The organism is Photorhabdus sp. HUG-39 (genome assembly GCF_963878365.1).
GTDB lineage: Bacteria > Pseudomonadota > Gammaproteobacteria > Enterobacterales > Enterobacteriaceae > Photorhabdus > Photorhabdus kayaii.
In genome coordinates this window covers 1-57,671 of sequence record NZ_CAWNWY010000009.1, presented here as the reverse complement: position 1 = coordinate 57,671, position 57,671 = coordinate 1, and the positions used below count along the sequence as shown (strand labels likewise).

Sequence of the window (57,671 nt, the reverse complement as noted above, 5' to 3'; positions counted from 1 at the left end):
CAGTTGATCATCCCGCTCTTGTTCCAGAATACGGCGATTTTCCTCTGCTTTCTCTTTATCACTTAACGCATTTTGCGCAGCTCCGTCCTGTTTTGCATGTTTAATAACAGCGTCAGCTTGTGATGATGATTCACTCTGAGTCGAATCAACCTTGTCTCCAATATGCAAGGCATTCTGGATAGCCTCAGTATCAGGAGTCTCCACCTGTGTTACCGTGCCACTTAATTTATCACGCAGATCCGAACCAACTTTATCAATGGCATTCATCTGGAAACCATCAATAGCAGAAACTTCGGTTAAACTAATCGCCCCTCGGCCCTTAAGGGTTCCAGAAGTATTCTCCTCATTACCGTGAATCAGATAGTTAATCGCGTAGCTACCTTCCACATTTAACACAGTCTGTTTAATATTTTTAAACAGTAAGGGGAGGTTATTACTTTGCGTGTCGCTTTCTGCAATAGAAAGCGTGTAGAAATCACCATTACCCACCTTAATCGCCACATTATTACGTGCATAAGAAGCGTTAATCCCCAAGCCATCACCAACATGAATATTGGCATTGCCTTTACCTTTCATGATCGCAACATTGAGACCATGCCCGACTTTAGTATTAACGTTATATTCACCCCACACGGTGTTAACGGAAACACCATCCCCCACGTTGGTATTGACATTAAAATCGCCATGCGTCGCGGTGACACTTAAACCATTCCCCACCGTAGTCGTGATATTGGCTCTGCCTTTTGCCACAGTAACCTGCATACCGTCACCCACTTTAGTGACAATATTTCCTTTACTCCACAAGGCATTAAAGCTGTCACCGTTACCGACCTGAGTCACAATGTTGGCATCAGCTTTGGCAAGCACGACATTGCGCCCATCACCGACCTTGGTAATCACATTAGATTTGCCCCAAGCGCCGGTATAATCATCACCTTGCCCCACATGGGTAATGATATTGGCATCACCTTGAACAACCGTGATTTCCTGCGCATTACCCACTTTGGTAATGATATTCGCTTTACCTTTCGCGAAGTTATAACGGTTGCCATCACCAACCTGAGTCAGGATATTAGCATCCCCCCAAACAGCATTAACGCCGATACCACTCCCCACTTTGGTAATGATATTGGCTTTCCCTTTGGCGAACCCCACCGTCACGCCATGGCCAACATGGGTCATGATGTTACCCACATCGGAAATAAGTAAACCGACTGTTGTCCCGTCCCCTACCTTCGTTAGAATATTGCCCTTACCGAATAACACGGCAGCAGTAGTTGATGATCCCTTATGAGTGATGACATTCGCCTCCGCCGCCGCAACCACCCCCATAAAATCATCACCCACTTTGGTGACAATATTTGCCTCTCCTAACGCTAAAACCCCCGTTAAGCCATTGCCGGAATGCGTCATGATATTGGCTCGACCAAACATTGCCGCCAATGTTGTACCATCACCAACCCTGGTCATTACATTCAGCTCGCCGGCAAACAAGCCAATACTGGTGCCATTACCTACATGCGAATAGATATTGGCCTCACCAATCATCAAACCGAGCGCCAAATCATTGCCCGCTTTCGTCAGAATATTGCCCTGCCCGATCATCGCGGCAAAGGTTGAGCCATGACCAATATGGGTCATCACATTAGCCTCACCGATCATGGCTGCCAGCGTCATGCCGTTACCCACTTTGGTGGCGATATTGCCTTTCGCCAACATCAAGGCAACACTCATTTCATCACCAATGTGAGTAAACACATTGCCGGCAGCGATCATCAATGCCAGCGCCTTACCATCCCCCACTCTGGTAAAAACATTCCCCAAGCCTCCCATCAACCCCCATGCATCACCGCGACCAACATAGGTAAAGATATTGCCCTCGCCAATCATGGCCGCAATCGCAGTTCCATTACCCACTTTGGTAAAGACATTGCCTGCGGCTCCCATAACGCCCAGAGTCTGATTGCCACCGACATGAGTCAGCACATTGCCTATGCCAAGCATGATACCCGTGGTGTCACCGTTTTCGATTTTGGTCAAGATATTAGCGCCACCTAACATCACCCCCGTCATATTTCCATTGCCAATGTGAGTAAACACATTGGCGCCACCACCCATCAGCGCAATAGCACTTCCTCTGCCCTTTTTCGTCAGAATATTGGCGCCGCCTAATGCAACCGCCGTAGTGCCTGATATTTCATCATCGTTGAGATGCGTGATAATGTTCGCGCCACCAAGCATACCGGCAACCAAATCACCGGCACCAAGCTTAGTCAGCACATTAGCGCCACCCACCAGTACCGAGGAAACCTTCCCTTTACCTGTTTGGGTCATCACATTAAAACCGCCGGCACCTAACCAATTAGCGTTAGCATTACCTATTTGGCTATGGGTGTTGTACCCCCCAAACATGATAACTCGGCTATCGCCATTACCTTGATGAATCGAAATATTACCCATTGCCAAAAGATGAGCCAGATACCGCCCATCACCGATTCGAACCAATACGTTTGCCGCACCGCCAGCGTAAACATCCATTTCTCCACGCTGGCTTTGATGAACCAATACGTTTGCCAGACCTGCGCCCCGGAATGTCAGATTGCCCTGTTCCCCACGTTTCACAATCACATTGGCAGCACCAGCGCCTTCAAAATTGACATTGCCGCGTGTGACGCTGGAAGTAATGACATTACCGCCCCCCATGCCCTTGAAATTAATGTCACCGGCGCTGTCACCCATATCGGCGGATAATTTCACCAACTCCTGATGACTGTACTCTTCGGTATGTGCTAAGTGCTCAGAAACACGGCATACTGAATTCACTTTATATTGCAGATTAGTTAGCAAATATCCGCCTATATCCATTGAGCGATAACCATTTTTGAATGAAAAATCTTCATCAGCCAGATTACCGGTATGATCACCCGCTTTGTACCACGCACTGGCATAATATTGCAGCGCGCCGGTTTCAGGATTATTCGCCAATTCAACCATCACCACTTTGGTATATGACTCAACATACTTGGCATAAATATAAGTGTTCGGTTGACTGTTCGATTTCACCGCTGAAACATCTAATATCAAACCACCAGAATGGATTGCATGCCCATGCATCTTGGCATCAATTAACGTGATATCTCCTGCTCGGGCATTGGTTCCACCGGCATAAGTCACCCACTGGTTCTCCTGCAAATCTTCTTCAACAGTATGTTGAATAATAACGGGGTGATGATGCTCGAAGATTAAATTAGAGAGACGGTAACCATTATTGAAGCCTATATCAGTAAATCCATTGCTTGAAGAGATATTCTCCGTAGCAAGATTCTTAAGATGATTTCCCTGTTTGTACCAAGAAGTGGCGTAATAATTGAGCTTACCGGTTTCAGGATCATTTCGGAGTTGGACTTTACTAATCTTAGTGTACATTTCATCGGCAAATGCAAAGAGATAAGTGTTAGGCTCGATAATTGATTTAATACCTGTTACTTGTTTGGATTGCTGAATCCAACTTCCTCCCATTGTCGCTGTCGTTAACACAATCTCTTCGGCTTTAGCATATTCCAGAGTACCATCACGAGAACCGCTATCTGCGCCGATTCTTGATATTTCATTGTAAGCACCGGCACCATCGAAAGTAATATCACCATGTGCGACATCAGAATAGATCCGGTTATAACCCCCTGCCCCTTCAAATTCGATATTACCGTGCGTCTGTCCATATTGATCTTGACTTTGGTGCAAACGCTCAATACGGTTTGATGCCCCGGCGCCATGCAAAATAATATTGCCTTCTTTACCTTTACGTATAATGTGGTTATCAGCTCCGGCACCTGTGAAATTAATATTGCCACTTTCAACCCACGAACTGATACTATTCGCTGCTCCCCCACCGTCAAATTTCACATCACCGTGGCTTTTCTCATAGTGATCATACCAAATACGGTCAATTTTATTACCGGCACCAGCGCCGGCAAAATTTAAATTACCTTGATTCGTTTCATGCCATAATTCGTTATAACCACCAACACCGTTAAAAGTCACATTACCGGATTGTCCTTTGCGATTCAGGCCATTATAAGCCGCTGCTCCTGAGAAATTGAGATCACCGTGGTCACCCCGATGATCCATAAAAACACCCCCTGCCGCACCAGTAAATGAAATATTACCATTACCACTTTTATCAATACCCGAATAACCCGCAGCGCCATGTACAGCCAGATTACCTTCCTTATCCACTACTTTTAAATATCCGGCGCTACCATCGACTACCTTGTTGCCAGAATCGGCATAAACTGTTGCTCCAATTGACCCGAGGATAATACGATCATCTCCTCCTTTGGCATAAATAACCCCTCCGACACCAATGGCAACAATATTATTGCCATCATCATCATCGTAATATTTTCCAGTAAAGAAATATTCTGTACTGCGGTTTGATGATTTTCCCATAAACAATCCCTTAATTTAAACTGAGGTTAAATAGAAAACCACTGCATCTGGCAGATACAGCAGCGGTTTTGAGAATCTAGTTTTCCATGGACAGAGCAAACCCACCGTTCTTCCCACGGTAAAAAAATATAATGACAGCCATCACCCAGGCATTATTTATATAATTATGTCTAATTAGGTAGATTATTCTAACTCTATTGAGTTATTACCCCATTGATTGTTTTTTTCTAATCAACGAAATAATGAGAAAAAACGCCTTTGTTATAACTGATATCAGAAGTGATTTGTTCGAATTTTTTAGACATATTTCTTCCTCAACAAGAAATTTACTCAAAAAGATTATAAAATATATAGTGAAGCAAAAACCCTAAGCTCAGAGACATAATGGACTTATATATCTAAAAATACGGTTAAATGAATAATCAGAATAAAATAATATAGAGCAAAAACTCAAAATCAATATTAATGCATAAGAAAGTCTGTTTACCCCCCATATATTGCCCTATATCCCTACATTGATATTAACAATGCAAATAAAATAGTGAAAAACAAGATTAAACTACAGGCTAATTTATTGTTTTTATTGGAATAATTAAAAAAATTTTCATAAATAAAATTACTAAGGTTAAATTATTAACATTGTTGCATCAGAAATGCAGGAAAATTTAACTTATTTCTTTTCAAGAAAATATCGATAGTAAAAAACAACAGTTCACTCCCATTACTCTGATCTAAATAAATACGACCAATAAATACAATATTACTATACCCGTCATCTTTCAAGTTGCCTCTTTGTTGGCTGCACTCACTCACCCCGGTCACATAGTTATCTATGCTCCCGAGGATTCGCTCCCTTGCCGTCGCGATCCATCTTGAAATCCATAGGGTATAACTATAATGAGTTAAATTAATAGCAAAATTAGACTTCAAACACTGTTCTGGAAATTTATAGACTTTACAATGAGGGATAGCGCGTTGGGTGAGGATTGATATATACCCGTCATCTTTCAAGTTGCCTCTTTGTTGGCTGCACTCACTCACCCCGGTCACATCGTTATCTATGCTCCCGGGGATTCGCTCCCTTGCCGTCGCGATCCATCTTGAAATCCATTGGGTATATCGCAAGTTAATTATAATGGAATCATTCAGATCGATTATGAAAAAACCCACAAAGTGGGTCTATTGGATGGGTAATTCACCAGGGCAACCGCATGAATGCTTAAATATTACCCATATTAGAAAATCCCGTTTGTAACACTTGATAGCTGTAATTTCATTTTACCCATTATACTTACTACCCAAATGTCTTTACCAAATGTTACATCTCTTAGTTATTAATCCAGCGATAGTTTATATCTGTTCATATAACTCCTAAGGGAGTAGGATTACTGAATTTATACTAGATCGAAATCGCCACCAGATTAATATTATGCAGCCTTTAGTTCTGCATTTATCATTTAGGTTCAGAATTTAAATGAATAACTCTATCAGCACTTTGAATAGTGGATTCTCTATGAGCAACAATGATTCTAGTCACGTTTAAATTTGCAATAGATTTGTTAACAATAGATTCATTGTTTGTATCAAGATGACTTGTTGCTTCATCCATAAATATAATTTTTGGTTTTTTATAGAGCGCTCTGGCAATCATTATTCTCTGTTTCTGCCCTCCTGAGATACTTCCACCCAGTTCACTCAACTGTGTATAATACCCCATTGGGAAACTAACTATTTCATTATGTATGTTAGCTTTAATTGCACATTCAGTAACGTACTCCATATCAATATCATCATCAAATCCTGAAATATTTTCAGCAATTGTACCAGAAAAAAGCTTGTCTTCCTGTAAAATACAAGAAATATTTTTTCTGTAATTATTTACACCTAAACTATAAATATCAAGATTATTAAATAAAACTTCACCTGATTGAGGCTTAATGAGACCACTCATTATTTTAATAAGAGTAGATTTTCCCGCGCCTGAAGGTCCTACTATTGCAACAGATTCACCGCCCTCAATTTTTATTGAGAAGTCTGATATTGTATAATTTGATTCATTATATGTATAAGAAACATGTGATAACTCTAAAGATGCTATATCATAACTTTCAGAATTAATATTTTTTTTAAATATTTCTTTTTCTTGCAAAGCAATTCCAGATAATCTTTCGTTATGTAATGATAATAATTTCAGCTCTACTGATTTATTGATTATATTCGTGATACGATCCGAGAATTGACCTCGGTAGGTATTGAACGCGATAAACATTCCTATAGTAATTGTACTGTTTATTACTAAGTATGAACCAACCCAAAGTATAACTATTTGATCAAGTGCAATAATAATTGAACTGAGAGCGATTGTAATAATTTCTATTTTCTTTTTCTTTACTTCAGATTTGTTTAAAGTTTTTACTTTATCACTATAGATCCTTTGTCTATTGTTAAGAATGCCGAGAATCTTAATTGTCGGCATGCTATAAAGACTTTCCATAAAAAAAGAGTTTATAGTAGCTTCATCTTGAATTTTTTTATCAGAAGCATTCTTATAAATTTTATAAACAATTATTTTAACTAAAAAATACAATACCGAAAATAAGATGACAACAATCGTTAGGCTACCACCATAAATAATCATCATGCTCAACAGTCCAATTATCATTAGGAAATCAATGATTAAATCAACAATGTTATTGCAAAATGTTTCCCTTATGTTTTCAATTGAGTTAAACCTAGATTGGATATCACCTAGTTTTCTACTAGAAAAATAGTGAATTGGTATTCTTAATAAATGACTAAAAAGACTGTTTTTCCATTGTATATCCAAAAGAATATTTATAGAAAGAGACATATAGGATCTTATGATATCGGAAAAAGTTTTTACTAAAGTAAAAAAAATAAGAAAAATACATATTGATGACAATAGTAGCGTATCTTTTGTTACTATAACATGGTCCATTATTAATTGGATTCCTATTGGTATAGTAAGAGTAATGCTCTCTATTAGTATAGATATTGCAAATATTTTTAAAAGAGCACTCGACAGTCCTTTGGAGCTTTTGAAAAGATCTATTAATTTAATTGTTTTTTTATTAAAAGAAGACCTTTTCTTAAACTCCGGTGTTGGCGTTAGTTCTATTGCGACTCCAGTGAAATGTTTTGATATTTCATTAATAGATAAGATCCTTTCTCCTTTCTCTGGATCTAATATAAAAAATTTGTTTTTATTGACTTTTTCTAAAATAACGAAGTGATTCATATCCCAATGGAGTATGCAAGGTTTTTTTAAAAGGTTAATTTCATCAACATCCAAAGAATATACATTTGTATTTAACTTATTGTTTTCTGAAATCTCTAATAAATCTTTTAACCGTAATCCTCTAGAGTGAAAATTATTGTTCCCTTTTAGTTCTTTCAGCGTTGTGTCACACCCATAATAGCAAAGTATCATGGATATACATGCTAGTCCGCAATCGGCAATACTCTCTTGATAAATAATATTTATTTTTTTTCTAAAAAATAAATCAGGGATAAAATCAAACAGAGAATTATTATCCTTCATGACTTACTCCGTGTGTTTTTTCAAATAATGCTTAGCTTTATCTACTATTAAATTATAAATGCTCTTACTTTCAACTATTAAAGAAGTTTCTGCTTTCATTCCTGCTACCAATCTTAGTTGATTTATATTTTTGTCTGTCAACCTAACCTTTATAGAATAAAAGTTATCGTGATCTATTCTAATGTTTTTTTCTGGATTTTGCAGCATATTGTTTTCATTACTCACTGTTGATTGTGAAATTGTTTCTATTATTCCTTCAAATGAACCATATTTTTGAAACGGGTATGAACTAAATCTAATATTTACCTTACTGCCTATTTTTATATAAGGATAGCTGTCGCTTCTAATATTAAATATAATAAAATATGAATCTACCTTTTTCGGTGAGATTTTTACCAAAACATCATTTTTAGTCACTTCCTGACCTAAAGTTTTATATTGATAATCCAATACTCCATTAATAGGTGAGGTTATGACACGAGTAGAATCAGAATTTATATCAATCTTTTTCAAATTAATATCATTTTCTTTTTCTTGTAACAATGCTATCGAATTTTCAATATCGCTTAATTTATTATCTCTATCTATAATAAGCTGACTATTTTTTTCTTGTAAAGAATTTAATTGTTGATACATGCTTATATAGCTAATCTTATTTTGAGTATAATTGTTGTTTATTGAATTAAGCTGTTCTATAGTTACATGTCCTTTCTTCAAGTAATCTTCAAATTTTTTTCTTGTTTTATTATAATCCTGAATCAATCTGTTTGATTCTTCTAATTCTTTACTTAATTTTTGTATTTCTTTCTCAGTAAATTTTATGCTTCTCTCATAAAATTCTATAACCTTAATTTTTAGTTCTTTTTTTTTGATTATATTGCCATTTACTTTGTCAGCCATTGAATTTAATTGTTTTATCTTTTGCAATTTAAGATCACCATTAATATCCTCATCAATATTTTTTATTCTAAAAATAATATCCCCTTCCAATACTTTTTCTGGTTTTAGCACATCAAAAGTAGAAGATTCTATATAACCTTTTATTGGTGACCTTATGATTATAGTGGAGGGAAATGAATGGATCTCACCTTCAATCAAAACCCTATTATTTATTTTTAATGCAAATATTAAAATAAAAAGAAAAAATATCAAAAAAAATACTATTGAATATAAAAAAAGAGAAGATGGGTAAATTTTAATTATTGTATTAGCAACCCACCTATTTTCATCTTTCTCTTTATTTAAATTTCTAAAAATACTATCACTCATTATTATTTTGGCACCAAATTTTAATTAGATAGTCATATAAACAAGTGGTTATAAGGCAAATAAAAAACCAGTTAATCCATGATACTGAATTCTGTAAAACAGATATTATAAATGGATTTCCTATAGCATAGTCCATCAATGGTTGCCTAACAAGCCGTCCCATGATTGCTAATTCAATTAACCACATAAGGATACCTCTTGTGATAGGGGTATATGTAGGAAGACTCTTTTTTATGAGAATATATAAAAATGTTATACCCAATCCTGTCTCTAAACTTGTTAATGCAGCAAGATATCTAACATCCCAAGACGGGGCTACAGTTATATTGCTTACTTCATGCCTTATATAAGGAACTACCCACTCGGAGTTGATAACATGAATCACAAAACCTACACAAGAAGTCAGTATAGATACGATTAGAATAATAAGAAATATTAATTTTTTCTCTTTGTTTACCATACAATCCTCTCTTTAACAGTAGGAGGGGAATTACCCCCTCCTTTTCACTAATTAAAAACTATATTTATATATATTACCATCCCAACCAGGACTTGCAGCCTTTTTCACAAGTTTATTCACTTCTTTAGGCTCTACGGTTTTTCCGACATCCTTTCCTGCCCCCCTACGCAATCTAACAATGCTTTATTCCAAGAGCTACTCTTTTTTAAGTCTTTCATAGTTAGTTCCTTATTATCAATTAGTTAATGTTTACTACTTCTATTAACTTGGATTTATGCTTTTTGACTTCTAAGAAAGCATCAGTTCCAAGCAGACCGTCACTCATGTGTTTATCATATAGCTTACTTGCTGTTAAACCTTTTTCATTTAGTCTTCTTTCTATGTGCTCATATATCTTATATAAGCTTGGGCAATAATAGTCTTTATTATATATATTATTCTCGTTATATTTATATGCCCTTGCAGGGCAACCACCGTGACATACATGTTGCCACTTACATTTTTGACATGAATCGAAACTCTCCCGTGTTCTATACAAAGTGGCCCGTGGCCCAGTCATTAATTCTAGAATAGAGTTATTCTGAAGATTGCCATATTTCATATCGGGTTGAGCGGAAAGGCTTGCACATGGATATACATCGCCTATAGGATCAACAGAGAAAGTAGTGTTACCGCATTGAGACATTCCTAAACAATCTGCTGCTCTTCCTGCTAATATTGCCTGAGTTTTTCTTACAAAATCAGAAATAAATATATAGTTCTCAGGGGCTGCATAAAACCATTTGTCGTATAATTTACTCCAAGGTATATAGTATTCATCAGGATCTAATCCTAGATCTGTATAATTATCTACAGCGTTTCCTGATTTATTTAATGGGATAACATTAAATGGCAAATTATTTTTTAGCATGAAATTGTATATTTCATCTATATAACCTAGACTTGATTTGCTAATTACTAGTGCGCAGCCAACTTCAATTTTATTTCTTCTTAATTTTTTCACACCCTCAAAGACCTTATCAAAACTTCCAATATTTTTGTGAGTTACTCTATTTTTATCATTTATTTCTTTTGGTCCATCAATGGATATGGACATAAAGAAATTATTTTCCTTAATGAAATCACACCATCTTTGAGTTATAAATGTTCCATTTGTTTGTAAGGCATTTAAATACTTTATGCCGTTACTATATTTTTTTGAAATGCAATAACATTTTCATAAAACTTAATACCTGGAAACATCGGTTCACCACCATGCCATATAAAATGGACATAAGTAAAAACCTTTATTTTATTGGCATATTCAAACGTATCTTTAATTGTTTTTTCCAATATTTCCAATGACATAATAGGCTGTCTTTCATCTTCATTATAACAGTATTTACATGCCAAATTACATCTATGTGTTGGTTTTATTATATTTACAAGCTGCATATTAATATTTCCTTTCTTTTTTCATTTCTATCGAAATGACAATATAAGGAAACAACAATAATTCCTTATATACTCACCATATAAACTTGCTCACTTTTTAATTCTATAGAACACTGGTTGAAATGTAACACATCTTATTAACAATAAAAAATAAATAAAAGCCTTTTTGTTGATTTAAATCAAATTGTTATATGAATTAACTATAGATGTAAATATCTATAACTATTTATACCCGTTATCTTTCAAGTTGTCTCTTTGTTAGCTGCGCTCACTCACCTCGGTCACATAGTTACCTATTCTCCCGGGGATTCGTTCCCTTACCGTAGCGATGCATCTTGAAATTCATAGGGTATACACTTGAGATATCAGGCAAATAGCGTTAAATCAAGGCGAGTCATTTCATATTTAACGTTAGCAGAGAATGTCTTACAACACTCTCCGTTCATTTTAATAGAAATAACACTTAAAAATGTATTAAAACACCTCGCTAAAACCTACCGAAATATGGTGTTGGTTTATTAGCGATGATTTGTGGGGACCCTCAACACAAAGTGGGTCTATTGGATGGGTAATTCACTTTTCGAAATAATTGCCAATCTATTCTGATGATGTTCAGGATCTCCCCATAACCAAGACTCTTGGCGACTAACATCATTCTGGGTCAAAATCTTACGCAACTCACAGGTAATCATATCATAAGCATAAACATGCATATTATACGCCAGCGCGTCATACATACGGGCCTGCCAAAAAGAAATACCGTCATAAGTCTGGTTCATATCTGACACAATCACATTATAAGATTCGAGCAAGTAACCGAAGAACACCTGACCAGCCAGTTCATGCAAAACCGTTCGATGTTCACGTTTCAGAATACGCCAAACAAGAATTTGTGTTACAGGGCGGCGATTTAATACTACATCAGGCTGTATAATAACTCTGTTATAGTAGACGACTTCTTGAGACACATCGTTAACCAACGCCAGCTCGAAGTGGGATTGACTGATACGATTACCAAATCGACCATCAACACGAACCAGGCGAAAGCAACAACCCTTTTATCTGATCAGTAATATCAACCCCATTCATCAACGCAGTATAGAGGGTATGATTATCTGAGCTTTCATTCAGATGAGCGAAAACCTCATTAACCTTTTCAGGATTTACCAATCTTGCTGGCATATAACCTCCTCCTATTCCCCGCTAATCATCTAAAAAGGACGAGTTATACCCGTCATCTTTCAAATTGCTTCTTTGTTGGCTGCACTCGCTCACCCCGGTCACATCGTTATCTATGCTCCCGGGGATTCTCTCCCTTGCCGTCGCGATCCATCTTGAAATCCATAGGGTATATCAAATTGATAACTGTACCTTCGATCGATGGTAGCCATATTGAACCCTAAGTTCAACAACAATGGTTGCGTTTCTACTGTTCCATCCACTGTTGATATCTTCCACGACCTAAAAGGCATCATAAGAACGTACCTCCGTGCCTTTTGTCATATCAAGCTCATCTTTGCCGATCTTTTTACTTCCCATTAAACTTGCGTGTTATACCCGTCATCTTTCAAGCTGCCTCTTTGTTGGCTGCACTCACTCACCCCGGTCACATCGTTATCTATGCTCCCGGGGATTCGTTCCCTTACCGCCGCGATGCATCTTGAAATCCATAGGGTATAGCATCAAGAAAAAATTAAATTCCAATAAAAAACCAAATTTATGCTAGCATTGTTCATTAAGTATTTACTACTTAATCCCAAGAGAGTCACTATTGTCAACACCCCTTTTAAAAGGGTAATGAGCACAAACAAGGTAAAAAACCAAGAGCATATACTTAGAGCCTATCCCAATAGGCGTAATCTATTTAGTTCAATCTTAATGCCACATCAAAAATATGACCAAAAACCACTATTTTTTTCACGCCGCTGTTCAGATTTGTTCTTTATTACAAAGACGAATAAATCAAATCGTTTAACAGAATAGCTCTTAAGCATTAGGACAAATAATTATTTAACAACTGACAACAATGAGGATGCTGATAATTTCAACTATAATCTGCAATTATTTACCATTAACAGTAGCTATTTTTCAGCTAAAATAGCTGATATCAGGCACAGCAGCGAGCACAGCAACAGCCTCTACCTACTCTTTCAATAAATCATTTAAATAATCTTCATCTAAAATAGTATATATGGTTATATTTCTTGCCATTTAAAGTTTCATTATTAAATAGTAAAAATTAAATTAATAAACATACGCTTTTTGACGAGAAAAGCATTATATTCTATTATATGGCTGTCCACTTAAGATATAATCGAAAAAGCAACCATTCAGATAATGATTTAAATAGGAATTTAGGAGTTACTATGTCAAACATACGAAACAAATCCACTCTCATTACACCACAATTAACCCTGATGTGGGACAAAAGCAATGAACCTTGGGGCGCCAGAGATCATCAGTCAAGATTTATTTATGCTAACCCTGCTTTCTATCAACTACTCAACCTTCCTGAAGATTTCGATATTATCGGGCTGACCATGGGTGAATTGCCCACGCCTATCGCCGAATATGCAGAAGAAGTCCACCGTCAGGATCAAAAAGCCATCCAAACTATGCAACGCATCACTTCACTAGAAACACATCTGTTTGGAGAAAATAACGTCAAACAAAGCTATATTTGTGATAAATTTCCCCTTTATGATGAGAATAATGATTGCATTGGGATCTTCTTTCATATGTATCAACCTCAAGATTTTTCTGTTTCTTACTATTATGACAAAACATTGCCATCAAACCTGCAATTTACGCCACCAAATAATCTATTGACGCAAACTGAGTGGGAAGTGCTTTTTCTAACCCTGCGTTCACAGGATGAAGAGAGCATCGGTGAAGAATTAACCATGAGCACAGAAGATGTTGTTAATCATATTCAGTCAATTTACCAGAAATTTAATTTACCACTACAGATAGAATTAGCGGATTTCTGTCAGAAAAATAACTATCATCTTTATATTCCTGAACGTTTTATCACTATTGGTAGTAAGGAATTGTAAATTTATAAAACATTAATTACACGGCAGGATCTCATTATGAGAAAATTTAATAAGATAAATATTTCATCTCAAGTCATTAATACCATGCAGCAAAGTAATGAACCTTGGGGGATCAAAGATAAAAATTCATGTTTTATTTATGGTAACTTAGCATTTAAGCATATCCAGAATCTTCTAGGTTCATTTGATTATGAAGGGAAATATGATGATGAAATTCCTTGGGATGGCGCTGAGTTTACAAAAGAATTTGTTATTCATGATCGAAGTGTAATGGAGAAAGACTCAAGAGTATGTTCGCTTGAAACACATATGTATGGGAAAGATAATTTTCTTTCATCTTATTTCCAAGAAAAATATCCATTCTATAATGATGATAACGAATGTGTCGGCGTCATTTTTCACGGATGGAAAGCTCAGGATTTCTCATTTACCCGTCTATTTTATGGAAAACTACCATCATCTATTCTGTTCTCTCCACCAACCGATATATTTACGCAACGGGAATGGGATGTTATTTTCCTCATGTTACATAAGTATACCAGTAAACAAATCGGTAGGATGTTAAATATTTCCTATCGTACGGTTGAAACCCATTTCTCACGAATATATAAACGAATTGGTGTTCATTCTAGCCGTCAATTAGAAGACTATTGTCGCACGAATGACTATGACCTCTACGTGCCAGAGAGATTTGTGAACCGGGAAAGCAGAATATTTCCTTAAGCCCTAAATCACAATAAAATTTTTATTATGAAGAAGAACTATGCAATATCACCTCAGATTAGGTAATGAACTGTAGGGAAGTAAAAGATAGTTCTTCATGCTTTATTTACGGCAATCCAGCAACAAAATAATTCATTCATAATATTAATAAATTATTTGATTGCAAGAAGCCTTACTACATAACTCATTGTTTTAAATATAATAAATAGGCAACCAAAACAATAAGTCAAATAACAAGCAACAATTCATGCTGCCATAATATATAACACTAGAAAATTCTTATGAAAAACATCAATTTTATCGCTATATCCCAGAAAGCGCTAGGGAATCTCAAAGTAGAACGTTTATTTAAGCTGAAAATTTTCAAGGAGTCTTTATGAAGAACTATACGATATCACCTCAAATTATCAATACGATGGAAATCAGCAATGAGCCGTGGGGAATAAAAGATAGCTCTTCAAATTTCATTTATGGTAACTCAGCAACAAAGAAATATATTCATAATTTTAAAGCCTCATTTAATTATGATGGACTTTATGATCATGAACTCCCTTGGGATGGAGCTGAATTTGCTAAGGAATTTATTATTCAAGATAGTATGGTCATGGCAAAAGGACAGAGAATATGTTCAGTTGAAACACATATATTCGGACAAGATCAAATGTTATCATCTTACTTCTGTGAAAAATTGCCTTTTTATCATGAAGATGGAAATTGTATTGGCGTCATGTATCATTGTTGGGAAGCCAAAAGCTACTCATTAGCCAGCCTACATCAATATTATAAAAAACTACCCGCATCCATTATACTTCAACCCCCAAGCGATATTTTTACGCCACGTGAATGGGATATCATTTTTTTCTTTTTACAAAAATACACCAGACAACAAATTAGACAGATATTAAATATTGCTTATCGTACCATTGAAACCTATATGGCCCAGATATATAACAAGATAGGGATTCATTCCAGCCAACAACTGGAAGAATACTGTTTAGCGAATAATTTTCATCATTATGTACCAGAAAAATTCTTATTGTCATAGCAATTTTATTATTAAACTATTCTGTTACTGACAATAATATTCAATCTGGACGTACCAGAATAAATAGCGGTAGCCTTGATCTATACCCTATGGATTTCAAGATGCATCGCGACGGCAAGGGAGCGAATCCCCGGGAGCATAGCGAACTATGTGACCGGGGTGAGTGAGTGCAGCCAACAAAGAGGCAACTTGAAAGATGACGGGTATATTAATAAGGCTACCGCTGAAACAACATTATTAACGCTATTATGGCAAAACGAATTAAAATAATTTTTCTATTTTTTTCTTATTTAAAAATTTATTTACTTCGACACCGAGATAATAGCACCAGAAATTTACAAACAAGGGAGAAAATTCATTTTATATTAATATCAACATGGATTTCTGATTTTCAATTCCAATATAATCTGTCCCGTCGAAAGCGCTTTGATGGACGGATGATCCCATTAGTGAATTATTTAAAACACTATCCCTCTCACTTCATCGCTATTCGAAAGCATCCGGTCCTCTACGAAAGGTTTTCGTGATTGCATCCCAAAACGCGATCAATTCATCTTCGGTATATGGCGTTGCAGGTAACTGGTAATTCATTAACATAATAACAACACAGATTTTTTTATCATTCAATACCATATCATTTGCAATAAAATCAAATTGATAACGCGGATTATTGTCAAGAGATTGCATATCTACTGCTAATAACTCATCCCCATGAATCCCATTTATTTCTCTTTCCCCCTTTCTTATTATCTTGCCATAGTTAATAAACCAATCCCTTTCAATCGCACTAATACGTTCAAGTAAAGTGCCTTCCCCTTTAAAGTCATTAATAATTTCAAGACTGAATGTGAAATTATCATCCTGATTTCCTTGATAGACAAACTTTATATTTTCTTTTTCATTATTATAGTCGGCAATAAAACCATCAGGGATACAGATTCCTGCCTCTATCGGAATATCACTATCCTTTCTGCCACTGATTCTGGCAATTAGCCTTTGCATTTTGTCCAGAGTTTGAGAAAACATTTTATATTGGCTTTCATTCAATCCAGAGTTTATATAAAGGTTTCTTGAATAACTATATTTATCATCTGATATCTCTATAAATTTCATTTCTATAATAAAAGCAACCTCATTATCATATAAATGGGCTTCTAATATTCTGGAAAAACCGGGTTCACTGACACTATTATTTCTATCAAAAATCACGCCATATAATTTTCCCTGGAGATGATAAACTTTCTTTAAAAAGGGCAGATCTTTCGGATCGGCAGTTTTAGTCGTCCTTAATTTTTGCTCTCTTATCTCTATGCGCTGTTCAAATGCGGATAGATGCATACGCTTGGTTTCTATTTTTGCATCATCAATAAATATCTCATTGTTGATGATGTTTTCAAATGCCAAGGGAATATCAATCAGATAACGCCCGATACAACGAGTCTGCATATTGGCTAATATTTCAGTTTTCATTCTCTTTTCCTTCTCTTTTCCTTTTTAGGTTAAAACGGGATAATAATGGGCAGAGAAATATCACTGCCACAGAATATAAGTGCCTATCTTTTTTCGCATCACGGTTGAGAGCTTCATGAAAAAACGGCGTCCTGAGCAGCATGCCGTTGGCGTAGCGATTGACTAGTTCAGCGGCGATAATGAATTCACGTTGTAAGCTTACTTCCATTATTCTCCCTATATCAATACGTAAATCCTTCGGTAAACTGGAACTAGCTACTTTCAAAGGAGCATCTACTGCAAAAGTCGCTGCATAACATCATGCATAAACAGGATGAGCGATTTCTGAATTTTTCTATCTTCTTAACGGGTGCTGATAAAGATCAACTCTTTTTTTCAAAAAAATACAATTTTTTAATGCCCCCCATTGTCACCACCGATATAACAGCATGTTGAACAAAATATTTAATAACATCAAGATAACCCCATAGCAACATTCCCTCTTCACTGAGAAAAGTATAATCATGGCTCTCACCCATATAGCCAAATGTTTTAATCGGAATATCTGTGGTGATATTTATTCTGACAGCTATTCTGTTAACAAAAACAGTTAACGATTACGCTATTTCCTCATTTATACCCTATGGATTTCAAGATGCATCGCGACGGCAAGGGAGTGAATCCCCGGGAGCATAGGTAACTATGTGACCGGGGTGAGCGAGTGCAGCCAACAAAGAGGCAACTTGAAAGATGACGGGTATATATTCAGCAAGATTGTCCGGCTATTATAAAAACCGCTCACCGGACAAATTGATTTTTAACTATTTTTATTTAAGTATAGCCTTTCATCCCACAATATCACTGGCATTACAGCGCCTCCGCCTCACAATTCATTGCCAACGCCCTGCTTAAGGTCTTAGCCAAAATAGTTTTATTTTCACTATCTTCCATCAGACTAAAATGATCCCCCGGAACCGAGGTTAACTGTAGCGAAGAGTCAGGAACTATCTGTTCCCAACCTAACGACGGTTCCATCGTTACGGACTGTAGCGCAACATCGGTAACAAATGGAATCTGTGGATAAGATTCCATCGCATAGAATTGATGTAGCGTTATCGCCAGCGCTTTCGGCTCATAATCCTTAACCATCTGGACATAATTTCCCATCTGTACCCAACGTTTGGCAATTAAGTCAGGGCGCAGATTTGATGGGTATAATTCCAACTTCTGCGCTGCTGCAATAAATTGCACTAAATTCAGTTCGTCCATTTTCTGATGCAATGCAGCAATCTCTTGAGGATGCTCATCCACTGACTGCCTTGCCAATTCAGCAAGGAACTGAAGTTTAGGTTGATCGACTCGTGTCTTGAAACAGTGCGGAGCCGGTGTATCAATTAGCCCCAAGAAATTAACTGTCTCTCCGGCATGCAGCAGTTGCTGAGCAATGGCATAAGCCAGTATACCGCCAGAAGAGTAGCCGTATATCCGATACGGGCCTTCTGGTTGCACTGCCTTCATAAAGGTGATCATTCTGGTCGCCAGAGCTTCAATGGTCGATGCCTGTTCCTCATTGATAGACGGCCAAGGTAGCGCATAAATCGGGTAATCCGCCTGAATATGCTGAGCCAGCCCAAAAACATAGGAATAGTCATCCATGCCACTCGGCACGAAGAAGAGCGGCGGTTCGGTTCCATCCGGTCGCACCGGTATGGCACTGTTTTGCAATTGAGACAGCGGATCTGAGGTGATCTCTGACACCAATTCCGCTAGCACCGGGAATTGGAACAGATTATTTAATGAGCAAATCAACCCTCGTTCTGCGGCCAGATTGATCATCCGCATAGCAAGCAGCGAGTGTCCACCCAAGGTAAAGAAGTTGTCATGCCGGCCAATTCGCTCAACCCCCAGTAATTCACGCCAGACAGCCGCCAAGGCGATCTCTGCTTCGCCTTGCGGCGCTTCATAGATCTGACGGGCAAACGCGTTCTGATCAGGCACCGGTAATGCCCGGTGATCCAACTTGCCGTTCGGAGTCAACAGAAAGGCGTCCAGACGCACAAAAGCTGACGGCACCATATAGTCAGGCAATAAAGCTCTTAAATGACGATGTAATTGACTAGCCAGTCCATCATCCGCCTCAGCTGCGACATAAGCCACCAGACGTTTATCCTGACCATTTCCCAGTGCCAATACAATCGCCTCACGCACAGCAGGGTACTCCATCAACCGCGCTTCGATTTCACCCGGTTCAATGCGGAAACCCCGGATTTTAATCTGTTGATCATTACGACCAACGAAGACCAGATTGCCATCTGGCAGATAGCGGGCTAAATCCCCGGTTCGGTACATACGAGCATCCGGTTGATCGCTGAACGGATCTGTCAGGAAACGTTCAGTCGTCAAATCAGAGCGGTTGAGATAGCCACGCGCGACACCGGCACCACCAATGTACAATTCCCCCACTGCCCCAAATGGCACTGGCTGGCCGTGATTATCCAAGAGATAAATAGAGGTATTCGCTGTCGGACGCCCAATCGGGATCAGCATATCAGTATAGTCTGGCGGGCAACGCCAGCAGGTTGCACAGACGGTGATTTCTGTCGGGCCATAAGCATTAAACAACGTTGCCCGACCACGTAATGCTTGCAACAACGCCGCACTGGGTGCTTCTCCGCCCAGTATCAAGGTGGGCTTTATCGTTATCGCCGGTAAATCGGCACCATCCCGTAACAGAGCCGGGGTCAAACAGGCGTGTGTTACCCGCCGTTCTTCCAGATAACGCCACAGGCGCAGCGGGTCTTGACGAACGCTATCAACCGGAATGTCTAGGGTAGCTCCCCCACACAGTGCCACCATGATTTCCCAGACACTGGCATCGAAACCAAATGAAGCAAACTGTAACATCCGGCTATCCGAGCAAATGTCAAATTGGGTGATTTTCTCCCAAATTAAATTGACCAAGCCATGATGTTCGACCATCACCCCTTTTGGTGTACCGGTGGAACCAGAAGTGTAAATCACATACGCCAGATGTCGTGAGGTTAGCGCCGGGACGTGCGGATTATTATCCGGCTGATCAGGCAGAACATTCGGATCAAGTACCGTTAACGCCGTCAGCGCCTGTTCACCTAGCGCAGTACGGCCCACATTATCTGCCAGTACCACCGACGGTGTCGCATCCGTGAGCATATAAGCTAGCCGGTCACCCGGGTAGGCTGGATCTAAGGGAACATAAGCCCCACCCGCTTTGAGTACCGCCAGTAGCGCCACCACTCTTGACGGTGAACGCGTGACACAAATCGCCACCCGTTGATCGGGTTCCACTCCGAGTTCAATTAACTGATGAGCCAGTCGGTTAGCATATGCATTCAATTCTGCATAGCTAAGAGTCTGCTCTTCATAGACCAGTGCCGTTGCCTCAGGATTTTTCGCCACTTGCTGTTCAAACAGATGATGAATACACAACGAGTTGGAATATGTCGTTTGCGGGCCATTGCCGACTTTCAGTAGCCGTTTCCTTTCTACTGCCGATAAAATTTCCAACCGCTGAACCGGGGTTTCCGAGGCGTGCTCCAGTGCACCCACCAGACTTTCCAACGCCTGTTGCATATAGCCACACACCCGCTCGGCATCAAACGGCTGGACGATTTGCGCTGTCAGCCCCAGTGCATCACCAAAATCTTCTACTGACAGCGTAAACGGATAGTTAGTCCGCTCCTGTGCACCGAGAAATTCAACACCGCTCATGATCTCATTCGATTCCACCGAAGCTATATTGTGTCGGTAGTTCAGCAAGGTACTAAATAGAGGCGTTCCTCCCTGCACCCCGCTACAACGTTGAGCCAGTGCCAACGAGGCATATTCGTGTTCCAATAATCCCGCCAGCCGGTGATGTGCTACCTGTACGCTGTCTCGTACCGAGGTATCATCCATATCCAACCGTAGCGGCAAGGTATTGATAAACAGCCCCATGCCATTTTCAGCCCCTTCACCCGCCGCCATGCGCCCAAATAAGACGGTGCCAAATACTACCTGCTGCTGTCCGCTGGTACGTGATAACACCTGTGCCCAGGCCAGATGACATAGGGCAGCCAAGCTCACCCCCAATCGCCGAGCCTGACCACGTAAACTGTTATTTAACTCAGGGGTCAACATCCGGTGCGATTCGGTCATCTGCGAGCCATCATGGCGAACTTCCGCCAGCCCAAACGGTAACGTCGGTTCATCAACCTCAGCCAACATCTCGGTAAAGAAACGGGTATGTTCTTCCTGACTTATCCCTAATCGGGACTGCGCCACCAGATTACGGAATGGCGCTGGGGCTGGCAGGTTGCCGTCCTGCCCGTCAAGGTACGCCTGAACTTCGTGGCTCATCACATCCAGCGCGGTATGGTCGCCAATCAAATGATGCATCAGTTGCAAAACAATCCAACGACCATCACTCTCCTGTGCCACCACAAAGCGCAACAGCGGCGCCTGCCCCAAATCGAGACGATATTGACGTGGGTTAAACCGTTGTGCTAATTGTTCGCTGATCGGTCCGTCAGCCGGATCTAATGGCAATTCCATCACCGACAACGACACCTGACGGCAAACGACCTGCGCCGGAACGGATATTCCTTGCCAGATAAAGGCGGTCCGTAGGATGTCATGACGGTTAATCACCTGCTGAACCGCCGCCAGATAACGATCCAGCAGAGGCCGGTCAGCAAAAGCCATTTGACCTGCCAACAGATAGGGATCGCCTTCGTTTGCCAGCAAATGGTGGAACAGGATACCGTCCTGTAACGGCGACAACGCATAGATATCCTGAATATTGGCTATCCCGCCCGGTACCTGTTCGACGATGTGATCAATTTCAGACTGAGTGAGATCAATCAGCGGTAACATTTCTGGCGTTAACACCGTGGTGGCCGGTGTAATCATGTTGGCCGGCACTTTTTCGGTCTGATTCAGCCTCAATGTTTGCGCCAGTTCAGACAGTATCGGGGATTGGAACAGATCACGTACTGCCAGCGTTAAACCCAAATTACGCAAACGTTCAACCATCCGTACCGCAAGCAACGAATGGCCCCCCAAGGCAAAGAAGCTGTCGTACCGGCTAATCTGTTCAACGCCCAGTAATTCACGCCAGATAGCAGCCAATGCGGTTTCGGTTTCTCCTTGCGGCGCAGCGTAAATCTGGTGGGCAAAAGCATCTTCCCCCGGTGCGGGTAACGCCCGGCGATCCAGCTTGCCGTTAGGCGTCAACGGAAAAGCATCCAACCGCACAAAGGCCGCCGGTACCATGTAATCAGGTAACAACCCACTCAGATGTTCACGCAGACGGTTAACCAACCCGTCATCTGCTTCCGCCGCCACATAAGCCACCAGCCGTTTATCCGGCCCATCGCCTAAGGCCAGTACCAGCGCTTCACGCACCCCGGAGTATTCTGTCAGCCGGGCTTCGATTTCTCCCGGTTCAATGCGGAAACCGCGGATTTTAATCTGCTGGTCGTTACGACCAACAAACACCAGATTGCCATCCGGCAGATAGCGAACTAAGTCCCCAGTTCGATACATCCGGGCATCAGCAATATGACTAAATGGGTCTGCAAGGAAACGTTCGTCGGTCAGTTCAGGACGATTGAGATAGCCACGCGCCACACCGATGCCACCAATATAGAGTTCACCCACTGCCCCTAGCGGCACGGGCTGACCGAGGGCATCTAGCAGATAGAGACGGGTGTTGGCTGTTGGGCGCCCGATGGGAATTAACACATTGGTATAGTTTAGTGGGCAACGCCAACTGGTTGCACAAACGGTGATTTCCGTTGGACCATAAGCATTGAATACCGTAGCCTTGTTGCGCAACGCTTTAAGCAACGCCACGCTGGGCGCTTCACCGCCCAATATCAAGGTAGGTTTTACCGTTATCACCGGCAAATCAGCCCCATCCCGCAGCAAAGCCGGAGTCAAACAAGCGTGCGTCACTGACTGCTCTTGCAGATAATGCCAAAGGCGGTGTGGGTCCTGGCGAACAGACTCATCAGGAATAACCAGAGCGGCACCACCGCATAGCGCCATCATCATTTCCCAGACACCCGCATCAAAACCAAATGAAGCAAACTGCAACATCCGGCTAGCGGGGAAAATGTCAAATCGAGCGATTTTATCCTGAATAAGGTTGACTAACCCACGATGCTCCACCATCACCCCTTTTGGCGTGCCGGTCGAACCAGAGGTGTAAATCACATAAGCCAGATGACGGTAGGTCAATGTAGATAGTTGTGGGTTGTTATCCGATTGATCAGGCAATAAATGCGGATCAATCACTGTCTGCCCCACAAGCATTTGCTCACCTAAAGCTGAACGTCCAACACTATCTGCCAATAAAATAATCGGTTCAGCATCAGTCAAAATATGGGCCAGACGTTCACCCGGATAGGCCGGGTCCAATGGCACGTAAGCGCCTCCCGCTTTCAACACCGCCAACAGCGCCACTATCCGCGCCGGTGAACTTGCTACGCAAATCGCCACCCGCTGATCCGGCGCGACACCCAGCGCAATAAGTTGGTGAGCCAATCGGTTAGCATCAGCATTCAATTCCACATAACTAAGGGATTGGTTTTCATGTATCAGCGCCGTGGCATCCGGGGTCTTCTCCACTTGCTGTTCAAACAGTTGATGAATGCACAACCGCTCAGGGTACGCCGTTTCAGTGGTGTTCCAGGTTTTTAACAATAATGTGCGTTCAGTTGTCGGCAGAATTTCTAACTGCTGTACCGGCATATCGGACGCCTGCTCAAGCGCCTGCACCAGACTTGTCAACGTCTGTTGCATATAGTCACATATCCGTTCTGGATCGAATGGTTGCACCACTTGAGCCGTCAGCCCTAGATCAGAGCCACCATCCTCTACCGACAACACAAATGGATAGTTGGTCCGCTCCTGTGCGCCAAGGAATTCGATGCCACTCACAATTTCATCTGGTGTGACCGGCTGGGTATTATGTCGGTAGTTCAACAGCGCATTAAAAAGTGGCGTTCCACTGTCTACGCCACTGCAACGTTGCGCCAGCGCCAGTGAAGCGTGCTCATGTTCCAACAATCCCGCCAGTCGGCTATGTGCGGCGCGTACACTGTCCCGCACCGGGGTATTATCGATATCCAATCGCAACGGCAAGGTGTTAATAAATAGCCCCATGCCACTATCAGATCCTTCTCTCGCTTGCATACGTCCAAACAGCACCGTACCGAACACCACTTGCGTTTGCCCACTGGTACGCGATAGCACCTGTGCCCAAGCCAGATGACATAGCGCCGCTACACTGACGCCTAACCGCCGCGCCTGACCACGTAAGCGCTTGTTCAGTCCTGCTGTCAGCATCCGGTGAGATTCCGTCACTTGTGAACCATCATGATGTGCTTCCGCCAACCCAAATGGCAGTGTCGGCTCATCCACCTCAGCCAGCATGTCGGTAAAGAAACGGGTATGCTCTGTCTGGCTGACACCCAAACGAGCCTGCGCCACTAGATTGCGGAATGGGACCGGCGTAGGCAAGCTGTCTATTCGCCCGGTGTCTATTCGCCCAGAGAGAAAAGCTTGCACTTCGCTGTTCATCACCTCCAACGTGGTATGGTCGCCAATGAGGTGATGCAGCAATTGCAACACAATCCAACGACCATCGCTCTCCGGCGCCACAACAAAACGTAATAACGGCGCCTGATTCAGGTCAATTCGATGCCGGCGCGGGTCAAAACGTTGAGCCAGTTGGTTACTGATCGGCCCATCAGCCGGGTCGAGCGTCAATTCCGTTACGGACAAAGGCGCCTGACGGCAAATTACCTGAGCCGGCACAGACAACCCTTCCCAGATAAAGGCGGTACGCAAGATATCATGGCGGTCAACCACCTGTTGAACCGCAGCCAGATAGCGGTCAAGTAAGGGTCGATCAGCAAAAGCCTGTTGAGTAATCAGTAGATAGGGATCACCCTCATTTGCCAATAGATGGTGGAATAAAATGCCATCCTGTAACGGTGACAGCGCATAGATATCCTGAATATTGGCAATTCCACCCGGTACTTGCTCAACAATACGATCAATTTCAGCTTGAGTCAGATCAATCAGCGGCAACATGGCTGGCGTCAGCACAGTCGTATCCGCGGTAATACCGTTATCAGGCACGCTAATTTCACGATGCGGCACCAAAGATTGGGCCAATACACTTAATGTCGGATGCTGGAATAGTGTTTGCACCGACAGGCCCAATCCTATACGCCGTAAACGCTCAATCATCCTGACTGCCAACAGCGAGTGACCGCCCAAGGCAAAGAAACTGTCATGTCGGCCAACCTGTTCAACATTCAGCAATTCGCGCCAGATAGTGGCTAATGCTATCTCCATTTCCCCTTGTGGCGCTTGGTAAGCTTGGCGAGCAAAGGCGTTCTCCCCCGGTGCTGGCAGCGACCGGCGATCCAGCTTACCGTTAGGGGTCAGCGGAAAGGCATCCAAACGCACAAAAGCCGCCGGTATCATATAGTCAGGCAAAATATCACTCAGGTGCTCACGCAATCTGGCCGCCAGTCCGTCATCCGCTGGCGCCACCACATAAGCCGCCAGTCCGTCATCCGCTGGCGCCACCACATAAGCCACCAGTCGTTTATCCTGCCCGTCACCCAACACCAATACCAGCGCTTCACTTACCTCAGAGTGTTCAATCAATCGTTCCTCAATTTCTCCCGGCTCAATGCGGAAACCACGGATTTTAACCTGTTGGTCATTACGACCAACAAATACCAGATTGCCGTCCGGCAAGTAGCGGGCCAAATCCCCGGTACGGTACATTCGGGCATCCGCTTCATCTCTAAACGGATCATGCAGGAAACGTTCAGCCGTCAATTCAGGGCGATTGAGATAGCCACGCGCTACCCCAACGCCACCAATATACAATTCCCCCACGGTGCCCAATGGGACTGGCTGGCCGTGTTCATCCAGCAGATAAAGGCGTTTGTTGGCGGTCGGGCTGCCGATGGGGATTAATCCCCCGGTATAATTTGACGGGCAATTCCAGGTGGTCGCACACACGGTAATTTCCGTCGGCCCATAAGCGTTAAACAAATCGGCCCGGCTGCACAGTGCCTGAAATAACGCAGTACTCGGTGCTTCTCCTGCAAATATTAATGTTGGCTTGATCGCTATCGCCGGTAAATCGGCTCCATCATGAAACATAGCCGGCGTCAAACAGGCATGGGTCACTGCCTGTTCTTCCAGGTAACGCCAAAGGCGCTGTGGATCTCGCCGCACGGTTTCTGTAGGAATAACCAGCATGGCCCCACAGCTCAGCGCCATCATGATTTCCCAGACACTGGCATCGAACCCAAATGAAGCAAACTGCAACATTCGGCTGGTGGCACAAACATCAAACTGAGTAATTTGTGTCAGCGTCAAATTAACCACGCTACGATGTTCAATCATCACACCTTTTGGTCTGCCCGTTGAGCCGGAAGTGTAAATCACATAGGCCAGATGCTGTGGGGTCAGTCCAAATACTTGCGGATTATGGTCTGGCTGCTCCAGCAAGGTATTCGGATCGAGCACAATCAACGTCGCCAAAACGTCCTCACCTAGCGCGGCCTGCCCAACATTATCCGCCAGTAAAATAACCGGTGTCGCATCAGTGAGCATATAAGCCAGACGTTCACCGGGATAGGCTGGATCTAACGGCACATAGGCCCCGCCCGCTTTCATCACCGCCAACAACCCGATGACCCTCGCGAGTGAGCGTGTCACACAAATCGCTACCCGCTGATCCGGCGTTACGCCTAAGGCGATAAGCTGGTGGGCTAGCCGGTTGGCGCGGGCATTCAGTTCTGCATAGCTAAGCGTCTGATTTTCATACACCACCGCTATGGCATCCGGGGTCTTCTCTGCCTGTTGTTCAAACAACTGATGAACACACACCTGAGTAGGGTATGGTTCTTCGGTCGTATTCCAATTCTCCAGCAATAACTGCCGTTCAGCGGATGACAAAATATCGATAGCCGTGACAGGTTGCTGAGATTGGTTCACCATTGCCCGCAATATGGCCTGCAAATAACCAACCTGTCTTTCGATGGTTTCATGGTCGAACAGGGCCGAAGAGTAGTTCAGTTCTCCAACAATTTCGCCTGCCTTTTCCGTTAATTCCAGTTGCAGATCGAATTTCGCTATATCGTATCCTAGCTCGAATGACGTTACCGCCAATTCCGGTAATTGCCATTCCTCTGTTTCATTCTCCTGCCAGGCAAACATTACCTGGAACAGTGGCGTATGCTCCGGTCTGCGTGGCGGTTGAACAATTTCTACCACCTGCTCGAAAGGCAGGTCCTGATGATCCTGCGCTTCTAGTGTCGTCTGCCGTACACGCCGCAGTAGAGTGACCACATCCGGCATATCGGATAAATCGATACGCAACGCCAATGTGTTAACAAAGAAACCAATCAGCGGTTCAATTTCCCGCCGATTACGGTTAGCGCTCGGTATACCAATAACGACATCATCCTGCCCGGACAAACGCGACAGCAACACAGCCCAAGCGGTCAACACTGTCATAAACAGTGTGGTACCGTGCTGTTGTCCCAGATGTTTTAGCGCCTGTACCAACGTGGCATCAATGTGCACCGCGACCCGACCTCCGGTAAATGATTGCTGGGAGGGTCGAGGTTTGTCTATCGGCAACTCAAGCAATACCGGTGCATCTGCCAACGTCCGACGCCAGTAATCACGCTGTGCCTGTACTCCTTCACCAGAAAATACCTGCCGCTGCCAGGCCGCATAATCAGGATATTGAATGGTCAATCGCGGCAACGGATCAGGCTGTTGATTTAGACAAGCAGCGTAAAGTGCAGCCAGTTCTGATTCAAGTATCTTTAAAGACCAAGCATCGGAGATAATATGATGCTGAGTCAGTAAGAATATATGCTCTTCATCGGCCAGTTGGATCAGTGCGCAACGAATTAGGGGGCCACGAGCAAGATAAAACGGCGTTTCAGCTTCCTGTACACACAAGCGCTTAAATTGTTCGTTCACGTTAGATGCTTTACGCAAATCGTATTTTTTCACCGGTAGACCAAATTCCGCTGGTAACAGTTCAACCTGAGGCTGACCATCAACGGTGATAAAAACAGAACGGAGCGCCTCGTGGCGAGCAAACAGTCGATTCAGGGCCTGCTGCCAAGCAGAAAGATTTAGCCGTCCACGTAAACGCAGGGCTGTCGGAATATGGTAGGTATCACTAACCCCCTCAAATTGCGCCAGAAACCACATACGCTGCTGACCAAACGATAACGGCAAAACACTATCACGGGATATTGGCCTAATTTCAGGCAATTTATCACTGCCCGTATTACGTTGTGCGCAAATCTTCCCGGTAAATGTCGCCAATGACGGAGACATAAACAACGCGGCCAACGGCAGGTCAACACTGAAAGCGGCTATCCGGTTCATCATCCGCACTGCCAACAGGGAATGTCCGCCCAAGGCAAAGAAATTATCGTGTCGGCCTATCTGCTCAACGCCCAATAATTCGCACCAGATAGCCGCTACTGCGATTTCCATTTCCCCTTGTGGCGCGACATAAATCTGGCGGGCGAAGGCATCTTCTCCCGGTGCCGGTAATGCCTGATGATCCAATTTACCGTTTGGCGTCAGCGGGAAGGCCGCCAAACGCACAAAGGCCGCCGGCACCATATAATCAGGCAATATAGCGCTCAAATGAGTGTGCAAACTGGCCGCCAGTCCACTATCCGCATCGGCTACAACATAGGCAACTAAACGTTTATCCTGCCCATCTCCCAAGGCCACGACCCGCGCTTCACGCACCATAGGGTGTTCTGCCAACCGAGCTTCAATTTCTCCCGGCTCAATGCGGAAACCACGGATTTTAATCTGCTGGTCGTTACGGCCAACAAACACCAGATTGCCGTCCGGTAAGTAGCGCACCAAATCCCCGGTCCGGTACATCCTGGCATCGGCAGCATCACTAAATGGATCAGCTAGAAAACGTTCGTCAGTCAGATCTGGCTGATTGAAATAGCCACGAGCGACACCATCCCCACCAATATAGAGTTCCCCCACTGCGCCCAATGGAACTGGCTGGCCGCGGTTATCCAGTAGATAAATACGTGTATTCGCTGTCGGGCGCCCAATGGGAACCAACACATCAGTATAGTGTGATGGACAACGCCAACTGGTGGCACAGACGGTAATTTCTGTCGGGCCATAGGCATTAAATAGGATTGCTTGATGACTTAACGCCCGTAGTAGCACGGGACTGGGCGCTTCACCGCCCAATATTAATGTCGGTTTTATTGCTATCGTTGGCAAATCGGACCCTTCTCGTAACAAAGCCGGGGTCAAGCAGGCGTGCGTCACCGATTGTTCTTCCAGGTAATGCCAGAGGCGACTCGGATCTTGACGAACAGTTTCGGCCGGAATAACCAGACAGGCTCCACTGCCTAATGCCATCATGGTTTCCCAGACACCGGCATCAAAGCCAAATGAAGCAAACTGTAACATCCGGCTAACAGGGCGAATGTCGAATTGGGTGATTTTATCCCGGATAAGATTGACTAGCCCACGATGCTCAATCATTACCCCTTTGGGTATCCCGGTCGATCCAGAAGTGTAAATCACGTAGGCCAGATGGCGAGAAGTTAAGGCAGAAACCTGCGGATTGTTGTCCGGCTGGTCAGGTAAGATATTCGGGTCTAGTACCGTCAGTCCCGCAAGCGTTTGCTCACCCAATGCAGCCCGCCCGGTACTATCCGCCAGCACTATTGTCCTCACCTCCATTACCTTCAACCCCCTAGCCGGGGCTACATCGGTCAGGATATGTGACAGTCGTTCTCCCGGATAAGCCGGGTCCAACGGCACATAGGCTCCGCCCGCTTTCAGCACCGCCAGCACCGCTATTACCCGCGCCAGTGAACTTGCCATGCAAATCGCCACTGGTTGATCTGGCACGACGCCCAAGGCAATCAGTTGATGAGCAAGCCGGTTAGCGCTGATATTCAATTGTCCATAGCTGAGCGTTTGATTTTCATACACCAGCGCCGTGGCTTCCGGTTTTTTTTCCACCTGATGTTCAATCAACTGATGAATACAGAGTTGCTCAGGATACGGTGTTTCAGTCGCGTTCCAGTTTTCCAGCAATAACGTGCGTTCCGATGCAGGCAAAACGTTTAGCGCCCGTACCGGCGTTTCCGGCGCCTGTTCAAGGGCATCCGCCAGACTTTCCAGCGCCTGTTGCATGTAACCGCATACTCGTTCTGAATCAAACGGTTGTACTACCTGAGCAGTCAGCCCCAGTGTATCGCCACCATCCTCCACCGACAGCACAAACGGGTAGTTGGTCCGCTCCTGTTCGCCGAGAAATTCAATACCCGGCACCATCTCATGCGGGACCATCGGTTGCTCATTATGCCGGTAATTCAACAGGGCACTAAAAAGCGGTGTGCCGCCCTGTACCCCACTGCAACGTTGAGCCAACGCCAATGAAGCATGCTCATAATCCAGTAATCCGGCTAACCGGGTATGCGCTACCCTGACGCTATTGTGTACCGGGGTATCATCGATATCCAGCCGCAATGGTAATGTATTGATAAACAGCCCCATACCGCTGTCGGCCCCTTCCCCGGCGGCCATACGCCCAAATAGCACGGTGCCGAACACCACTTTCTCTTGTCCGCTGGTACGCGACAGCACCTGTGCCCAAGCCAGATGGCACAGGGTTGCCAGACTGACACCTATACGTCTCGCCTGAGCACGTAAACGATCATTCAGCATGGGAGACAACATCCGGTGCGCTTGTGTGACCTGAGAACCATCACGATGTACCTCGGTCAGCCCAAACGGTAACGTCGGTTCATCCACTTCTGCCAACATGTCGGTAAAGAATCGGTGATGTTCTGTCTGGTCAACCCCTTGCCGAGCCTGAGCCACCAGATTACGGAACGGTACCGGTGTCGGCAGGTTATCGCCCTGTCCCTCAAGATAGGCCCGAACTTCGAGGTTCATGACTTCCAGCGTGGTATGGTCGCCAATCAGGTGATGTTGTAATTGCAGTACGTACCAGCGGCCATCTTCTTCCTGTGCTATCACAAAGCGTAACAACGGTGCCTGACTTAAATCGAAACGGTATTGCCGCGGATCAAAACGTTGCGCCAGTTGATCACCAACCGGTCCGTCAGCCGGGTTCAGCGTCAGTTCAGTGACTGACAATGGGGCCTGACGCCAAACCACCTGCGCCGGAACGGATAATCCTTGCCAGATAAAAGCGGTACGCAAAATATCATGACGGTCAACCACCTGTTGTACCGCAAATAAATAGCGGTCTAGCAAACCACGGTCAGCAAAGATCATTGGATAGGCCAGCAAGTAAGGATCACCTTCTTTCGCCAGTAGATGGTGAAACAAGATACCGTCCTGCAACGGTGACAGCGCATAAATATCCTGAATATTGACCACTCCACCCGGTACCTGCCCGACGATGTAATCAATATCAGGCTGAGTCAAATCAATTAACGGCAACATCGCTGGCGTCAATTCAATGGTCGCCGGGGTAATGACATTCGGCGGCACTGTCACAATCTGATGCTGCCCCAATGTTTGGGCCAACTCTGCCAGTATTGGCAATTGAAACAGGTCGCGGGCAGCCAATGTCAGCCCTAAATGGCGTAGCTGTTCAATCATGCGCACGCCGAGCAGTGAATGGCCGCCCAAGGCAAAGAAGCTGTCATGCCGACTTATCTGCTCAATACCCAGTAACTCACGCCAGATAGTCGCCAATGCAATTTCCCGCTCCCCTTGCGGTGCGGCGTAAACCTGACGAGCAAAGGCGTCTTCCCCCGGTGCCGGTAATGCCCGACGATCCAGTTTGCCATTAGGAGTTAACGGGAATTCATCCAACCGCACAAAGGCCACCGGCACCATATAATCAGGCAACCGCGCACTTAGGTGTTCACGCAAGTGGGTAGGCAATTCGTTATCCGACTCTGCCAACACATAAGCAACTAACTGCTTGTCCTGCCCCTCACCTAACGCTAATACCACCGCTTCACGTACTGCGGAATACTCCACCAATCGGGCTTCAATTTCTCCCGGTTCAATCCGAAACCCGCGGATTTTCACTTGCTGATCGTTGCGGCCCAAAAATTCCAGATTGCCATCCGGCAGGTAGCGAGCTAAATCGCCGGTCCGGTACATTCGCGCATCCGGTGCATCACTAAATGGATCAACCAAAAAGCGTTCAGTGGTCAATTCAGGGCGATTGAGATAACCACAGGCCACCCCGTCGCCACCAACATAAATCTCGCCCATCCTCCCCAATGGCACGGGCTGGCCCTGCTCATCCAGTAAGTAAACCCGCGTATTGGCAATGGGTCGACCAATAGGAATGTTGGTTGTTCCTGGGGATAACGTTTCAATCCGGTATGTGGTGGTAAAGGTGGTGCCCTCGGTCGGCCCATAGGCATTCAATAACTGCTGAGGCGGGTTCTTGCGTAAAACCTGGGAAATCACATGGGAGTCAAGAATATCGCCGCCGATAATCAGATTTTTCAACTGTGGCAACACTGGGGACAATTCCGCCGCTAGCCGGTTAAACAGGCCGACGCTTAACCATAAGAGATTAATTTGATAACGGTCTAATGCCTGTACAAATTCCGGCGGCGTCAACAAAGTGGTGTGGTCGATAACCACCAATGCCCCGCCATTGAGTAAAGGTGCCCACACTTCAAAAGTACTGGCATCGAAAGCCGGGTTAGCCGCGAAAGCAACCCGATCATTGGGTTCAATTTCAACATAACCATTATTAATAACGAGTCGGACCACAGCGCGGTGAGGCACGATCACCCCTTTTGGGGTGCCAGTCGAGCCGGAGGTGTACATGATATACGCTGGCGCAGTACTGGAATAAAGTAAGTCAGGATTGAAACTCTCTTCCGCCTTGTTCGCGCCTGTCTCATCAGAGAGACGAATTAGCGGGACATCCAGATTAGTCGGGATATTCGCTTGTGCGTCGGTGAGCAACAATTTGGCTAAGCAATCGTTTATCAACCCATTTTTTCTCTCGTCCGGCATGCCGGTATCGATAGGAACATAAACCGCCCCCGCCTTGAGAATAGCCAATTGAGCTACCACCAATTCGATAGATCGCTCTAACAGGATTGCCACATGATCATTCTGGCAAATCCCCTGTTTAATCAGTTGATGAGTCAGTCGGTTAGCACAAGCATTCAATTCCGCATAACTCAGGGTCTTATCTCCTGCGATTAACGCCGTCGCGGTCGGGGTTTTCTCCACTTGTCGTTCAAACAATTGATGGATACCTAACTGGTCAGGATAGACGGTTTCAGTGGCATTCCAAGTTTCCAACAACAGTGTACGTTCAGCCTCTGATAACAAATTAAGTTTCTGAGCAGATATGTCGTCACCGACCTTGTCTGACGGTACTTGCACTAATCCAGCGTCAAAGATAATTTCCTTTTTAGCCATGCTATCTTTCATCTACTTACTACCTCAACGAATCTGTTAGTTATTTGAAAACTGTCATTCTCAACAGTCATCACAAATGTTTTGCCCTTATTTCTTCCCTCCAAGAAATAAAAACGGGCACACACCAAGCATCAATTAAAATCCTCAGACAGCACATTCTCTTGGACGCCGGCGGTAATAGCCCGGTTAATAGCCGTATAATTAGCAATTCTTCGACAATTATTTTCCTGATAACGGAATAAACGATTCACCAAGTGAACCGGCAAAAGATATTCCATTTTTGTTCCTGTTTTTTTAATAAGCGCCTTTGATTTTGTGCAATTTTTTATTGGCCTACACTGAATTTCACAACTAAATAAAAATGGATTTATTGAATATATTCACTGGCATGAATGCTAAATCCCTGCTGTATTTTGTCCATTTTGAATTAATATCCAATGTAAATTATTTCACAAATAATTAAGTAATTAGCAAGACAAACTAAACCTCCTGTTCCCCAATTAACACCCAATTTACTTTGATAATTCTTTGAAAAATGGACCTATCCGCATTCCAATAGGAAACAGATTTCACCATAAAAAGACATTATTTATCATTTGGTTACATTGATTAATGTATATTTATACACATAAAAATTATCAACTAGTCTGATTACATATTATTTTATAATAATCAAATTATACAACTAATGTAAACGTTAATTACATTTAACACCGACATGAAACAATTTCAAACCAAAACTAACTTCCACATATATTGTTTTGTCATAATGAAATAATACGAACAATGTATACATTAATTACACTCAATATCATCAATAAATAATTTTAAATTAAAAATAGATTATTTGTTTATTGTTCCAAAATAAAAAAATCACACCATTAATTACTTATTCAAATGTATTTGACTTATTATATATACCCTATGGATTTCAAGATGCATCGCGACGGCAAGGGAGTGAATCCCCGGGAGCATAGGTAACTATGTGACCGGGGTGAGCGAGTGCAGCCAACAAAGAGGCAACTTGAAAGATGACGGGTATAATAGAAAAATAGTAAATTAGGAACTCCAACCACTAGTTAAATCAGCTCATATTGATATGGTTTCCCCAAAAATCAGGTTATTCGTAAAACGAATATTGCCAGCTTGAAAGGGTTTGACGTCAACCAGAAGAGAGGAAAGTGCACATTGAACGAATAACCGCATCCAGTCAGATGCGGTTGTGTTTTTGTGTTATGAAAGCGTTATGAAAGGATGAAATCAGCCTCTGTCAGCGGCTCTCCAACGATCTTCACCCCAAAACCATCTTGAGATAATTCTCCCCCCATATTAATAACGAAATCATTTACCTTGTTAACGCTATCATAGCTGATCACGGCTTCCCCAATAGCGCCAGTGAATTCCTCGACAAACTTAATAGTGCCTTTTCCTACTTCATCCAGATCGAACAATGACACATCAATCTTGTCCTCACCGGAAACAAAGTCATGAATCCAATCACGCTCAAGGAAAGGTGACTCCTTGGCGTTCAAGTAGACAAATGTATCTTTGCCTTCCCCACCCCAAAGATGATCTGCTCCCAGCCCACCGTAGATGATGTCATCACCTGCACCACCCTTCAGAGTATTATTGGCATCATTCCCTATCAGAATGTCATTACCACTGCCACCCATCGCATTTTCAATCGTGACACCACGGGCGACAGAGATGTTTCCTTTCAGACCACCCACATCCGAGAAAGAGGCTTCATTCAAGTTAATACGTTGATCTTGAGTAAAACCAGAGAAATCAAAGGTATCATTACCACCCGCATCCCAGGCAGTGAACACGAGTTTGCTATTGGCATCTTTTGCCGTAAAGAAATCGCGATCTGTGTTGGAATTAAAACCATATACCGTGTCATCGGTACGGGTAGTATTATTCACGCCATACACCGACTGAATGGCAGAAATATCGTTAAGTAATGGCGCGGCGGAATAAATACCTTTAAAATCTTGCCCGGTATTTTTTTCACTGAAATAACCCATGACGGTATAAGCACTACTATCTTCAAAATAGGTAGCGCTTTTCTTGTAAGTCGGAATTATCTTATCAGATGCATCATAATCAGCCGGATGATCCAACCCCAGTGTATGGCCGATCTCATGAGTAAATGTATGGCGACCATAACCATTCACGCCAATATCATTTTTTAAGAAAGTACGGCTTTCCGCGTTATACCAAGTTCCTACTTGTTTAAAACCTGAATTCGGCATCTCAGCAAACGCATAATCATCTGTTAAACTAAAATCAAAGAAACCAAAAGTGATATTCGCTTCCTTGATATCATAGGTTTCGGTGAATTTAATATTCGCGACATCAGCCCAAGATTGAATTGACAGCTTTGCAGCAGCTTTCTGTTCTTCATTAAATGCTGAAAATCCAGAAATAATCCACGGCATATCATCTGGTTCACTCTCCAGGAAGTTATACGTTAATTGGAAAGTTTCAGATTTGTCATCACTCTGATGCCCCCAACGGTAATCACTGCGGATTAATTCTTTCGCCGCATCTTTACTGGGCTCATGCCTAACGACAATATTAGGATCTTTACCTGGAATATAAGCCTGTAGCCAGGTCAATACCTCGTTTACCTTTGCTGAACCACTAACTTCTTCCAAATATGAAACTTTCCTCTTTACAGACATATATTTCTCCATAAGTTCAAAGCTTAGATATATACCCGTTATCCTTCAAGTTGCCTCTTTGTTGGCTGCACTCGCTCACCCCGGTCACATAATTACCTATGCTCCCTAGGATTCGCTCCCTTGCCGTCGCGATGCATCTTGAAATCCATAGGGTATAAAACCTTTCTATTTAATTAAACACCTGTCAATAAAACCTATACACAATGGGCTATCCCGGCCACGCAATTAAAAATCCCTACCCATAAAAGTAACACTAAAGCTAATTACGTAAAAAATAATTAACATATTTTTTTAATATAAACGTGATAAAAATAGCATAAAACAAATAAACAATTGTTTTATATAACATAGCTATTTAAGACAGAAAATATTGCTAATTTTTAACAATATTTTCTTTTAAAATTATTATCTATTTAACTATTTATGTGGTGAATTTCAAAAATTTTATAAAATCATTTATTAATAATTTTATTAAGTAACTATTGGAACAAGTCGAAAACAAAGAAAACAAGTATTATCAGATAATACTTTATCTATTATGTAAAGTTTTTCCCTGAGAGAATTAAATTATATTTATTGTAAAAAATGGAAATGTCAATTGAGAATAATTTGATTTATTTAAAAGACAAGAAGTTAATATATGATGGAGGTACTGAGTTATTTACAGGTTATCAGGATTTGAGTTTATTTGTTTCGTTATTATCTTTGGTATTGAATTTTACTATCATTTTCTTTATAAAAAATATCTCTATTTCATATTATTCTTTTGATTTTTAGTTTATTATTTGCAATTACCGATTTAATATTGTCTTATTATATATAAAAAATAAAACTAGATTGTAATTATATCTTTATGATTTTTAGTTTATTTTATCCATTCGAGTTAAAAGAAAAATTTATAAAGTAATTATTAAAATTATTTTTTGCAAAAAAATATTTAATAAGAGTAATTAAATCACGCGATCATCAAGGTCTGAGCCCTGTATTTTACTGGACTCAGACTCTCTAATTTTTACTTGAATCAGTAATGGTTGTGGTAATAAATAGGAGACTTCAATTCTACCGACAACTATTTATCACTCGCTAAACAGTCACTTATTCATTACCGGAATGCTTCCACGTAACCAACTGCCTAATTTACGCTGGTAAAATGGCTGCGTATGCTGAATCAAATAATGGCTGATGCCACGCTCTTTTTCATCAACCAAACAGAAGTCAATCGGCTCTTCTTCCGATGTGTATTCACAAGCAATAGTGCCCGCTTCATGGATCAGTTGTTCAATTTCGTCTGCGGTGCCATTTATTTCCAGTCCAATTAATAAATTGGGGTTTTCATCCACATTTTTATCATGAGTTTGTATGATAAAAGCACGGCGAACAGGTTTACGTTGGCTAAATAAACTGACCAAAGCTTCAATGAGCTGCGAAGGATATTCTTCCGGTTGGCTAAGTGTTATTTTACTACCACTTGGAACATCAATCTCAACCGAAACTAATTCACTTAATGAACCCATAAAAATCTCCAATCAGTTTTTTAGATAAAATAAATTTATTTCGCCTTCGCCAACAGCAAATTAGCAATCGAACGAACCCCATAACCCGTTGCACCAGCGGACCAATGTTCTACCGCAGATTTACGATAAGTTGCCGAGCAATCAATGTGAATCCAACCTTTTTGGTATTCTTCCACAAAATGAGACAGGAAAGCCGCCGCAGTACTGGCACCCGCAGTATGCGATGACCCAGCAACGTTGTTCAAGTCAGCAAAATTCGATGGCAGTTGGCTACGATGGAATTCAGCCAATGGTAAACGCCAGAATAGTTCATTCTCAGATGCAGCCGCCGTCAACAGATCAGCCGCCAGTTTGTCATCAAAGCTGAGTACAGAGTGGTAGTCATTACCCACAGCCGTTTTCGCCGCTCCGGTCAAGGTTGCCGCATCAATGATTAACTTCGCTTTTTCTCTGCTGGCATCAATTAAACCATCAGCCAACACCAGACGACCTTCCGCATCCGTATTCATCACTTCAACAGATTTGCCATTGCGGTAACGAATAATATCACCCAGTTTAAAGGCGTTACCACTGACCATGTTATCCGCTATGCAGAGGAACAGTTTAACCCGTTGTTTCAAGCCACGACTGATTGCCAGTGCCAATGCACCTGTCAGAGTGGCTGCTCCCCCCATATCCGATTTCATGGAATCCATAAAGGAAGATTGTTTCAGGCTGTAGCCGCCAGTATCAAATGTGACGCCTTTACCTACCAGGCAGGCAAATACCGGCGCTTGTGGGTTGTCAGTTGGGTTGTAATCCAACGCCAATAAGATCGGATCACGAGAAGAACCACGGCCAACGGTGTGAATACCCATATAACCCTGTTCACGTAAATCTTCGCCTTTAATGATGCGATAACTGACTGACTCACCAGCCATACCACACATCAGATCAATCGCACGCTTCGCCAATTGTTCCGGCCCAAGCTCTTCCGCTGACATATTGATGGTGTCACGCACCCAATCAATAATTTTAATTCTGCTTTCCAGCTCCTGTTTTTCAGCCGCGGGCAATTGAGGCCATTCGATAGAGCGATTACCTTTTGGCGCACGGAACCCTTGCCAGAAAGCCCAACTTTTCTCCAAGTCCCAACCTTCGCCAACCAGAGCCACATGACGAATTCCCTGCCCGTCAATTTTACGCCCGGCACATTGAACCGCCCCTAATTTACCTTTACCAACCAGGTGAATCATCACCCCTTGCTCACTGGAACTAATCAGCGCTTTTTCACCCCAGCAAGCTGCTGCTGGTTCATAAGACAGTGTTATTGGCATGATTTGTTTGGTCATTCTTTTCTCACCTCTTATTATTACCGCTTAATGGCAGTAAGGAGCTTATTCAAGCTTCTATACCCGTTATCTTTCAAGTTGCCTCTTTGTTGGCTGCACTCACTCACCCCGGTCACATAGTTACCTATGCTCCCGGGGATTCGCTCCCTTGCCGTCGCGATCCATCTTGAAATCCATTGGGTATTACCTACATAATTCTTCGCCTGCCCGATATTCATCCTACAAAAAAACCGGCCAAAGCCAGTTTTTCAGAAGTTCAGCCTAACTTAAAACGATGACAGATAAATAACAAATTAATGCTATTTGTTATTCAAATTCATCCAACCAAACGAGCAGAATCGCTTCTAAAATCTTTTCATTGGATTTCTCAGGCACATCATCAAAATCGTCCAGCTCGCAAACCCACTGGTGCATATCAGTAAAGCGAACCGTTTTTGGATCTACCTCAGGAAATTTGTCATATAGCGCTTCACCGATTTCACGGCTATTGGACCATTTCAGGCTCATTTATTTTTCTCCTGCCAATCAGTGCTCACGGGCATGGTTAATGGTGTATTTGGGAATTTCTACCACTAAATCTTCATCAGAGACTCTAGCTTGACAACTCAGACGACTTTCCGGCTCTAGCCCCCAAGCTTTATCCAGCATGTCATCTTCCAGTTCAGAGCTCTCTTCCAGTGAATCGAAACCTTCACGAACAATGCAATGGCAAGTTGTGCAAGCACAGGATTTTTCACAAGCATGCTCAATTTCAATCCCATTGCGCAATGCAACATTCAGAATGGATTCCCCCTCTTTGGCTTCCAGAACTGCGCCATCAGGGCAAAGATCGTTATGAGGTAAAAATACAATTTTCGGCATAATTAAATCTCGTCCACAGAATGGCCCGCCAACGCCCGACGAATAGATGAATCCATCCGGCGTGCAGCGAATTCCTGCGTTTGCTTATCCAGTTGTTTAATTGCGTTTTCAATAATTTCAGGATCATTGCCCTGAACGCTTTTTATAAGTGTTTCTACGGCCGCATCAATTGCCGCCTGTTCTTGTTCATTCAGTAGATCAGCATCTTTTTCTAACGCACTGGTGACACTTTCCAGTACCCGTGCCGCTTCCACTTTTTGTTCTGCCAGTTGGCGCGCACTGATATCTTCCTGAGCATTTGCCATAGAATCTTTTATCATACGAGCAATTTCTTCATCAGATAAGCCATAGGAAGGCTTCACCTGAATAGAAGCTTCGACGCCAGTGGATTTCTCCAACGCACTGACATTCAGCAAGCCATCAGCATCGACCTGGAAAGTGACCCGGATATGGGCCCCACCAGCCGGTAATGGCGGAATACCACGTAGGGTAAAACGGGCCAGTGAACGGCAATCACTTACCAATTCTCTTTCCCCTTGCACTACATGAATACTCATTGCACTCTGGCCGTCTTTGAAGGTGGTGAATTCCTGCGCTTTAGCAACCGGAATGGTCGTGTTACGTGGGATAACTTTTTCAACCAAGCTCCCCATCGTTTCCAACCCAAGTGAAAGAGGAATCACATCCAACAACAACATGTCGCTATCTGGCTTGTTACCCACCAGAATATCCGCCTGAATCGAAGCCCCCACAGCCACCACTTTATCTGGATCAATGGAAGTCAGCGGTTCGCGGCCAAAAAATTCGCTAACTCTATGACGAACCAGCGGTACACGGGTTGAACCACCCACCATAACCACCTGTAAAACTTCATCCGCAGAGACTTCTGCATCTTTCAATGCCCGGCGGCTTGCCAGTAAAGTCCGTTTTATCAATGGGGTTATCAGGGCTTCAAATTCGCAACGGGTGATTTTACCCTGCCAACCGGCAATGTTTATCTCTGCAATATCAGCATCACTCAAGGCGATTTTTACCTGAGTAGCCATATCCAGTAGCTGACGTTGCAGACTATGGTCATCTCGATTATCAATCCCTGCCTGTTCACGTATCCAGTCAGCCAGTATCAAATCGAAATCATCACCACCCAGTGCGGTGTCACCACCGGTTGCCAGTACTTCAAAGACACCACGGCTTAACCGAAGAATAGAAATGTCAAATGTTCCGCCGCCTAAATCATAAACCGCAATCACACCTTCTTGACCAGAATCCAGTCCATAAGCAATCGCAGCCGCAGTCGGTTCATTAAGCAAACGCAGAACGTGCAATCCGGCTAAACGCGCCGCATCTTTTGTTCCCTGACGCTGTGCATCATCAAAGTAGGCAGGAACCGTGATCACAACACCGTCAAGCTTACCATCCAGTGTTTCTTCTGCACGCTGCGCCAACGATTTAAGAATTTCAGAAGAAACCTGAATAGGATCGACCAAACCCGTTGCGGTGTTGATTAACGGCAACCCGTTTTCACTCGCTTGAAATTGATAAGGAAGATTTGGATAACGTTGCTGAATGTCAGCCAGAGAGCGTCCCATCATACGTTTTACTGAGCTGATGGTATTCGCAGGATCACACGCAGCCTGTTGACGGGCCTGCCAACCAATTTCAAGGCCCTTTTCATGGTAGCGAACAACCGAAGGAAGCAGGTCACGATCTTCACTATCCGTCAATGTTTTCGCTTGCCCACCGCGAACAGTGGCAACTAATGAATGTGTCGTGCCTAAATCAATACCAACAGCTAAACGACGTTGATGTGGTGCAGCGGATAAACCCGGCTCGCTAATTTGTAATAAAGCCATATACGCTTTCCTTAAAAGTCGTCCAATAAACGTTCTTCTAGTTGCTCAACCTGCTGTTGCAATTTATCCAAAAAACGTAATTTACGCACCGTATCGGCTGCTTGCTCCCACTGCTGTTCATCCAATTGCTGCACCATTAGCTGATTACGGGTTTTAATCATCCCATTCAGGCGAGTAGCAAAATCAGCCAATGCCACTTCTGCATTGGTTTCACTGGCAATACATTCCAATTCTTCCCGCAACATAAGCTGTTCCATCAGGAAAGCATTGTCATTCATGGTGTGCTGTTCATTGGCTAAATCAAAACCATGCAGAGAGAGCATATATTCAGCGCGTTTCAGTGGATGTTTAAGCGTTTGATAACCGTCATTGATAGTCACTGCCTGCTGCAATGCCAGCGTTTTTTCACGCTCTGGCTGACTAGCAAAGCGATCCGGATGAAACTGACGCTGCAATTCTTGATAACAGCTTGCCAGTTGTTCTCGATCAACAGCATAACGAGCCGGCAGCCCAAATAAAGTGAAATAGTCCATAATCTAAACTTACTCTGGATTTGGCCGAAAAACGGAATTAAACGTTAAAACTCTCTCCACAACCACATTCGCTGGAAACATTTGGGTTGTTGAATTTAAAGCCTTCATTAAGGCCCTCTTTAACAAAATCCAGTTCCGTACCGTCGAGATAGACCATGCTCTTGCCATCTATGATAACTTTGACACCCTTATCTTCAAACACGGTGTCATCTTCGTTAATCATATCGGCAAATTCAAGCAGATAGGCCATACCTGAGCAGCCTGATGTTCTGACGCCCAGACGCAAACCAACACCTTTTCCACGGTGACTCAGGAATGACGAAACGCGTTGTGCGGCACTTTCTGTAAGGGAAATTGACATACAACAACCTCACTTATTAAAACCAGCAAAGGCGGATACCGGATGGTATGTAACAGCCCGTATCCACCAAATTTTTTTCTATTTTCTTATTATCAAGGGCAATTATTTGCCCTGGCATTTACTTTTGTAATCCGCAATCGCTGCTTTAATCGCATCTTCTGCCAGAATAGAACAGTGGATTTTCACTGGCGGCAGTTCTAATTCATCTGCAATTTCAGTATTTTTAATCGCTTCTGCCTGCTCCAGGGATTTGCCCTTCATCCATTCAGTGACTAAAGAGCTGGAAGCAATCGCAGAACCGCAACCGTAAGTTTTGAAACGCGCATCTTCAATAATGCCTTCATTATTGACTTTGATTTGCAGTTTCATCACATCACCACACGCAGGGGCACCGACCATGCCGCTGCCAACCATTGGATCTTCACTATCGAAAGAACCGACGTTACGTGGATTTTCATAGTGATCAATTACTTTTTCGCTGTAAGCCATGTTATTACTCCTGAAACCCTCTGATTAATGATGAGACCATTCGATACTATTTAGATCCACACCTTGTCTAAACATTTCCCACAGTGGAGAAAGTTCACGCAGGCGGCCAATAGATTTGTGAATCAATTCAATGGCGTAGTCGATCTCTTCTTCTGTCGTAAAGCGCCCTAAAGAGAAACGGATAGAGCTGTGAGCCAGTTCGTCATTCATCCCCAACGCACGCAATACGTAGGAAGGCTCCAAGCTGGCAGAAGTACATGCAGAACCCGAAGAAACCGCCAGATCTTTTAATGACATCATCAGTGATTCACCTTCAACATAGTTGAAGCTGACATTCAGAATATGCGGTGCACCGTGCTCTAAATCTCCGTTAAGGAAGACCTCTTCGATATCTTTGATACCCTGCCACAGACGCAACCGTAGACCACGCAGACGCTGAGATTCACTCTCCATTTCCTGCTTGGCAATACGGTAAGCTTCACCCATACCCACAATTTGATGAACAGGCAAAGTACCAGAACGCATCCCACGTTCATGACCGCCACCATGTTGTTGTGCTTCAATGCGAATGCGGGGTTTACGGCGAACGTACAGTGCGCCAATCCCCATCGGCCCATAAATCTTATGGGCCGAGAAAGACATCAAATCAACTTTCAGTTTGGTTAAGTCAATTGGCAGTTTGCCTACGCTCTGAGTGGCATCAACATGGAAAATGATTCCGCGGCTGCGACACATTTCACCGATAGCGGTAATATCCTGTACCACGCCAATTTCATTGTTAACATGCATGATAGAAATCAGAATGGTGTCATCACGCACCGCGGCTTCCAGATCGTTTAAATCAATCAACCCGTTGCTCTGAGGTGCCAAATAAGTGACTTCAAATCCTTCACGTTCCAATTGACGGCAAGTATCCAGCACCGCTTTATGTTCGGTTTTGCTGGTAATGATGTGTTTACCCTTTTTCTGGTAAAAATTAGCCGCCCCTTTAATGGCAAGATTGTCAGATTCCGTTGCGCCAGAAGTAAAAACAATTTCTCGCGGATCCGCCCCCACTAAATCAGCTATCTGATTACGGGCAATATCAACCGCTTCTTCAGCCTGCCAGCCAAAACGGTGTGAACGAGAAGCGGGGTTACCAAATATCCCGTCCCTAGTCAGATAGTTCATCATCTTTTCAGCAACACACGGATCAACCGGTGTCGTTGCTGAGTAGTCTAAATAAATTGGTAATTTCATTACTCACATGCTCCCTACTTCTAATACTTCAATTCATCACAAGTTCTGCTTATGGGCGCAGATTGACATTAATTGTTTCTTGTGCTCTGCCGTTAGGTGCACGGCGTTTATCGTTATCCTGGCGATCAGCAACGTCCAATACTTCTTGGTTATTGACTAATTCTTCTAAACTGATACTGCTCAGGAAACCGGTAATACGATCACTTAAATCGCGCCATAAAGTATGAGTCAGACAACGATCGCCGCCCTGACACCCTTCCCTACCCTGACAACGGGTAGCATCTACCGATTCATCAACAGCAAAAATCACTTCGGAAACAACAATTTCACTGGAATCTTTGCCCAATAAATAACCGCCACCCGGACCACGGACACTTGAAACCAGACCATTTTTGCGCAGGCGAGAAAATAACTGTTCAAGATAGGAGAGGGAAATACCCTGACGTTCAGAAATGTCGGCCAATGGTACCGGGCCTTCTTGTGAGTGCAACGCCACATCAAGCATAGCAGTTACCGCATAACGCCCTTTAGATGTCAATCTCATAAATGAATTACCCCGTGGTGAAATATGAAGAAATTGTGTCATTCCTGAGTGTTTTAGTCAACTATTTAACCTAGTAATTTACTCAACTATTTCTTCGCCCATTTTTCAACGGAGGACAAAATACCACGCAAAATATTCAGTTCCTGCGCTTCAGGCCGGGCACGGGTAAAAAGCCGCCTTAATCTATTCATTATTTGGCCTGAGTGTGCTTTTCGAATGAAACCAGAATCATTTAACACAGATTCGAGATGATGATAAAAGCGTTCCATATCATCAGTTAATGGATATTCCACTTCATCGGTTTTTTGCTCATTTTTATCCTGACGCGCCAAATAGGCCATACGGATTTCATAACTGACAAGTTGAACCGCCATTGCCAGATTTAATGAACCATACTCCGGGTTAGTTGGAATATTCAGATGATAATGGCACTTCTGCAATTCTTCATTGGTCAACCCTACCCGCTCACGGCCAAAAACAATGGCAACCGACGCATGTGCAGCCTCCTGAACACTACGCTCACCACATTCACGAGGCTCGACCACCGGCCATGATAACGTTCTGGAACGGGCGCTGGTACCAATCACCAAGCCGCAACCCGCCAGCGCTTTATCCAAACTATCGACAATCGTCGCATGACCAATAACATCACTAGCACCCGCAGAAAGCGCAATCGCATGAGAGTCTGGCAGAACCAAAGGATTAACCAGATAAAGATTGGTTAATCCCATTGTTTTCATTGCCCGGGCGGTTGACCCCATATTTCCAGTGTGGGAAGTTTCAACCAGGATAATGCGGATATTTTCTAACATGACAACTTCTGAATAGTCTGGATAGTTATAAGAGCCAAATATCTTAACACAGCATTAGTCATTTTTCCGAATTACTGCTATACTATGCGCCGATTAATTACCCGTTCTTTAACATCCTGGTGGAAGATATCCCATGCATCCGATGCTGACTATCGCTATACGCGCAGCGCGTAAAGCCGGCAACTTAATTGCCAAAAATTATGAAACTCCCGATGCGGTTGAAGCTAGCCAAAAAGGCAGTAACGACTTTGTTACCAACGTTGACAAAGCCGCAGAAGCGCTCATTATCGACATTATTCGCAAATCTTATCCCAAACACTCGATTATTACTGAAGAGAGTGGCGAGCTGCCAGGCGAAGATGCTGATATTCAATGGGTAATCGATCCACTGGATGGCACGACTAACTTTATCAAACGCCTCCCTCACTTCGCCGTTTCTATTGCAGTACGCATTAAAGGCCGTACTGAAGTTGCGGTTGTTTATGACCCAATGCGTAATGAGCTTTTCACCTCAACCCGTGGTCAAGGGGCGCAGTTGAATGGCTACCGTCTGCGTGGTACCAATGCCCGTGATCTGGATGGCACTATTCTGGCAACAGGTTTCCCATTCAAAGCAAAACATCATTCCACTGTTTATATTAATACCTTAGGTAAATTATTTGTTCGTTGTGCTGACTTCCGTCGTACAGGCTCCGCTGCACTGGATTTGGCTTATGTTGCGGCTGGTCGGGTGGATGGTTACTTTGAAATTGGCCTAAAACCGTGGGATTTTATGGGTGGCGAACTGCTAGTTCGCGAATCTGGCGGTATCGTAACTGATTTCGTTGGCGGTCATAATTATATTCATTCCGGCAACATTGTTGCAGGTAATCCACGCGTTGTTAAAGATATTCTGGCTGAAATGCGTAATGAATTACCAGAAGCATTGAAACGTTAACTCAAATTAATCCTTAAACTGGAATTGCATGGCGATAACAGGCAGGCCGTAACAATACGGTCTATCCTCCGCCCGGCAATTCCACCTGGCAACAAAAAAGTCCCTGATGAACTTTTTTGTTGCCATTTTAAACCTGAATTATTTTGCTAACCAATAAACCGCTTCGTAAGGTTGTAACTGTCTATTTTTCGCAGGTAGCTGATGTTCAGGATAGTTCCCCATTAACTTAACCCATGAACAATCGGATAAAGAAGCGTCCAGCGACCATTCCTGCACTTCCGCACTGAGATTGGCGATAACCAGCAACGTTTGATTTCCCCAACGACGCACATAGCACCAAAGAGAAGGATGAGATGGTAATAAGTCTTCATAGCTGCCATAAGTCAATACAGGATATTCCTTACGCAGCTTGATTAAACGGGCATAACAATGAAAAACTGAATCATCATCCTGCATGGCGTTTTCAGCATTCACATCCTGGTAATCACTATTCAGCGCTATCCACGGCTCCCCTTGAGTAAACCCTGCATTAGCAGTCGTATCCCACTGCATTGGCGTTCGCCCATTATCACGAGATTTCTTCGCTAAGACCGATAAGATTTGTTGTTTATCATTGCCCTGCTCAATCTTCTCATGATAAATATTTAAACTTTCTATATCCCGGTACTCTTCAATATGAGAAAAGTGAGGGTTAGTCATTCCCAGCTCTTCCCCTTGATAGATATAAGGGGTTCCCTGCATACCATGCAGTACCATTGCTAACATTTTAGCGGACGGCACCCGCCAAACACCTTCACCGCCAAAGCGTGAAACAATACGGGGTTGATCGTGATTACACCAGAACAGCGCATTCCATGCCCATTCGTACATGCCTTGCTGCCACTTGGCAAAAATTTTCTTCAATTCAATAAAATCGGGTGGCGCTGCAACCCATTTTTCACCATTAGGGTAATCGACTTTTAAGTGATGAAAAGCAAAAACCATCGACAACTCTTCACCATCTAATGAAGAATAGCGATGACAATGTTCCAGTGAAGTAGAAGACATTTCCCCGACGGTCATCACTCCAGCTGGCTGGAATACCTCTCTGTTCATTTCTTGCAGAAATTCATGAATACGCGGGCCATCAGTGTAGAACTGACGCCCATCCCCCTGAGTTGATTCAGGGAAGTCTTGCTGCTTAGAAACCAAGTTAATGACATCCAGACGGAAACCATCAACACCAAGGCCAGCCCAGAATTCGCAGATCTTTTTCAGTTCAGCCCGTACGGGTTCATGTTCCCAGTTTAGATCAGCCTGCTCAACAGCAAACAGGTGCAAATAATACTGCTTGCTTGCTTCATGCCACGCCCAAGCATTACCACCAAATTTCGATAACCAATTATTAGGCGGGGTTCCAGGTATCCCATCCCGCCAAATGTAATATTGCCGATAAGGGCTATCAATATCTTGCGCTTGTTTAAACCAAGGATGTTGAGTCGAGGTATGGTTGAAAACAATATCCACGATGACACGGATATCACGTTGATGTGCCTCATCAACCAAACGCTTAAAATCATCCATTGAGCCGTAAGCCGGATCAATCGCATAATAATCAGCGACATCATAACCGTTATCTACCTGTGGTGAGAGGTAAAAAGGCGTCACCCAAATAGCATCTACGCCCAGTTTCTTCAAATAATCAAGCCGGTAAGTAATGCCATTAAGATCGCCTGTTCCGCTACCCGTAGTATCCTGGAAACTCTTAGGATATATCTGATAGATGACGCCTTGTAACCACCACGGAATGATTTTGTCCATCAAAAACACCTTATTAATATATTTCCTGAATTGAATAACCAAATGGTTATTTTTATATCTGTTACTTGTGAAGATTTAACAGCATTATTCAACAGCTAACATACCGGTCATATTCTTCTTTCGATAAACAACGGTCGTGAGAATCAACGGAACAATGATGGCGACAAGCATAGCTAATGCGTAAATTAGCCAAAATTGCGGTTTGATCGAAAGAATACCTGGCAGCCCACCCACGCCAATACCGTTTGCCAATACACCACTCAACCCACAAATCAACCCAGCTAAACCGGAACCAATCATGGCACAGAACATAGGAAATCGATATTTAATGTTAATACCGTACATTGCCGGCTCAGTAACGCCCAAATAAGCGGAGATAGCCGCAGGTACGGATAATTCACGTTCATTATGCTTCTTACTGACTAAAATAATACCAACAACCGCCGATCCCTGAGCAATATTGGATAATGCAATAATAGGCCAGATCGGTGTTCCACCTATACTTTGAACCATCTGCATATCTATGGCTAATGTGGTCTGATGTATACCGGTAATCACCAACGGCGCGTAAAGGAATCCAAATAAAGCTGCACCAATAGGAGCAAAACTTCCGGTCATCAACGCCTTAACAACCCAAGCTACTCCATCACCAAGTAACCGACCAAATGGCCCAATAAGACTATGTGCTAAAAAGGTTGCCAATATTAACGAGACTACTGGAACAATCACCAAATAGAGATAACTAGGAACCACCCGTTTTAACTGAATTTCAATCCACCCCAAAGTAATACCCGCCAAAAGTGACGGAATAACCTGCGTCTGATAACCCACTTTTCCAATCGTGAACAGGCCGAAATTCCATATATCAGGGATTTGTTGCCCTAAGTAATAAGAGTTCATTAATTGCGGCGAGACCAGTGTTATTCCCAATACAATGCCTAATATCGGTGTTCCACCCATCATCCTAACCGCCGACCAACAAATACCCACTGGCAGATAGAAAAATATTGCCTCTCCTAGCAGCCATAAAAAATCATATATCGTTTTCCAAATAGGATATATTTGAGCTAAAGTTTTGCCTTCACTAAAAGGAATATCACCAATAATGTTACGGAAACCTAGAATAAGCCCACCGCTAATTAATGCTGGTAAGAGAGGAAAAAATATTTCCGCAAACTTAGAAATGAAGCGCTCTTGCCATTTCATGTTTTTCTTCTCAACCTGCTGTTTATCTTTTTTATTCAATTCAGATTGACCAAGATAACGATTTAAAACCTGATAATAATCACCAACATTCGTGCCTATCACGACCTGGAATTGCCCTGCATTGGTAAAACAGCCTTTAACCATCGATAAATTCTTTATCTCATCCGGCTTGGCGTTAACTGGTTCAACTAATATAAACCTCAATCGGGTAATACAATGAGTTACACTGGCTATATTTTCACAACCACCGATTAATGTAATTAGTTTTTCTATATCTTTAGAATTTATTTTGTTTTTCATAATAGCCAGTCATCATAAGTTAGTATCAATTACTAATTAGCATGCTTAGTAAACTAATTTTATCCTAATATCATTTGGTTATGCTTGTCATGGGAACGTTCCCAAAAGTGGGTTGAAGATCACATTGAGACGAAAATATTTCTTATTTTTAAGCCAACTTACTCGGAATGATTACTTGTTGTTTTGGGTATTGACGATTTATTTGAGCAATTAATTGACCAACCGCATATTTACCCGCCTCACCATAACCCAAATCAATAGAAAGCGTGTTAGGGTATAAAAATTTCAATAAAGGTGTATTACCAATGCTACCTATTTGTATATCTTCCCGATTATTTTGCTGCAAATATTTATATGCACCTAATGCCAAACTATCGGTTGCACAGATTAAAGCTGTCGTTTTCTCTCTCAATACCTTATTAACATGCTGAAACCCACTCTGATAGCTTAAATCACATTGAACAGCAAGCGGACGCAAATCTTGCTGTTCACAACAAGTTAGATAAGATTGATGGCGAAGAAAACCTGTCGTGGTATCACTATCATCTACGCCAAGAAAACTAATATCTCTGTGCCCCCGCCGATAGAATTCATTCATCAATAAACGGACAGCTCCAATATCGTCATAACATACAGAAGAAAAACCCGTATATTCACGGGCAAATACCACTATTTTGTCACGCCAAGGGAAGAGGGACTCTTCTGACAATCCAGTAAAACCGAACAAAATAATGCCATCTGCATGACGTAATGCCAACTGACGTAGATGTTCCTGTAAAAGCTGTGGATCAAAATTGCTTTCCATAATAATGGGGTCGTAACCACGCTGGTAAAACAAGGGTAACATGGTACTTATCGATAAATTCTCTGAGAAAGATCCCAGACGCGACACAATTAAGGCAATGATTTTGTCACTCTTTATTCGCATCGCTCTTGCTGATTTAGATGGAATAAAATTATTTTGTTGGATAATCATTTCAACTCTTTCACGTGCTTGTGGGCTTACACTATTCTCATTGTTTAATACTCGCGAGACAGTTGATTTACTGACATTAGCCAAACGCGCGATATCTTTTATTGTTAATTTATTCAACATGATATCTCATAAAAATCTTATTGAGGTATTTAGTTTCTTACAAAAATATTGTAAGAAACTAAATGTATATTGTTAATAATTATGAGCTTTAACCTGTGGTCGTAAGAAAATAGCAGGAAAAGCAACCAAAGCCATCATCCAGAAAATGCCACTGTGCAGATAATCATACATAAATCCAGCAATTACCGTCATGACAGCGATACCTCCCCCCATTGCCAACGCAGAATAAGCCGCCTGTAAACGCACAATTTCCCCTTCTCTTCTCGCACCGATAAAACGCATCGCTGCCAAATGGCAGACAGTGAACGTACCACAATGCAAAATTTGAACGATAATTAACACCGGTAATGAGGTGAATGTTCCCATCAATCCCCAGCGAACAACGCCACATATACCAGAAAGCAGCAAAAGATTACGAGCATTCCAACGCCGAAATAATTTATTACTCAAAGTAAAAATAATAACTTCAGCCACTACGCCCAATGACCAGAGATAACCGACTACCGAGGCAGAATAGCCTGCATTTTTCCAGTAAATCGCACTGAAGCTGTAATATCCCGCATGAGCCGCCTGCAATAAAGCGACACATAACAGGAACCGACATACCGGTTTTTCAGACAACAACTGCTTAAATGACACAACATCCACTTTGGCGGATTTGACTTCACCAACAGGCATGATAGAGGGCCTAAGTAATGTCACCAACAACGTAGAGAAGACGCTAAACAATATCGTGATGAGGATGGCACGATGTCCCCAGACAGAGATCAATTCCCCGGTTAATGCTGAGCTGATAATAAAGGCAATTGAACCCCAAACTCGTATCTTGCCGTAATCAAAAGGAAATTGTTTTTGCCATGTTCCCGCCAGCGCATCACTCAATGGCATCATCGGCGAAAAAAATAGATTGAAGCCAACCATGACGAACAGAAGCCACGCCCAATGATTTCCTAATGTAAAGCCAACGATGAAAATAAAGGTTATCAATGCTGATATACGTAGCGCAAAAATAAGTTTTGCGGGATCTTTAACTGTAGGTGCGATTAATAAACTGCCCAAGAAACGGGAAATCAAACCTGCACCCAATAGAACCCCTATCATATCGTGCTCTATACCTTCACCCTGTAGCCAGGTTGCCCAGAAAGGTAAAAATATCCCGTAAGAAAAGAAATATGTGAAGTAATCTAACGCTAGCCAGCGCGTCGATCGAATAACCATTAGTCCTCCCTGGTAAAAAATGCAAAAAACCCGCCCTTACCTAACTTGATTAGCTCAAGAAATTAAGATACTGAGAGTTATCTTGAAGTAGATATTCCCCGGGGGAAAATCCACGCATCACTCCTCAATATCCCACTTAAGCAAACAATGTTAGCCGGAGCAGGTTTTGTAAGACTTATTGAAATTTTAATTTATGCGTAAACCGGATATCTTGCGCAAATAGACAGAACTTTCTGCTTAGTTGTTTCAATAGTCGCTTCATCATTGATGTTGTCCAATACATCACACATCCAGCCAGCCAATTCACGCGCTTCTGCTTGTTTAAAGCCACGGCGGGTAATCGCAGGCGTACCGATACGCACACCAGAAGTTACAAATGGGCTCTTCGGATCATTAGGCACGCTATTTTTGTTTACCGTAATGTTAGCTCGACCCAACGCAGCATCGGCATCTTTACCAGTGATGTCTTTATCAACCAGATCCAGCAGGAACAAATGGTTCTCTGTACCGCCAGAAACGACTTTGTAACCACGTGCCAAAAACACTTCAACCATCGCTTTCGCGTTATCAGCAACCTGATGTTGATACGCTTTGAACTCTGGTTCCATTGCTTCTTTCAATGCCACCGCTTTGCCTGCAATCACATGCATCAGGGGCCCACCCTGACAGCCAGGGAACACTGAAGAGTTCAGCTTCTTATACAGATCTTCGTCGCCGCCTTTCGCCAAGATCAAACCACCGCGTGGACCCGCCAATGTTTTGTGCGTCGTGGTAGTCACGATGTGAGCATGAGGAACTGGGTTAGGATATACTCCTGCGGCAATCAGGCCGGCAACGTGTGCCATATCAACGAACAAATAAGCACCAATGCTGTCTGCAATTTCACGCATTTTTGCCCAGTCAACCACACCGGAATAAGCCGAGAAACCGCCGATAATCATTTTTGGCTGATGTTTTTGAGCTTGTGCCGCGATATCGTCATAATCGATTTTACCGTTTTCATCGATGCCGTAAGGCACAACGTTATATAACTTACCAGAGAAGTTAACCGGAGAGCCGTGGGTCAAATGACCGCCATGTGCCAAATTCATCCCCAGAACCGTATCGCCCGGTTGCAACAAAGCCATATAAACTGCCGCATTTGCTTGAGAACCAGAATGTGGCTGAACGTTGGCATAATCAGCACCAAACAGCGCCTTAGCACGATCGATAGCTAATTGTTCAACAACGTCTACATATTCACAACCACCGTAATAGCGTTTACCCGGATAACCTTCGGCATATTTGTTAGTGAGTTGAGAGCCCTGTGCCTGCATAACTCTTGGGCTGGTATAGTTTTCAGAGGCAATTAATTCGATATGTTCTTCTTGACGAACAACTTCTTGCTCCATCGCCTGCCATAGTTCGGGATCATAACTAGCAATATTCATTTCACGCTTTAACATTGGGTTCTCCTGACTCAGCTAACTTCTCTTCAAACAACACCCCAAGGGGCCGAATGGCACACAGTGTAAACCCTTTTCACCTAATGAGATAGTCTTGACAAAATATTTTACGCAAACGATTGCATATCGATTGCAAGCAAAGTATCTGCTCTAAAGTAGGGTAATGAAAATTACGCTCCATTTTTCCTCTTTGTCAGAATTTACGGCCTAAAGAAGTCCCTCCCTTAGTACAAATATCCATTATGACTATTTTTTTACCATAAAGACCACATTCTATATTTACAAGATCCCCAAAAAGGTATAAGTTGCATTTAAATTACATGTTATAAATTTCATTACCCACTTGAAAGAAATTCAGGAGCTTCACCATGCTGGATAGCCAAACTATTGCCACTGTCAAATCCACTATTCCCTTACTTTCTGCTACTGGCCCAAAACTGACCGCTCATTTTTACGAGCGGATGTTCAAGCACAATCCTGAGTTGAAAAACATTTTTAATATGAGTCATCAACTTAATGGCGATCAACGTGAAGCTCTGTTCAATGCGATCTGCGCCTATGCAGCCAATATTGATAACCTAGAAGTACTACTGCCGGCAGTGGAAAAAATTGCTCATAAACACGCCAGTTTGAATATCCAACCAGCGCATTATCAGATTGTCGGTACGCACCTATTGGCAACGCTGGATGAAATGTTCCAGCCAGGAAATGAGATTCTGGATGCTTGGGGAAAAGCTTACGGCGTGCTCGCTGATGTTTTTATCAATCGTGAAGAGCAAATTTATCATAGCGGAGAATCAACAGATGGTGGCTGGCGTGGCTTACGTCCATTCCGTATCAGCCGGAAAGAGGTAAAAAGTGAGGTAATTTGCAGCTTTGAATTTGTGCCACAGGATGGCGGGAAAGTGATGGATTACAAACCTGGTCAGTATCTGAGCATTTATCTGGCAGATGATAGTTTTGCTAACCGAGAAATTCGCCAGTATTCACTGACGGCAGCCCCAAACGGTTCCAGCTACCGGATTGCGATTAAACGTGAGCCACAAGGAATCGTTTCCAACCATATGCACGATAAGATGCAACAAGGCGATACCGTCTGGCTGGCCGCCCCACGCGGCGATTTTTTCCTTGATATTAAATCAGAAATGCCGGTTACTTTGATTTCTGCGGGCGTTGGCCTGACTCCCATGATGAGCATGTTGCATCACCTCCACCAGCAAAACCATAATAGCCAAATTAACTGGTTACATGCGGCAGAACACGGCGGCCATCACGCGTTTAGTAATGAAGTCGCCGCGATTGCGCAAGCAATGCCGAATTTCGACAGCATAATTTGGTATCGCGAACCAAGGGATGAAGATCAACAAGGTATCCATTATCAATACAAAGGTTTTATGAATCTGGCCGTTCTGAATGAGGCATTGAAAACAGAAGGAATGCACTTCTATTTCTGTGGTCCAGTTCCCTTTATGCAATATGTAGCGAAACAGTTATTGGATATGGGAATAGATGAACAATTTATTCACTATGAATGTTTTGGCCCACATAAAGTGATTTAAATTTTCAACTTCATATTACGGTGATAATAGCCAATAAAGTGAACTGAACAGACACTATCTTTAATTTATGGGCTCCGATATTCAATATTCATGTGTATTGAACGTGATTAGTGTGACTGAAAAAACCAATTCATCACTATTCTAGAGATCTTATGGAGTTTGCTTATCGTGGAGCCCGTCTTATTGGACGTCAGCTCCATTGATTTCAAAAGTCATGGGTAAATTTAGCGCCTATCCCAATAGGAGTAATTGTTGCAGACAGTTTGAACACGGACAGCGCGGAAAAACCGGAGCGTACACGTAGTACGTGAGGATTTTGAGCACTGCCCAGGTTCAAAATGGCAAATAAAATAGCCCTATTGGGATAGGCCGTTACTCTGACTGGCAATCAATTTTGCTCTACAAGCTGTTTGCATTCCTTCAAGCGCAATAGGTTTTCCTTTATATTTTAAAGAATCAGCACCCTGAATAATAGGAAAAACACCTTTGCATTGGGGACACGCGACCAAATCTTCTTTACCTGCTATAGGAATACCATTGTGAGTATATTCATCAATAGCGGTAATAACTTTACCGCCATGATCTGTCGTATCACCTAACAGAATAACTGCTTTTAACATGAAAGTTCTCCATCGTTTTTCAATTGTAAATAATATCCCCATTAAACCTCGGTAATTAATGGCAGTAATCCCAAATTGACCAACTGTATTTCAACATCATTAGACTTATCAATATCATCCTGATTTCTTCCATCAAAAATGCCTTTTTTGGTAATAATCAGAGTTCCTATCTGTTCATTATTTTGATACACAGGAAGCACATCTTCCGCCATAGGCAAGTAAGATTTATCAATAATACGGGGCTGGTAAAGCATCCAACCGACGCTTAAGCGATCAGGGAAAACCTGTTTGCTTTTTAAGGTATATTCATTCGACTCTACCTGAATATTGGGTAAATTGCGGCTTAAGGCCAAATAGCTAACCAAATTAATTAACCGCAATACATCAAGTTGATGACTGTCAATATTTAGACTCAATTGCAGCCAAACCCAGTTAGGACGAACACTTGGCATTTTGCTATAATCTATGCCGCTAGATAATTCATCCTTTTCACCATCCCATATGCCAGTAATAAGCGCCGGAAAGTTTTTCTTGTAATCTTTTTCGAAACTTTTTATAGCAGCTTCAGTTGGCCCCTGCTCATCAAACACGACATGTTGCAGAGCTAGTTTTCTAGAGTAACCTGTTAAATACCAAGTCTTCTTCTGCCCAAAAAAGATATCAATTTGCCGTGTGATATTAAATAAGTCCATTAATACCGTATTCGCGGTAATGGTTTCCTGCTGTTGGTAATACACATTGATTTCTAAACGGATTATCGCCATGTTGACCTCGGATTAAACTAAACTGTCGCAGGGGGTATAGTGGACATTAATATTTTTATGTTTACTAAACAGTACCTTAAAATATCCATAACTGATTGGTTGCAAAAAGTGCCATTCCACGTGAGGTGTCCCCTCTAGTACATCACAAACCGTTTGATGCCTTTCTGCTTGATTTCTAGCTGAATAACGTCCTCTCCACCATCTTTTAGGTTTATTATCCTTAAAAAACTGGTCATACCGCGCTTTGGCCTCTAGAAATAAACAATACGCTGGCCGCCAGCCATCAAAGGCCACTTTCAGGCACTGAAATTCCTGAATCATTTGTCTGGTCGGGTCATATTTAGTTTTCGCAATAAATCGCTGATAGTTAATCGTGATGGCGCTCCAGCGACTCACCTTGCGATATTTTTCACTCGTCACCGGAATAGCAAGACAAGCCTGACACTCTTTTTTAGTTTCCGTTTTTTCACACTCTTCCGTCTTAGACTGAGCCTTAACTTGAACCGCACTGGTATCAACGGATTCTTCCCCTAAATCATC

Annotated in this window: 37 protein-coding genes and 4 pseudogenes (1 of these 41 running past the window's edge); 7 read left to right on the top strand and 34 right to left on the bottom strand. The window is 42.8% G+C overall.

What is annotated here, in order from left to right; translation table 11 throughout:
• The 8 genes from rtxA to AAC155_RS08065 all read right to left on the bottom strand — a co-directional run.
• A protein-coding gene (gene rtxA, locus AAC155_RS08095; protein WP_113041729.1) for an MARTX multifunctional-autoprocessing repeats-in-toxin holotoxin RtxA crosses the window boundary here: on the bottom strand, positions 1-4,449 show its beginning. It extends 6,117 nt beyond the left edge of the window; the window shows 4,449 of its 10,566 coding nt (coding positions 1-4,449); the start codon lies at positions 4,447-4,449; its stop codon lies off the left edge, out of view.
• Positions 4,450-5,082: 633 nt separating this feature from the next.
• On the bottom strand, positions 5,083-5,619 hold the full coding sequence (locus AAC155_RS08090; protein WP_146748069.1) for a hypothetical protein: 537 nt from the start codon (positions 5,617-5,619) through the stop codon (positions 5,083-5,085).
• A gap of 283 nt (positions 5,620-5,902) precedes the next feature.
• Positions 5,903-8,011: a peptidase domain-containing ABC transporter gene (locus AAC155_RS08085; protein WP_113041728.1), complete on the bottom strand. Its 2,109-nt coding sequence runs from the start codon at positions 8,009-8,011 to the stop codon at positions 5,903-5,905.
• A gap of 3 nt (positions 8,012-8,014) precedes the next feature.
• Positions 8,015-9,280 carry an HlyD family secretion protein gene (locus tag AAC155_RS08080; RefSeq protein ID WP_113041727.1) on the bottom strand — a complete coding sequence of 422 codons (1,266 nt, stop codon included), beginning with the start codon at positions 9,278-9,280 and terminating at the stop codon, positions 8,015-8,017.
• The gene (locus AAC155_RS08075) at positions 9,273-9,740 is read right to left on the bottom strand and encodes a hypothetical protein (protein ID WP_113041726.1); all 468 of its coding nucleotides are present in this window, start codon (positions 9,738-9,740) and stop codon (positions 9,273-9,275) included. The genes AAC155_RS08080 and AAC155_RS08075 overlap by 8 nt, the downstream gene beginning before the upstream one ends.
• 51 nt (positions 9,741-9,791) lie before the next feature.
• Positions 9,792-9,911: a dynobactin A family peptide antibiotic gene (dynB, locus tag AAC155_RS24430; protein ID WP_390904686.1), complete on the bottom strand. Its 120-nt coding sequence runs from the start codon at positions 9,909-9,911 to the stop codon at positions 9,792-9,794.
• A 67-nt stretch (positions 9,912-9,978) separates the two neighbouring features.
• Positions 9,979-10,836 carry a radical SAM protein gene (locus AAC155_RS08070; protein ID WP_113041725.1) on the bottom strand — a complete coding sequence of 286 codons (858 nt, stop codon included), beginning with the start codon at positions 10,834-10,836 and terminating at the stop codon, positions 9,979-9,981.
• 80 nt (positions 10,837-10,916) lie between these two features.
• On the bottom strand, positions 10,917-11,174 hold the full coding sequence (locus AAC155_RS08065) for a radical SAM protein (protein WP_113041724.1): 258 nt from the start codon (positions 11,172-11,174) through the stop codon (positions 10,917-10,919).
• Positions 11,175-11,522: 348 nt separating this feature from the next.
• Here AAC155_RS08065 and AAC155_RS08060 point away from each other — a divergent pair.
• Positions 11,523-11,696 (top strand): annotated as a pseudogene (locus tag AAC155_RS08060) (IS4 family transposase); the annotation flags it as partial.
• A gap of 35 nt (positions 11,697-11,731) precedes the next feature.
• Here the strand turns inward: AAC155_RS08060 and AAC155_RS08055 are convergent.
• Positions 11,732-12,356: pseudogene (locus AAC155_RS08055) on the bottom strand (hypothetical protein).
• A gap of 1,184 nt (positions 12,357-13,540) precedes the next feature.
• Here AAC155_RS08055 and AAC155_RS08050 point away from each other — a divergent pair.
• The 4 genes from AAC155_RS08050 (at position 13,541) to AAC155_RS08035 (ending at position 16,268) form a co-directional block, all read left to right on the top strand.
• Positions 13,541-14,230: a PAS domain-containing protein gene (locus AAC155_RS08050; protein ID WP_113041723.1), complete on the top strand. Its 690-nt coding sequence runs from the start codon at positions 13,541-13,543 to the stop codon at positions 14,228-14,230.
• A 36-nt stretch (positions 14,231-14,266) separates the two neighbouring features.
• Positions 14,267-14,953 carry a helix-turn-helix transcriptional regulator gene (locus AAC155_RS08045; protein ID WP_113041722.1) on the top strand — a complete coding sequence of 229 codons (687 nt, stop codon included), beginning with the start codon at positions 14,267-14,269 and terminating at the stop codon, positions 14,951-14,953.
• A gap of 376 nt (positions 14,954-15,329) precedes the next feature.
• Positions 15,330-15,998: a LuxR C-terminal-related transcriptional regulator gene (locus tag AAC155_RS08040; protein ID WP_113041721.1), complete on the top strand. Its 669-nt coding sequence runs from the start codon at positions 15,330-15,332 to the stop codon at positions 15,996-15,998.
• 75 nt (positions 15,999-16,073) lie between these two features.
• The gene (locus tag AAC155_RS08035; protein WP_146748068.1) at positions 16,074-16,268 is read left to right on the top strand and encodes a hypothetical protein; all 195 of its coding nucleotides are present in this window, start codon (positions 16,074-16,076) and stop codon (positions 16,266-16,268) included.
• A gap of 216 nt (positions 16,269-16,484) precedes the next feature.
• On the opposite strand, the gene AAC155_RS08030 is transcribed toward AAC155_RS08035, so the two are convergent.
• The 17 genes and pseudogenes from AAC155_RS08030 to trmJ form a co-directional block, all read right to left on the bottom strand.
• On the bottom strand, positions 16,485-17,468 hold the full coding sequence (locus tag AAC155_RS08030) for a T6SS immunity protein Tli4 family protein (protein WP_113041720.1): 984 nt from the start codon (positions 17,466-17,468) through the stop codon (positions 16,485-16,487).
• The gene (locus AAC155_RS08025) at positions 17,458-17,676 is read right to left on the bottom strand and encodes a hypothetical protein (protein WP_113041719.1); all 219 of its coding nucleotides are present in this window, start codon (positions 17,674-17,676) and stop codon (positions 17,458-17,460) included. The genes AAC155_RS08030 and AAC155_RS08025 overlap by 11 nt, the downstream gene beginning before the upstream one ends.
• 638 nt (positions 17,677-18,314) lie before the next feature.
• Positions 18,315-33,974, bottom strand: coding sequence for a non-ribosomal peptide synthetase (locus AAC155_RS08020; RefSeq protein WP_113041718.1), 15,660 nt, complete (start codon positions 33,972-33,974; stop codon positions 18,315-18,317).
• 119 nt (positions 33,975-34,093) lie between these two features.
• Positions 34,094-34,240, bottom strand: coding sequence for a hypothetical protein (locus AAC155_RS08015; RefSeq protein ID WP_158536515.1), 147 nt, complete (start codon positions 34,238-34,240; stop codon positions 34,094-34,096).
• A 966-nt stretch (positions 34,241-35,206) separates the two neighbouring features.
• Positions 35,207-36,649 (bottom strand): serralysin, encoded by a 1,443-nt coding sequence (gene prtA / locus AAC155_RS08010; RefSeq protein WP_113041717.1) that lies wholly within the window; start codon positions 36,647-36,649, stop codon positions 35,207-35,209.
• 1,091 nt (positions 36,650-37,740) lie between these two features.
• Positions 37,741-38,133, bottom strand: a pseudogene (locus AAC155_RS08005) (enhanced serine sensitivity protein SseB C-terminal domain-containing protein); the annotation flags it as partial.
• 65 nt (positions 38,134-38,198) lie between these two features.
• Entirely contained in the window at positions 38,199-39,494 is a 1,296-nt protein-coding gene (pepB, locus tag AAC155_RS08000; RefSeq protein ID WP_113041714.1) for an aminopeptidase PepB, read from the bottom strand.
• A gap of 20 nt (positions 39,495-39,514) precedes the next feature.
• Positions 39,515-39,712: a hypothetical protein gene (locus AAC155_RS07995; protein WP_146748067.1), complete on the bottom strand. Its 198-nt coding sequence runs from the start codon at positions 39,710-39,712 to the stop codon at positions 39,515-39,517.
• 88 nt (positions 39,713-39,800) lie between these two features.
• On the bottom strand, positions 39,801-40,001 hold the full coding sequence (gene iscX / locus AAC155_RS07990) for a Fe-S cluster assembly protein IscX (RefSeq protein WP_113041713.1): 201 nt from the start codon (positions 39,999-40,001) through the stop codon (positions 39,801-39,803).
• Positions 40,002-40,019: 18 nt separating this feature from the next.
• Complete coding sequence (gene fdx / locus AAC155_RS07985; protein WP_036779209.1) at positions 40,020-40,355, bottom strand: ISC system 2Fe-2S type ferredoxin; 336 nt, start codon at positions 40,353-40,355, stop codon at positions 40,020-40,022.
• Positions 40,356-40,357: 2 nt separating this feature from the next.
• On the bottom strand, positions 40,358-42,208 hold the full coding sequence (gene hscA / locus AAC155_RS07980) for a Fe-S protein assembly chaperone HscA (protein ID WP_113041712.1): 1,851 nt from the start codon (positions 42,206-42,208) through the stop codon (positions 40,358-40,360).
• An 11-nt stretch (positions 42,209-42,219) separates the two neighbouring features.
• On the bottom strand, positions 42,220-42,741 hold the full coding sequence (gene hscB, locus AAC155_RS07975; RefSeq protein ID WP_113041711.1) for a co-chaperone HscB: 522 nt from the start codon (positions 42,739-42,741) through the stop codon (positions 42,220-42,222).
• Between the two features lie 37 nt (positions 42,742-42,778).
• Positions 42,779-43,102, bottom strand: a complete 324-nt coding sequence (gene iscA, locus AAC155_RS07970; RefSeq protein WP_113041710.1) for an iron-sulfur cluster assembly protein IscA — start codon at positions 43,100-43,102, stop codon at positions 42,779-42,781.
• A gap of 102 nt (positions 43,103-43,204) precedes the next feature.
• On the bottom strand, positions 43,205-43,591 hold the full coding sequence (gene iscU / locus AAC155_RS07965; protein WP_112876332.1) for a Fe-S cluster assembly scaffold IscU: 387 nt from the start codon (positions 43,589-43,591) through the stop codon (positions 43,205-43,207).
• A 24-nt stretch (positions 43,592-43,615) separates the two neighbouring features.
• Positions 43,616-44,830: an IscS subfamily cysteine desulfurase gene (locus AAC155_RS07960; protein WP_113041709.1), complete on the bottom strand. Its 1,215-nt coding sequence runs from the start codon at positions 44,828-44,830 to the stop codon at positions 43,616-43,618.
• 49 nt (positions 44,831-44,879) lie between these two features.
• Positions 44,880-45,374 carry a Fe-S cluster assembly transcriptional regulator IscR gene (gene iscR, locus AAC155_RS07955; RefSeq protein ID WP_113041708.1) on the bottom strand — a complete coding sequence of 165 codons (495 nt, stop codon included), beginning with the start codon at positions 45,372-45,374 and terminating at the stop codon, positions 44,880-44,882.
• 86 nt (positions 45,375-45,460) lie between these two features.
• Positions 45,461-46,186: a tRNA (cytosine(32)/uridine(32)-2'-O)-methyltransferase TrmJ gene (gene trmJ / locus AAC155_RS07950; protein ID WP_113041707.1), complete on the bottom strand. Its 726-nt coding sequence runs from the start codon at positions 46,184-46,186 to the stop codon at positions 45,461-45,463.
• A 133-nt stretch (positions 46,187-46,319) separates the two neighbouring features.
• Here trmJ and suhB point away from each other — a divergent pair, with 133 nt between their 5' ends.
• Complete coding sequence (gene suhB, locus AAC155_RS07945) at positions 46,320-47,123, top strand: inositol-1-monophosphatase (RefSeq protein ID WP_113041706.1); 804 nt, start codon at positions 46,320-46,322, stop codon at positions 47,121-47,123.
• Positions 47,124-47,261: 138 nt separating this feature from the next.
• Here the strand turns inward: suhB and treC are convergent, their stop codons facing one another.
• From treC to glyA, 5 genes are all read right to left on the bottom strand, one after another.
• On the bottom strand, positions 47,262-48,923 hold the full coding sequence (gene treC / locus AAC155_RS07940; RefSeq protein WP_113041705.1) for an alpha,alpha-phosphotrehalase: 1,662 nt from the start codon (positions 48,921-48,923) through the stop codon (positions 47,262-47,264).
• A gap of 84 nt (positions 48,924-49,007) precedes the next feature.
• A complete protein-coding gene (gene treB, locus AAC155_RS07935; protein ID WP_113041704.1) occupies positions 49,008-50,429 on the bottom strand; it encodes a PTS trehalose transporter subunit IIBC in 1,422 nt (473 codons plus the stop codon).
• 148 nt (positions 50,430-50,577) lie between these two features.
• On the bottom strand, positions 50,578-51,525 hold the full coding sequence (gene treR, locus AAC155_RS07930; protein WP_113041703.1) for a trehalose operon repressor TreR: 948 nt from the start codon (positions 51,523-51,525) through the stop codon (positions 50,578-50,580).
• Positions 51,526-51,597: 72 nt separating this feature from the next.
• Positions 51,598-52,743 carry a 3-phenylpropionate MFS transporter gene (locus tag AAC155_RS07925; RefSeq protein ID WP_113041702.1) on the bottom strand — a complete coding sequence of 382 codons (1,146 nt, stop codon included), beginning with the start codon at positions 52,741-52,743 and terminating at the stop codon, positions 51,598-51,600.
• A 191-nt stretch (positions 52,744-52,934) separates the two neighbouring features.
• Positions 52,935-54,188, bottom strand: a complete 1,254-nt coding sequence (gene glyA / locus AAC155_RS07920) for a serine hydroxymethyltransferase (RefSeq protein ID WP_113041701.1) — start codon at positions 54,186-54,188, stop codon at positions 52,935-52,937.
• Positions 54,189-54,553: 365 nt separating this feature from the next.
• Between glyA and hmpA the strand changes: the two are divergent.
• Positions 54,554-55,747 (top strand): annotated as a pseudogene (hmpA, locus tag AAC155_RS07915) (NO-inducible flavohemoprotein); the annotation flags it as partial.
• Positions 55,748-56,103: 356 nt separating this feature from the next.
• Here the strand turns inward: hmpA and AAC155_RS07910 are convergent.
• The 3 genes from AAC155_RS07910 to AAC155_RS07900 form a co-directional block, all read right to left on the bottom strand.
• A complete protein-coding gene (locus tag AAC155_RS07910; protein ID WP_113041699.1) occupies positions 56,104-56,367 on the bottom strand; it encodes a PAAR domain-containing protein in 264 nt (87 codons plus the stop codon).
• Between the two features lie 41 nt (positions 56,368-56,408).
• Positions 56,409-57,131, bottom strand: a complete 723-nt coding sequence (locus tag AAC155_RS07905; protein ID WP_113041698.1) for an Imm52 family immunity protein — start codon at positions 57,129-57,131, stop codon at positions 56,409-56,411.
• 12 nt (positions 57,132-57,143) lie between these two features.
• Positions 57,144-57,671: restriction endonuclease fold toxin 5 domain-containing protein (locus AAC155_RS07900; protein ID WP_113041697.1), on the bottom strand; the 528-nt coding region annotated here is incomplete at its 5' end.

What these genes read in the sequence shown, in the direction of transcription:
- iscX (WP_113041713.1), bottom strand. Translation starts at nt 40,001, where the DNA reads ATGAGCCTGAAATGGTCCAATAGCCGTGAAATCGGTGAAGCGCTATAT.
- glyA (WP_113041701.1), bottom strand. Translation starts at nt 54,188, where the DNA reads ATGTTAAAGCGTGAAATGAATATTGCTAGTTATGATCCCGAACTATGG.
- prtA (WP_113041717.1), bottom strand. Translation starts at nt 36,649, where the DNA reads ATGTCTGTAAAGAGGAAAGTTTCATATTTGGAAGAAGTTAGTGGTTCA.
- hscA (WP_113041712.1), bottom strand. Translation starts at nt 42,208, where the DNA reads ATGGCTTTATTACAAATTAGCGAGCCGGGTTTATCCGCTGCACCACAT.
- treR (WP_113041703.1), bottom strand. Translation starts at nt 51,525, where the DNA reads ATGTTGAATAAATTAACAATAAAAGATATCGCGCGTTTGGCTAATGTC.
- AAC155_RS07905 (WP_113041698.1), bottom strand. Translation starts at nt 57,131, where the DNA reads ATGGCGATAATCCGTTTAGAAATCAATGTGTATTACCAACAGCAGGAA.
- iscU (WP_112876332.1), bottom strand. Translation starts at nt 43,591, where the DNA reads ATGGCTTACAGCGAAAAAGTAATTGATCACTATGAAAATCCACGTAAC.
- AAC155_RS08065 (WP_113041724.1), bottom strand. Translation starts at nt 11,174, where the DNA reads ATGCAGCTTGTAAATATAATAAAACCAACACATAGATGTAATTTGGCA.
- AAC155_RS07925 (WP_113041702.1), bottom strand. Translation starts at nt 52,743, where the DNA reads ATGGTTATTCGATCGACGCGCTGGCTAGCGTTAGATTACTTCACATAT.
- hscB (WP_113041711.1), bottom strand. Translation starts at nt 42,741, where the DNA reads ATGGACTATTTCACTTTATTTGGGCTGCCGGCTCGTTATGCTGTTGAT.
- suhB (WP_113041706.1), top strand. Translation starts at nt 46,320, where the DNA reads ATGCATCCGATGCTGACTATCGCTATACGCGCAGCGCGTAAAGCCGGC.
- AAC155_RS08015 (WP_158536515.1), bottom strand. Translation starts at nt 34,240, where the DNA reads ATGGAATATCTTTTGCCGGTTCACTTGGTGAATCGTTTATTCCGTTAT.
- AAC155_RS08025 (WP_113041719.1), bottom strand. Translation starts at nt 17,676, where the DNA reads ATGGAAGTAAGCTTACAACGTGAATTCATTATCGCCGCTGAACTAGTC.
- AAC155_RS08030 (WP_113041720.1), bottom strand. Translation starts at nt 17,468, where the DNA reads ATGAAAACTGAAATATTAGCCAATATGCAGACTCGTTGTATCGGGCGT.
- AAC155_RS07960 (WP_113041709.1), bottom strand. Translation starts at nt 44,830, where the DNA reads ATGAAATTACCAATTTATTTAGACTACTCAGCAACGACACCGGTTGAT.
- iscA (WP_113041710.1), bottom strand. Translation starts at nt 43,102, where the DNA reads ATGTCAATTTCCCTTACAGAAAGTGCCGCACAACGCGTTTCGTCATTC.
- AAC155_RS07910 (WP_113041699.1), bottom strand. Translation starts at nt 56,367, where the DNA reads ATGTTAAAAGCAGTTATTCTGTTAGGTGATACGACAGATCATGGCGGT.
- trmJ (WP_113041707.1), bottom strand. Translation starts at nt 46,186, where the DNA reads ATGTTAGAAAATATCCGCATTATCCTGGTTGAAACTTCCCACACTGGA.
- AAC155_RS07995 (WP_146748067.1), bottom strand. Translation starts at nt 39,712, where the DNA reads ATGAATATCGGGCAGGCGAAGAATTATGTAGGTAATACCCAATGGATT.
- AAC155_RS08020 (WP_113041718.1), bottom strand. Translation starts at nt 33,974, where the DNA reads ATGAAAGATAGCATGGCTAAAAAGGAAATTATCTTTGACGCTGGATTA.
- AAC155_RS08080 (WP_113041727.1), bottom strand. Translation starts at nt 9,280, where the DNA reads ATGAGTGATAGTATTTTTAGAAATTTAAATAAAGAGAAAGATGAAAAT.
- pepB (WP_113041714.1), bottom strand. Translation starts at nt 39,494, where the DNA reads ATGACCAAACAAATCATGCCAATAACACTGTCTTATGAACCAGCAGCA.
- AAC155_RS08085 (WP_113041728.1), bottom strand. Translation starts at nt 8,011, where the DNA reads ATGAAGGATAATAATTCTCTGTTTGATTTTATCCCTGATTTATTTTTT.
- AAC155_RS08070 (WP_113041725.1), bottom strand. Translation starts at nt 10,836, where the DNA reads ATGTCCATATCCATTGATGGACCAAAAGAAATAAATGATAAAAATAGA.
- AAC155_RS08040 (WP_113041721.1), top strand. Translation starts at nt 15,330, where the DNA reads ATGAAGAACTATACGATATCACCTCAAATTATCAATACGATGGAAATC.
- AAC155_RS08075 (WP_113041726.1), bottom strand. Translation starts at nt 9,740, where the DNA reads ATGGTAAACAAAGAGAAAAAATTAATATTTCTTATTATTCTAATCGTA.
- treB (WP_113041704.1), bottom strand. Translation starts at nt 50,429, where the DNA reads ATGAAAAACAAAATAAATTCTAAAGATATAGAAAAACTAATTACATTA.
- treC (WP_113041705.1), bottom strand. Translation starts at nt 48,923, where the DNA reads ATGGACAAAATCATTCCGTGGTGGTTACAAGGCGTCATCTATCAGATA.
- iscR (WP_113041708.1), bottom strand. Translation starts at nt 45,374, where the DNA reads ATGAGATTGACATCTAAAGGGCGTTATGCGGTAACTGCTATGCTTGAT.
- AAC155_RS08050 (WP_113041723.1), top strand. Translation starts at nt 13,541, where the DNA reads ATGTCAAACATACGAAACAAATCCACTCTCATTACACCACAATTAACC.
- AAC155_RS08045 (WP_113041722.1), top strand. Translation starts at nt 14,267, where the DNA reads ATGAGAAAATTTAATAAGATAAATATTTCATCTCAAGTCATTAATACC.
- fdx (WP_036779209.1), bottom strand. Translation starts at nt 40,355, where the DNA reads ATGCCGAAAATTGTATTTTTACCTCATAACGATCTTTGCCCTGATGGC.